Raw genomic sequence first — 57,671 nt, forward strand, 5'->3', positions numbered from 1 at the left:
GCCGCGTCCTTGTCGAGGTGGCCGAATCGGGATGTCTGGTAGCGAACCATGGCGACAGTACCCCGATAGTGTAATATTTCATCCTGGAGCTCGAAGGGAAGAGGTGCTCGTATGGGTTCTCGTAGTTAGTTGGTATAATTATTTTTATTAAAAGGATCATACCTTAATGTTTATATAAGATTTAGTGACTGTACAGGGGGCCGGGAGCTCTGTTAAAATAGGTCGCTTATGAAGACAAGATTTTGCCCCAGCCCTGACCGGGCTCATACATATTGGAGACATGCGCACAGCGCTGTCTAACGCCCTGATTGCCAAGCACAATAAAGGGGTCTTCCTGCTTGCGCATTGAAGACACCGACCCTGAGCGCTCCAGAAAGACGAATTCATCGACCACCTGGCCGAAGATTTGCGTTGGCTCAGTTTAGAGCTGGGAAGAGGGTATTGAAGTAGAAGGCGAGCATGGCCCTTATCGCCAATCCCAGCGTAATGGATTATCTACGATAAATATTATAAGCAGCTCGAAGATGCGGGCCTTGCTTACCGTTGTTTTTGCACGGACGAGCAGCTCAAACTCTCGCGCAAATTGCAGCGAGCAGCGGGTCAACCGCCACGCTATGATGGTCGTTGTGCGCGTTAAGCGCGGATGAGGCCGCAAAAAAAGAAGCGGCTAATATTCCCTCGACGCTGACGTTTTAAAATTCCGCCGGGCGAAGAAGTGAATTTTGTGGATTTAGTGCAAGGCGAAAAAACCTTTAAAACGGACGACATCGGCGATCTGATCACTTCGGCGCGCCAACGGGATGCCAGCTTTTAGCGTTCTGTAGAATGCAGTTGACGATCTCTGATGGGTGCGACATATGCACTTCGAGGCGGAGACCACCTCACGAATACACCGCGCCAGTTGCTCATGTTAAAAGCTCTGGGCTTAGCGTCGCCGCAATATGGACATTTTGCTTTGATCAATGGTATCGATGGCGCACCTTTATCTAAAAGCGCAAATGGTAGCCAAAGTATTAAAGAAATGCGCGCACCACGGCTGATTGGCCCGAAGCTGTTGTGAATTATTTATCACGCCTGGGGCATTATTATCCCGAAAACGATTACATGCATGTGGCAGAGTTGGGCGCGATATCTGAAAAATGGATCGACTCGGGCGATCACCTGCACGCTACGACCGAGCACAACTCGAACGATCGGCAAAAAGAAACCTTTAAAGTATAAAACGCCGGAACAAGTTTGGGAATGGATGGGTGACGCCTGTGCACGCACTTGCGCCTGCCGAGAGAAAAGACGATTTTGTTGAGCGAGTTACGCCCAGTATTTTATTGCCTGCTGAAGCCGAGCTTCGGGCGCAGCGCGCGTTTGCAGATGATCTGCCTTTATCAGACGAATGTAAATCTGCACGGCAAGGCGTGGACCCACAAATTTTTCAGCATGCAACTCCGCCGCCGTGGAACAGCACGGCCTGGACGATAAAGCCTGGGTTGAGTATTTAAAAGAACATGCAGGCGTAAAGGGAAAGCAATTGTTCCAGCCTCTGCGCATTGCGTTAATGGGCACCTTGCACTGGCCCGGAAATGGATAAAAATGGGTCGCACTTATTGGTGATTTCAGAAAAAAGTAATCAATCGTCTTCGCCTCCTTGCTTAAGGGGCAGCCACAGCGTAGCTGTGGCGGGGGGGTTGCTAATATTAAACTGAGGAAAAACGCGAAAAATTTACAACAGCCTAACGCAAAAAAAAGAAGAATTTAAACCCATCAACGACGGCCACGTTAATATGTATGTCTGTGGCATGACCGTTTACGATTATTGCCACCTAGGCCACGCACGCACAGTCGTGGCTTTCGATATGATTTATCGTTATTTAAAAGCCAGCGGCTACAAAGTCAATTACCTACGCAACATCACCGATATCGACGATAAAATTATTAACCGCGCGGATGAAGCTGAAGAAGAGGTATCAACACTCACCGAGCGCTTTATAACATACATGAACGAAGATTTTGATGCCTTGGGCGCGACTTGCTGACGCTGAGAACCGAGCAAGCTGACTGAACATATGCCTAGCGATATTGTCAGCACTGATTGAACAGCTTATCGAAAATAAACATGCTTATAAAGCCGACAATAACGATGTTTATTTTTCAGTTAAATCAATTGAAAACTATGGGCGCATTATCTAAGCGCAGCTTAGAAGACATGCGCGCGGGCGAGCGTGTAGATGTAAACCCATTCAAGCAAGACCCCATGGATTTTGTTTGATGGAAAGCGGCAAAACCTGGCGAGCCGTCTTGGGATTCGCCTTGGGGCAAAGGCCGACCTGGCTGGCACATTGAATGTTCAGCGATGGCAACGGAACGACCTAGGAACAAAGACATTCGAATATTCATGGCGGCGGTTTTGATTTGCAGTTCCCGCATCATGAAAATGAAATTGCGCAATCCGAAGGTGCCACAGGCGAGAAATCTTGTCAACACCGGCACTATAACACTGGCTCTGTCAATGTCTGATGAAGAAAAAATGCTCGAGTCGCTTAAGAACTTTTCTACCATTCGTGGAGTAACCTGTTGACGACGCCGAAACCATTCGTTTTACTTCTTGCCGGGTAGCGACTGTCGCAGCGCTTTAAACCATACGCCGGCAAACTGCAGCAAAAGCACGTGCTTGGCTTCGTAGCGGTCTTTATACCGCTTGACGGTGGCGGCAATCTTGATGGCCTTCATCCAGAACCAGAGATGATTTCGACAAACGTTTTCATTGAAGCCATGAACGATGACTTCAACACGCCGGAAGCATCAGCCGTGTTGTTTGATTTATCGCGTGAGTATTACAATAAACAAGAAGATCCTGAACGTGCCGATGAGCTAGCCCTTAAGCTGGTCAAGCTGGGCGAGATTTTAGGTATTTTACAACGCGACCCAGAAGTTTTCTTGCAAGGTGCACATGACGATGAAGACTTTGAAGCCGAAGAAATTCACGAGTTGATTGTCGAGCGTAACCGCGCCCGCATGGCCAGCGATTTTGCTCGGAGCGATGAAATTCCGTGACCAGCTTGGAGCAAAGGGCATTATCCCTGGAAGATGGGCCCGGCAAGGCACCACTCTGGCAACGTCGCGCTAAAAACCCCCGTCGACATCCGCCCTTTGGGCTCATGTGCCTGCCCCCTCGTTGGGGGGCTATCTATTCAGCTTTCGCCCCCTTTCTTAAAGTATAAACCTGTCTTACCTGTCAAGTATTTTTTGCGATTATATTGGGGTCAAAGGGTTTTCGTGACTTAAGTATTCCATAGATGATGTGCACGAGTTTTCGCATGACTGCCCCTATGATAGCCATGGGAGCTTTACCTGCTGCTTTAAGTCTTTCACAGAAGGTTTTAATGAGCGGATTATGTCGCATAGTAACGATAGCGGGCATATAGAGTGCTTTACGTACGCGGGCATCCTCGATTTTTGAAAGACGTGTGTGGCGTTTAACTGAGCTTCCTGAGCTATGTTGTTTTGGGCTCAGGCCAAAGAAGGCAGCCATCTGTTTAGCATTTTCAAAGTGCTCAACACTTCCGATACTGCCAAGTACTTGTGCCATGGTTCTATCTGCGATACCTGGAATGGTCAGTAACAAGCGACTATCTGAGTCTAAGTCATCGTGGTCTTTGATGTGTTGTTTAATAGTTTTTTTAACTTGTTTGATTTCATTGTTCAAGGTAGCTTGTACGGTGATAATGGAACCTTTGACACAAGGTTGGGCGACATCTAAACGGTTAGCTTCTTGTTGTGCTAATGCCTGTAATGCATCTAACCTTGCGACCAGTGCTTGGAGTTCGCGAACACGCTTAGGTTTGGGCTTCCAAGCCTTTGGCTGCATGGCCTGGCAAAAGCGAGCAATGATTTTAGCATCTGCTTTATCTGTTTTGTTTTTAGCGTGTTCGGATTTGGGAAAGCCTTTGTCACTTGGGCTGGATTGACGACACTCACAAGATAAGCTGCATCATGTAAATAATGAGCCAAGGCATCGCCATAGACGCCGGTAGCTTCCATACAGAAATGGAGGGGTTGGGTTGTTTGTTGACTTAACCAGCTGAGTAGTTGGTTAAAGCCATCAGTATTATTTTTAAACACTTTGGATTTTATTTTGTTATTTGGTTTAAGTAAGGCGATATCGAACTTAGCTTTGCCGATATCGATTCCGACAATAAGTTTTGACATAAGTACCTACCTTTTAGTAGCATGTGAGTGATGTGTAAGCACCTGGGTAAGTTTTTGTTTCAAAACCAACCTCGTAAATTCAGGTTCATCTGGTTTTACCAAAGACCTATGATACCGTCCGGTTTTATAGAACAAATTAGGGATAAGGCGCTAATCTTTAAAGCAGGATTAATGTCCTTAGGGGGCAGACAGCGTCCTTATCCCTTCACCTAGGGGCTTTCCCTATAATGATTCAACCATATCTGGCCGATAACCTCAATATACGAGGGGCAGCTCGCGCAGCGAGCGGGGGATTTTGCGCCGCGTCAGGAGCAAAAATTCTCATTTTACAACAACGCCTTGACGCTGAGCCGCGAGTTCATCGAAATACCAAAGCATTGCCACAAAGCCTTTTAAAGGAGGCTATCTATTCAGCTTTCGCCCCCTTTCTTAAAGCAGCGCCGCGCAGCGAGCGGGGGATTTTGAAATCGTGTATAAATCCATCCAGCCGCATTATAAATACTCAATGCAATGACTATCGGATAACAGATTTTAATGATCGGCGCGAACCAAACGAGCAAACCTGAAAAACCTAGTGTACTCATTATCCAAGTTACACCCAGCGTAATCACTAATCCCCAAATATAGGAAATTCGGTTTTTAGAAATATCTTGTAAAAACTCAGCGAACAGTTTCGTTAGAGCAAGCGCGGTGGTTAGGCAGGCTAGAATAACAATCATACTGGCGAAAATACCTAATTTACCTGGCAACAAATAATAGGCTAACGCAGTTAAAATCTGCTCGGGCGGAATATTATTCTGCGCTAGCATATGGCCATGTTTTGCGCTGACGGCAGCAAGGCCTAGAATAAATGATCGCCCAGCATACCGCCACCAATTAAACTGGCCGAAACAGCTAAACGTAAGGTGCCATATTCGGGTGAATTTGGTCTTTGGCAAAGCTACGCAAGCTAGTGAGCAACAAGCCAGCAAAGAACAGGCGGCAATCGCATTGAAGGTGAAGTAACCTTCGACTAAGCCATACATAAAGAAGTTTTGTGGTACAGCCTGAATATGGACCACCTCAGGATTCACAAACAGACCTGCAGAAATCATTACCAAGCAGAAGATAACCAGCAGTGGCGTTAGAATATACCCCAAAATATAGGCAAAAATATCTCACGAACCGTGCCCAAAAGAGATCAAAACACAGAACAACAATGAGAATAGCGGTAATGGCATCAGCAACAGGTCAAAATCCAAGGCGGCATGGGCTACCGTTACAGTACGCGGAATAACCATCAGAGGCCCTAAGAGGCTTATTCCCAGCAGAATCAGCACCCAGCCAGGCCAGCGGCCCAATCGGTGAAAAAGGCCTTATAGTCAGCTTTGAAGAGCAGCATGCTCAGCAGGCAGAGAATCGGGGTGGCAACGGCTGCGAGCAAGCAGGCCACTCATTGCCCAGCCATAGTACTGCGCCGCGTGCTGGCCAACCAGCAACGGAAAGGTGACATTACCCGCACCAAAGAACATTGCAAAGAGGGTAAAGCCCGTGAGCCATAGAGAGCGTTGTTTCCACATCACACCATTGTACAGCTTAAGGGGGCCGGGCGCCAGCAAAGATTAGTCGTATAGCTCAAATAGGTTCGATTTCAGATTGATCCGTAATGCATTATCGAATCTTTCACTATTACTGCGACGCTAACCAAGTATTGTGCATCTAAAATTTGAAGGGTAGTTAATCAGATATCACTGGTACTTCACTAAAGGAATTTACTTATGTTAGTATCAAAGTTTGGGTGGTTTTCAGGAGTATGACAATGAACAAGTTAAACTGGGTTGGTGTAAACGTTATGTCTGCTGCGCTTGCTATAGGGGAATCCTTGATGCAAACAGCAGCAGCTCCAGTTTCTGGCAATACTCAAGGCGTACTTGAGTTGCGGAAGAAAGTTCGGGTGACGATAAACCCTTGTTATCAGGCTTAGAAACTTTAGCTCTGGTCTATGGGGTTGCGGCCTTGACGTTTTGTGGCTTGCTCATATGCTGTAAAAATATGAGAGGAGGTTCTTACTATTCGTTCGAGGATGATGATGCCAAGGAAGCCATGTGCGGAGCTCTACATATGGTTCACCAGCACTCAATGCGACGCTAACCAAGTATTGTGCATCAGCATGGCGACGGTCATTGGGCCAACGCCACCAGGTACGGGCGTGATAAAGCTGGCGCGCTCGCAGGCGGCCTCAAATTCCACATCACCTTTGATGTCGCCATTATCGAGCCGGCTGATGCCCACATCGATGACCACAGCGCCAGGCTTAATCCATTCGCCTTTCACCAAACCAGGCTTGCCAACAGCGGCAATCACAATATCAGCTTGCTTAACGTAGATGCGGCAGGTCTGGGTAAAACGGTGGCAATCGGTAACGGTGGCACCTTGCCAGCAACAACTCTAAAATCATAGGCCGACCAACAATATTAGAAGCGCCGACGACGACAGCGTGCTTGCCCGTGACATCAACGTTAATGGCTTCGAGCATGAGCATAATGCCGTAAGGGGTGCAGGGGCGCAGGCCGGGGCGACGCTGGGTCAGGCGGCCTAAATTATATGGGTGAAATCCATCCACATCTTTGCGCGGGTCAATGCGCTCGACAATATTGTCTTGGTTAATATGACGCGGCAGCGGCAGCTGCACTAAAATGCCATCAACGGTGTCGTCTTGGTTGAGTGCCTCGACGAGGCTAAGCAACGCTTCTTCGGTCGTATTTTCGGGTAGTGTTTGCAGATCAGACTCAATGCCTGTTTCTTAGCAGCCTGGGCTTTGCGTTTCACGTATAAACCAGAGGCCGGATTATCGCCTACCAAGATCACTACCAGACGTGGCGCACGGCCCACCTTGCTGCTTGATCTTTATCAGCAATCTCACTTAGTAGTTTGTCGGCGATGGCCTTACCATCAATTAGTTGTGCGCTCATAGGGATATTATACCGGAGTTTGGAGGTTGTCGCGAACTGTTGTAAGGGTCGCATTGTATGGAACCCGGTCGATCCAGGCTTATGCTTATTCACCGTTTGAGTGCTGTTTGAGCCTCTGGGTTTACCGGCCTTGCCACCAAGCCACTTTGTGAGAGCTTTACTTCATATTGTGCACCATCGGGCCATCGGGCATAGACGGCACTGCCGTACATGGCGTTGAATCCTGGCACCCAGCGTTGGTGACGTTTTAACACTTGCCACAAATCATAACTGGGTGAATCGCTCAGCCCATAAACCGTGCGCGGGGAATTCTAATTCTTCGTTCACATCATGGTAACGCCCGGCAAGCCGATCAAACGATAGAGTGACATCAAAGCCCAATACATTACTGCTCGCTTTCCATTTAATCACCCGCGCATCAAGTTGCCAGTCATTGCCATTCAACACATACGTTTCGTTTAAGGTGGAAACAGCGTTTCACATTACATTGTCGCTTCAAACGTCGTATCGTTTAAAATTTCAAAGGCAATCAAACACACGGGTTGTTCGAATGTTAAGCGGGAATAAATTAGGAAGTTGCTGAAAATCAGAAAGAGCACCGGCTGCAACAGTTAGCAGCAAACTCCAGCGGAAGATTTTAAATTTACGTTTCATAGCAATATCTTACCTCAAAACTAATAAGTTAGTGTATTGTATTATGGTGTTTAACTTTTTCTGCATTCAGCAGTAAACACGAGGCCACGCAAACGCTCGATTGCCATTTAAATTTTCACTCGCAAGCAATGTGCCTCAGCTTTAATTTGACGCCGCCCGGTACTCAGGTATAATAAGCGAGTTTTCGGGGCATAGCGCAGTTTGGTAGCGCACCTGGTTTGGGACCAGGGGGTCGGGGGTTCAGATCCCTCTGCCCCGATTGATTTCAAGACGTTTCATAGCGTTTCTAGCCATTCCAAAATAGACATAAATTCTCTACAAATCAACATGTTATAATGTTCTCACTATAACAAATTGATTTCAATTACTGTTCCAACTTGATTCAGCTGGGTTTATTAAAATCCGGTCATTTTGGAACCCCCAGTGGAACCCAGTGGAACCCCGGTGGAACCCCAGTGGAACCCCAGTGGAACCCCAGAGTGGAGAAATGCATATGAAACAGAACCTCACAGACAGATTTATTCAGGCTATCAAACCTTCCGGATCCGATTGTATGCAGGTGTACTGATCGAAAAGTATCAGGCTTAGTGCTTAGGGTCACTAAAACGGGAGTGAAGACCTTTTCCTTCCTTTATCGCATGCCTGATAGCGATGTTAAGCGACGGCTTAGTATTGGCAAATACCCCGTTATCAGTTTGGCTGAAGCTAGAGGTGTGGCGCTTGAAGCAAGTAACAAAGTGTTAAAAGGGGTAGATCCTGCGCAAGAAAAACAACAAGCAAAAGCCACCCCTTCTTTCAAGGCATATGTTGAGGAGTATAGAAGCAAACACCTAGTTAAGTTGAGGACGGCAGAGGAACAATATCGCATTTTAACTCGAGATGCGGTGCCCGCATGGGGCGGTAGAAAAATTACACGAATCACACAGCAAGATGCCTTCAAACTATTGGAAGGGATTAGAAATGGTCAAAATCGAAAATCACCTATTGCGGCAAATCGTTTACTAGAGCGACTGCGTCATTTGTTCAATGTGGCCAAAAGTGAAGGGGTTATAGAAAAATCCCCCATGGAGGGCAGCAAAAAAACCAAAGAAGTATCGCGCAACAGGGTATTAGAAAATACTGAGATTAAAAAATTTTGGCAGGGGGTGGATGCTTGTGGTCTTAGCCCACAATTACCATTGCTTTGAAGCTTGTATTAGTTACAGCACAACGTTCAGGCGAGGTGGCTGAGATGCGTTGGAACGAAATTGACTGGGATAACAAAATTTGGACTATTCCTGCTAGCAGAGCGAAGAACGAGCAAGAGCATTGCTTGCCACTAAGTGGCATTGCCCTTGAATTGCTTCAAGAGGCGAAAAAACATACAGGGGATAGTAGTTATGTCTTTCCCTCAACATCAGACCTGCCGATGCGACGCGCTCCTATTGGCCGAGCTGTTAAACGTCACCATAGAGAATGGAATTTGGACCGATTCACCCCCCATGATTTACGCCGCACAGCACGCACTAAATTAGCTGAGATAGGCGTGAGTGATATTGTTGCTGAACGCGTATTGAATCATAAGCAACAGGGCGTACAAGCCATTTACAACCGACATAGGTACCTTGAAGAAATGCGCGAAGCATTAGAGCTATGGGGAAAAGCACTATTGAAAATTGTAAATGAAGAGGACTGCGATGGTGATAAGTGGCGGCAGATATTACGTGAGCTAAAAAGCGGTGGTTCCATGATGCCGATTAGTCAGTAAAAAAGAGAAAATTGAGGGTATAAAAAAGCTGCTGACCGATTCTATGGGTTAAGGAAGCTGCTAATGATCGAACAAGCTTAGAGTTGCTTGCCATGAAGCTCTTTGACGAGGTGGCTGAACCAAATAATTTAACAGGCTAAATGACTTCCAAATATGAAAATATGTTTTACATTTTTGGATAACGATTGTATGGTTTGGTAATTGGAGGAATGATGGAAAAAGAACAATTAAAATTAGTTAAAAGCCCCAAAAGCATGCTGGCTTCACGCCTGCACGATTGTTTGGCTGACAAGAATATATCTTTGCTTGAACTTTCCAAGATAATCAACATACCGTATGCAACGTTATATCGTCTATTTAACGACAACACCCCTGATCCAAAAGTATCTGTGCTTAAGGCCTTGGCAGAATATTTTGGACTTTCCCTAGATGCGTTGCTTGACCTGTCGGATGAGGCTGGCGAAATGCCACATTGTATCCGTGATTATTGATTGGGAGCAGGCAGAAAGTTTAGATAGCGTTGGTCAGCTTGACTTAAACCGTCATACGCAGTGGCAAACCTTAGCTAATGAAAGTGCTGAAGGCTTATCTAGCGAAACGCTTGGCGTTAACGAGCAAACCATCTATGTCCCCGCGTTTTCCAAAAGGCACAGTATTTATCATCGATAAACAAGAGCCACCCCGTGATGGAGACTTGGTGCTGGTAAAGATCAAAGATAGCGAGGGTTTAACGTTGCGCGATCTGATGGTTGACCCACCACAGTGGCGGTTGCAGCCAGTCGTACAAGGTTCTGAGCCTTTGGTTTTTGCAAAGGGTAGGCATGAGGTTGTGGGTGTTGTGATGATGACGTTGTTTCATGCGCAGGGTGTCGGTATTTGATGAAAAAACCCATCACCAAGTTAGTATTATTTTATATGGGTAGTTTTTTATTCTGCATTGGCTTGTTATCTCCTTTCTATCATGAATACAGGCTTGTGGGCACTTCACTTGAGTTTATAAAACTGATATCAAGGTGTTTTTTTATGTTGCTGCAGGCATAGTAGCTATAATTGGATTAAGCTCTTGGCGAGAGGAGCATGCTGAGAAAATGTTCATGATATGGTTACAACAAGTCGTTACCCATAAGAAAATATGCACATTTAGTAATCGACATTATTACATTGAATCATTGATCAGTTGCTTATATGATGATGAATTTAGTAAAGATATTGGTGTGAACGAGAAAACGAATTATATAAAAACTGCAAAAAGTATCCAGGGAATATTTAAGAGTACAATGAGAATGTTTATAATTACCTACGTGTTTTAAAATTAATGCTTGGGTGCGAAGGACAGATAATTCCAAGTCGATAGAACTTTCCTCGGTCCAAACTTAGTGATATTGCTAGCGCCCACTTTTTAAGAATAAAGAGCAAGCTTGATGCTGGGGAAATGAATGACTTGGGTTTAACGAATAATGAAAGGGATAAAGAGGTGGAGAGGGTCCACTCTATTTTGGATAATATTAATGGAAAGTTGGGTGGGTCTTTAGATTTTAAATAAATTGGTAGAGTTATGCGCTTGGCGAAGATTCAAAGAGGGAAAAGTGAAAAATATTTGTTTGGTAGGGTTTATTTGCTTCTTGATAGTAGGATGTGCCCCCGATAATTCAGAGACTGAGAATGCACTTCGTGAGGAGTTGCTATCAATGCAGGATAAGTTGCAATATTTAGAGTCTGAAGTGTCTGGTATTAGCGCTTATGTTTACGTTGATGGGAAAGCCACAAATAAAGGAGTGGAAATATTTAAACCAAATGATAATGGAGTAGCGACCCTAACAACTCTAGAAGGAGATAATTTTCTAGTTAGACTGGCTGAAATTAACAAATATGCAAATGGATATAAAGTTACTTTTTACATTGGTAATCCAAATTATGCCACCTATTCTGGGAGTGAGGGCTTATGTTAATTGGTTAGGAGATGATGGAAATCTAAAGACTTAGAACAGTTCTAGAGCATTAATAAGCAGGTATTACCCGGTGTTTGGAATGCTGTGGATATTATTTTTCCAGCCCCTGCTAAAGAATCTTGAACTTGGTGAAATAGGCTTCAGCACCTGGATATCTGGAACGGTTGCGTTGCTCCATGATACCAGAGAGTGAAAAAATTGTTATCAGCGATTATTTTGTGCCATGATTTTTAAACCTAAAGGCCGCAATTCATTAAAATAATGAGAATTTTCATAGGTATGTTGTCTCAACGTATCGATAATACTTTGCAGTCGAATGGCTCATTTTTCTGGGAAACAAATAGTAACGGCCTAAACTCTTTACTACGAGTCAATGCCACCCCCAAGCTATCAGCGACATGTGGGTTCACGCTACTTTAATAAGCTCAACGGGCGCTTATGAACGCTTTTAGCGGAAAGCTTCTTTTGCGAACAATAACCACTTCTTGGGCGTTGCGCTTGAAAGCAATGATATGAGTATTTGCGTCTGACTGTGATTCAAAGGTTGCGGCTTTCTACCGGAGCCCCAGAGTGCATCTTTTCGCCAATAAGAATACCCAAGAAACAGGCTTGCTCTGGGCATTAGCGCCGATACTGATCTCTTGTATCTAGTTCAGAGAGTTTTTTAGTGAAAATAAGCTCGGCTGTTGTAGTGTCCAAAATTGATGATCTGTTTCGTGTTGTCAAATCCCAGCACAACATAGCGCATACGCGTCTTCAGTCGCTCTTGCGTGAGAGTTTTCGGTTTTTTCAGCAGAGGTATCATATATTAAGTTTCTTGCATGAGACGCTCACCGATGAGAAAAGGGTAGGGCTGCCAGTAGGCAGTGGGGTGTCAGGTAACGATATTTTCTGCTGAGCGAATCATTTTTACTGCCAACCAAAGCGCAGGGGTTAATAAAGTGACATAAACGATTTTAAACAACATGATTAGCAAGGTATTGCCTGTGGTAAATGCTGCGTTCGCATGGTGCATAGTATGCAGCAAAAACATTAGTAGTGTATCAACCATCACAGCAATGCTCATCGCAAAAAACACCCGCAGTAAAAAAACTTACCGCGGGTAACTAGGCACAGTAACGCCAATAGCTTGGCATTACAACTCTCGGAAACCAAATAGGCAATGCTAGAGACTAACAATAAATAAGCAAGGCCTTGTTGTAAGCTGATATATCTATCACTCACAGGTGATAACGGTAAATAGGCATCTAACACCACTAGTGCGGCGACTAAAAATGTACAGAGTGTTACAGTATAAATCACCTGTTTGGCCGCTTTGTAGCCATATATCTCAGTAATCAATGCGACCAGGATAAAAGTCCAGGGAAAGATTGCCATACCCAATGTGACCTGTAAACCCATAAGTGAGATATAGCGTTGTCCTAAAAGGCAGGCTGCGATTTGTACCACAAATACCAATACTGCTAGGGTACAAGATAGCGAAAATGAAAATCACGAAAAGCAAGTTGGCGACTTAGTTTGTGTGTGTGCTGTTGCATAGCATTCCATAACGGTATGGCAGTAACACGATGTTAACTAAGATGTGGGTTTATGGCAAGCCTGTGATGCTAGCTAATCAAAAACATAAAATAATTATTCAAAAATGGATAATTTTGATATATACTGCTTTGCAACAGTGCATGTTGGTTGTTGCTTAGCTTAAAAACTAATTAGTTGTATTCAGGCACTTACTTTTATTTCAAATAGGAGAAGATATGAATACGACAACGGAAATCACCATTGATGCACTTATCAATCAATGGCAGCAATCTAAAAAGCAAGCCATGTCAGCTAAATCAGAGCAGCTTGCTATCGAAAAAGCCATTTGGCGACAACTCAAGCATTCGCATATTGGTGTGTTTGAGCAAATGGAAGGCAAGCTTGCAGAGTTCATGCAAGACGATGCAGCCGATAAAGAGGTTCCATTAAGCCTACTTCTCAGTAGCAATTTCAATGAGCGGGGAGGGCCTAGCCATGCAGAACCTGCTTAATTCTATTATCAGTGAAAAAGCGCTCCACCCCCTACGTGTTGTTGTTTATGGCGTAGAGGGGGTGGGTAAGACTGCTTTTCGTGCGGCAGCGCCTAAGCCAGTATTTATTACCACCGAAGATGGAGCGGCACACCTTGGCGTTTCTCGCTTCCCAATGGCAGATTCCTGGAATGCTGTATTGCAGGCTGTAGAAGCCTTGCTAAGCTCTGAACATGATTATCAAACCTTAGTGATTGATAGCGCAGACTGGGCAGAACGTTTAGCACAAGCAGCTGTATGCCAAGAAAACCATCACAGCAGTATTGAGGGGATGGGTTATGGGCGTGGCTATACTTTCGTTGCTGAAAAGTTTTCTCAATTGTTACAAGGGCTGAGCAGGCTTGGCAGTCAAAAAAAGATGCATTGCATTTTTACCGCGCATACACAGATACGTACTTTTAATGACCCCTTGTCTGAAAGCTATGACATGTACCAGCTCAAGCTGCAAAAGCAAGTAGCGGGACTGTTAAAAGAATGGTGTGACTGTTTATTATTCGCCAACTTTAAGACGCTTGTGCGTGATTCTGATGGTCGCAAGCAGTGCGTTTCTTATGGCGAGCGACTATTGCATACGGAGCATCGCAGTGGCTTTGATGCAAAGAATCGATTTGACCTTCCAGAGACATTACCTTTAGATTTTAAAGCGTTATATCAACCCTATCAAACATATTTTAGTTAAGGAGAAGACCATGCAAACACATTCAGCATTTGATTACGGTATTAACCTGAAAGATATTACTACTGAAAAACCAATTCTACCTGCGGGAAGTATGAAGTGAAAGTTTGTGACTATCAGGCTCGAAACAATAAGGCTAGAACAGGACATTTCTGCGTATATCTTTTGAAGTCAGCAAAGGTGAATATATGGGGGTGAAGCTCTTTGAAAACTTCAATGTAGAGCATCCAAATAAGCAAACCGTAGAAATTGCATTTAAGTGGCTTAAAACCTTATGTTTAGCCTGCGGTCTGCCTGATGAAGGCGTTGTCAATGAATCGCTTATTCAAGCGCTAATAGGCAAGCACTGTTTGGTGACTGTTGTTACGGAAGAAAACGACTACGGAAAAATGAATCGTGTTCGTTATTACGAAAAACTTGGTGTATTAGCGAATACACCCCCATATGGCCCATCATTCTAGATAATCACACAAGCCTTCAAAACTCAAGTCAAGCCAAAGCAAAATTTAAATCCAGGAGCAAGGGGTCTTTTCTCAAGGCCCTTTGTTAATACATGTTTTGTTTTTTAAAAAGGAGGTTTGATTGTGCAAACTACAGCCTTGGGCTTTACTTTACCTATTTATAGTTATGATTATTTAGAAGAAACATCGCCTATGCTTCCCGAGCCATTTTGGCGTGAACGTATATTAGCGCAAGGGTACAGGGTGCTGATTGCAGGCCACCCTAAGGTAGGCAAAAGCGAATTCTTCCTTGAGATGGCTGTGAGGGCTGCCTGCGGGGTGTTTTTTTAGGATATCAGTTTACACGGCCATTAAAAGTTTTGTACTTGCAGTCTGAAATCCATAATGCGTATCTACGAGAGCGAGTGCGCACCTTCACCAAAAGTGTAAGTTTAGAAGAAAGACAGCTGGTAGGAAAAAATTTGCATGTCTCATCTCGACTAGCTGTTGATTTAATGGGCAGCCATGACAAACAAAGTGTCGAAGAAGTAATTAACGCACTGAGCCAGATATCATCGGTATTGACCCTGTTATTTCTTTTGCGCAGCTGGAGGAAAACAGTAGTTCTGACGCTTCGAAGCTTCTTTATGATTGCATAGTATCGCTACAGCATTGTATTAAGCCAAATCCAGCTATTGTCCTGGTGCATCATCTGCGTAAAGGCAGTCGAGAAAAGGAAGAAGAGAACTTTCAAAGTATTCGGGGAAGTAGTGCGTGGCAAGGTTGGTACGATACTGGCATCTTGCTTTCAGGTAAACCACAGGCTATACAGCTGCAATTTGATTTGCGTAATGGGCAAACACCTCCGAAAGGGAATATCTTTTTAGATCGCAAATTGGTGCTTGGCAGAGCTGTCAGAATAAACCGGATGAGAGGGTTACTTGGATCATCGAAGTTATAAAACAATACCCTGATGGCATTGCTTCGAACTGTCTTAAGCAAAAGATTATGGAAACGTTGAAGGTGTGCAGAAGTTCTGCATTTGGTTTGCTTTCATCGCTGAAAAATCATCCAGATATAGTCATCAAAAACTCTGGAAAGAATGTTTTTTATCGTCACGAAACGAGGGAGAGTAATTGTGATCAATCTTAAATTATTAGTCCAGATATGGTTTTGGACTTATTGGCAAAAATCATGGGTCCAATCAGGGTTTTGGACCAAAAAACAGAAGGAGCTTGTTTGAAAACAAATAGTTACAAAAATTGTATTAAGTCCAAATATTTTGGTCTAAAAAATTTTACTTGGACCAATATATTTTTCTTTAAATCAACAAGCTGCACAAGTCCACTAGTCCGTCTCCCTACGGGAGAGCGTGCCGCAAAGGCTTCCGCTCTTCCCGTCAGAGGATAGCGAGTATGTTTGTCGGGGGTGCTGCATGAGTATTTTACTCAAATTTATTGACACGGTTAAGTCTCAGCGGGGTAACGCATGGGAGTTTTCGGATGGCAACGCTTTGCCAGGAATCACCGCACAAGACGTTGCGGCAGCCCTACGAGGGCTGCCCGCCAGCAAGCTGGTGTTTGGCACAGTGGTACGGTACCGGGGGGACTGAGCTATGCTCTGGCCAACCTCCGCCAAACTGTTTTATTGCCAGTATGTCCAAAAAATTGGCAGATCTACTGAAAAGTGGCGATGCCGGGAAAGATACAAAAGCTCCTTGCAAGATTAACGCTTGCAGTTATCCAGGAAGGGCTGCAGACCTCCGATATGCAAATCATTGCCAGGGTACAGGTGTGCGTCCTGGCCAACCTTGTGAGAATCTTGTCATGGTACTGGGCAAGGCAGAGTGCCACGCGTTTTGCTAGCCAAGCGTTGTGGCGTTTCACATAAGGATCCACGGGCACGTTACGTGGGAACCAAAATACCAAGCCGCCATGATTTTATTGTTTCGTTATGAACATCTCTTGGAAAAACAATTGAAGAAGAGAACTTATTTGGCAAGATATGTGATAACGCAAAACGAGGAAATGAGAATAAAAAATAATTCACACGAAATAAATCAAAATTACTTTAGCAAAACGCTTGACGCAAGTCGGATGTTTCAGGTATCATAATCGCATAGTCAAAAGCTATGTCACAACCCCTCTCTTGAGGGGTTTTTTACTTCTCATGAAAATTTCAGAACACCAAAAGATCGAATGGTCGGTTAAAATCATTCGTAAACCCGTTGATGATTATTGAGCTAGACGCAGTCTCCTCGATGAGGCATATGCCGATCTGAATATTTGCGATCATTCAACAGGCAGTCTACGACTTGAATTTGTCACCAACACGAATCTGCAAATCAGAAACTAATTGAGGATGCCAGAAGATTTTTCTCTTCTGACAGTTTTGAGCAATATGCAAGAGATGATTGGACTGGAATGGAGAGTCCTGTGTGTGAGCTGCTTTTAAAAGCAAAGTTTCTGGACAAGAAAAGTTTACATAAAGCAGCCTGATGGAAAAACTGCCTCAACCGCAAACTGTGCGTGAAATCGCATTGATTTTTTGTTCGTCTTGTCGGCGATCATTATCACAAGCCTTGCAGGTTACCTTAAACGCCACGGGCACAAACCAGGATGGCATTGGTTGCATTTTCTGCAGGACTTACTGATAAGTGTCACCGTTGGTTTTATGGGATATTTCCTGATGATGGGCGCCACAGGCAATGAATGGTTGGCGGTGGGTGCTGCAAGTTACCTTGGGCATGTGGGGCCGATGGGGTTGGATTTGATAAAAAATAAAATTAAAGATTTATGAATCTCTTCAGCTATAATAACAGCCAATTAGTTTTTTAAGGGGAACACTATGATGAGATATTTTTAAAATAGAGCCAATAGAAAATTTTGATATCAACTTGACAACCGATCTTAAAGTTATGCCAGGAATGTATATCATAATGGCAAAAAATGAAGAAGAGGCTAGGCGCATATACGGCAAATATATAGACACGGTTTCTTTCGATAAAGGAGATAACACAAGAGGGTGGCAAGACTAGATACTCTGGACTCTGGAAAAATTTAAACCATTTTCCTTGTAAGGTAGCTTTCAAAAGAGGATGCAAAGAAGGGCAAGCGTGTTCCCTGGGAATCCTGATGAAGTAAGTTTTTCCCCAAGGTTGGCGAGCAATATAAGCGGTAACAAACAGCGAGTTGAAGAATAAAAAACATAGCCAATTTTTAGCGGGTCCTTCCCAGCCCTCTAAACTTCTACGGGTATAAGCACCGCGGGGTTTGCAGTGTTTTTTAGTTTGAAAAAGGGATGCCCTTCTGCCTTTCTTCTTATAAATGTATTCAGATGATGCATACAGTTTAACAGAGCAGAGTTTTGCCACGATAATAGGCAAAAGTGCACGGGTTGTGGGTCGCTCACATTTGAAGAAGGTATGCCCAGTTGAGAAGAAGGGCGTTAGAAAAAGGCGACTGATGGCAAGGGGCAGTCTTATTCATCGACACCGTTAAAGCTATTGATTGGTTAATGGCACGCGATCTTAAAAAACCAAACAGGCAGATCGCAGGATGACCGAAATCACCAGCCGACCACCACGAAAGAGGGTGAAGAAATACCAGACTGCTGAAAGCGAAAGCCGATAAGCAAGAGGTTGATAATGCCGAGCGTGCAAAAGAACTACCATTCACATTGAAGATTTTGATTGTATTAATGGTGAAATGGCTCAAATCTATTGTTCACAGCTTGATGCGCTTGCTTCCAGGCTTTGCTCGCACTTTCACGAACCAGCCACAGCGAGGCAGCACATTTTAACTGAATGCCGAGCGTATAAGAAAATCAAACAGCGGATGCACTCTTGGACTATACCGACACGCTTAATCGAGAAGCGTGAAAGGCTTCGGCGCAACAGATTCATGCGAGCCTACCCAGAACGCCACATGAGTGGGCAGACGCGCACCGGATTTATCTTGAAAGGAATCGCGCGGGAACCTGGCCCTTGGCAAAGTTTGCGTAATCACGATTACGTGAAACGCCATCCAGTCAGCTTTTGCAAACCCAAAATACAAACGTATTGTGTTTGTTGTCATGGGTACGCGAATGGGTAAATTCGGCTGCCACGCAAAACATTATTGGTTGGCGATTGGATGACGACCCTGCACCCGTTGATTTATACTGGACCTACACAAAGTAATATTGATACGGTGGTTGAGCCAAAAATTATGGCGATGTTCAAAGAATGCGATTTCACTCTGGAATAAGCTGTTAAAAGGCCAACAGTGTACAAAACATTCACAAAGTGGTGAGCTGGTGCAGTGATTGCGATTAGCGTGGGCCGGAAGTGCCTCTGAAGTCGCGTCAGACTCAGCTGCTGTTATTACGCTTCTCTGATTGAGCTTGATCGCGTTAAAATCGAATGCCGAGCGGTGAGGGCGATGTGGTCGAGCTGGCGGAGGCGCGAGGTGATGCTTTTATCCTGACAGTAAGCTGGGTGTTACCAGTACGCCAACAGTCGGTAAGGTTACCACAGAGGTTCACAATATAACAAAAATGCAACATTGGGCCGTATCGGCAATATTGCTTCGCCATCTTTGGCGCTTATGGCAAAGTGGTTCTCGTCACAATGAATGGGCTGTTACCACGCCCAGAATGTGAAATTTTCTTTATCCCACGTAGTGAGCATCTAAATTTCCCAAGTGATGCTTTGCCAGATATAGCAAGACTTGAGGCTAAGCTTGCTTGTCCAGATTGTGGAAGCTTACTTAGGAGACAGCATCGCATTCCTCTGAATGCGAAGGGAGTCTGTACTGCTCCAGGGCAATATGTAAACAGGGAAGCGGGGAAATGAGTTGGCACTGCTGATACAGACAACAGTGATACAGCATCTTTTTGGGTGTCGGGGCTTTTGTTCTTTCAGTGCCAAGAGAAGCTACGGATTTACTGCACAAAAATTGCAACAAGCCAAATTAGACAATGACTCCCAATCAGCTGATGAGCGTCTTACAATACAGCCCTTGGTGAAGTTTTTGAGCAAACAGGTGATGCACCCAGTTGGCAGGCTGTTCATGATTGCCGTAGTGATTATAAGCAGGGCGAGTTACCTAAAGCTACACATGTTTGTATCGTTGACCGTTGATGTGCAAGAAAATCGCTCTCGTTTATGCTATAAGAGGCTGGGGAAAGAGTTCAATTCTTGGCTTGTTGATCATGGAGAGCTGTGGGGTGAGACGGACAAGCCAGATGTTTGGTCTGATTTAGACCAGCTTTTTACATAAACCTATCAGAAACAATTTAATTCAATATGCAGCGATAGACTCAGGGTATGGCACTGGGCAGGCGTATGCGTTTTGTAGTCGCTATCCGCAAACTGAGTGTTTGCCGACTAAAAGGTACATCAAAAGCTTGAGAAGCCCTTTTAAGGCTAAACAAACTGGAAGTTAATAAACAAGGCAAGATAAGGCGTAATCGCTTGCAGCTTTGGCATATGGATGCCAGTTTAGCTAAGTCGATGGGTTACGTGGTCGTATAGATTGGCCAGATACGAACGCAGGGAGATGGTGTTTGCCATGTGATATTACAGAGGATTATTGCAAACAAATTGTCGCGGAAAGCCGTATTACCGAGAATCATCAAACCAAATGGGTTAAAACAGCCAAAGACAACCACTACCTAGATTGTGAAGCAATGCAGTACATGTCGTCGAAGATTAAAAACATTTGCAGTTTATGCTAATCCGGCTCGAAAAACCTAAACGTAAAAGGGAGGCTGTACAACGCATTATCATGAAGAAATTTATTAAGCAGTATCACAAAAAGACAACCCTTCGCCTCTTCCTTGGGTCGATTGTTTCCAAGACCATGCCTACTCAGGCAAGTTTTCCCAGAAACTTTAATGTTATTGTGCTGCAGTGGTACACGTTCGCGGAAAATATGGTAACGAAGAGCCTAGAAAAAAGTGCCAAAATTGCACCTTTCGTAAGTCAAATTGAAGGCCTGGGATTACCATTGTATAGATTTACGACAACAGCACTAAAGCGTGTGGCTGAGAAGCAAATGGATAGCTATGTTGCGTTTGCTAAAGCTAGAAAGACTGGCAAGGTTTTCGACGATTTATTAAAGCAAAAGTCGGAAGTCAGAGAATGAAACACCAGCCAGCAGGGAAAAGCTTAAGCTGGCAAAGCCGATGGTATTTGTCTACTGTGCTAGAAGATACAATAAAAATTAAAACTCTTGAAAAAATTGTCAAGCCATTCTCGACAAGGCTCTAGGCTTATCTAAAGCATGGGCAAAACCGGGGAGCACTTGCCAAGCATAGACTGAAAGACAGGGCTTGCAACTCAGATTATGTCAGCAAAAATTCGCGCGCAAAAGTAGCTAAATACTACCAGAGAGCATGTTGAGTTTTTCAACAAGCATCCTGAGAGGTTACTGCAGGCTCTATTTGGCAAGCGATAGAAGACTTTTGTCTAACGACTTTGCTGTGTTTTCTATCGACACGATCAGAGGCAAAAGCAACAGTATATTGAGGAGGCGAAAACCGAGGTAACGAATGTGATGAAAATTAAAAAAATAATGTACACGAAACGCGATTTAATAGCTGTCAAGCGCGCTATTCTCGATTGAGCAAAAGGCAAGCGAGTGGTGGTGGTGCCAATTAACGGCGATAAGCTTACTTACGCTCAGGCTAATATGAATGAACTTTTAAAGCTACAAGACGACATAAAACAGTATTTGAATCGCGCTGATAATAAGAGCGAATGGATATTATCTTTTTGAGCAAGTGACGAAGGTACTTTAATTTGCCCCTTGTTGAAAACAACCAGTCAGCCAGTCGGGTATTGTTTTTGCTAAGAGCCTAGAAAAGCTAAATTTAACGCTAATTATTGTCGCGGCTAGCATAGGTGCGGGTTTTGATATGTTTCTAGGTTGTGTTGTTGGAGGGGTTAATTTACTTTGTTATATTTGTGTGTGTTGTTGGCGGCATAAACAAGAAGACCGCCACTTCCGATATTAAAAGTGAGCAAAGTCCAGCTGTCTATATTCCTGATAAGAAAGAATATCGAAGACACGAATGTTTTAGAGCGAGGAAAGAGTCGAGCGGCTCTTTCAAGCCTTTTCGGTAGGCAATGCAAGAAGATATGTCATCTGAGCTAAAAATTGTATTGCTGGGTATTTTAAATATTAATGATTCTCATTTGCCATTTACTGGGTATCATCATCTAGATTTTTGCTATTAGATAAAGTATTTATGTTTGAGGGGATGGCGTGGGAGATGCAAAAATTGGCCACGAAGATTTGGAAAATGTTTTATGTGAAATAACTGGTTTGGGAAAGTGCCGGTCTAGACGACTACACTCAACGAAAGAATCAGTGATAATAATGTTTTGTTAGATAGAGATTATCTCCTCTGCGGAAAAGCAACAAAGGCTGTGGCAAGTATTATGCCAGGCTGGATGTATGAAAAACTCATTAAATCCTGACATCAGAAACAGTTCTCAACCAAATTTAGATGTTATGCTAACTATCGGGATTTTTGTGTGGGCTGGCGGATTGCATTTATACAATAGAGTGGTTAGAAGAGAGATTGAACACAATGCAGTACTGCTTGAACAACATTATAATAATTTAGAAAATCACCTCATTCGGCTGATGCAAACAGAAATACCACTACCAGAATCTGGCGAAGAACTAACACGGGCTTGAAAAAGCTTCCATGCATCTGGGAAAGAAGAGCTACTGCTACGAGCTATCCATTAGTAGTTCTGCATAGAGCAATTCGACAAAAAGAACAGGTAATAATAAATCATAGGGCTGAAAACCATTATTCACCATGAATAAGTTCTCCCTCAGTGTGCATAGCTAATATTTCTTATTATATTTTCTATACGGAAATAATACTGAAGCTACTACTAACTCGTGTTTTAAATCTTTAAATAACCTATTCAAACCTTCCCCTAAAGCCCACTGACGACGCTGCCTCACAAAAGGGGCGGTTTAGTCGTTGGCAGGTGGCAAAGCGGCGGCCCACATTGCGGCAACATCTGGTTCATTGGCCACATTGCGTCATCGCTCGCGAGAAGTGCTGCGCAATAACGCCTATGCCAACAGTGCGATTGAATCGTTTGTGGCTAACGCTGATTTCGGCACGGGGATCGTGCCGCGTCTGGCAATTAAGCGATGCACAGACCAGAGAGAAAATACAAAACCTTTCGGGCGAGATGGGTTGATGAATGTGATTGATTTACTGGATTAACGAGACTTTTACGGTTTGCAAACATTGGCTTGCCGTAGTGTGATGGAGTCTGGCGAGGTGCTGGTTCAACTTGTGCCTGCGCAAATTAAAGCATGCGGCGCTATTCCGTTGCAGTTACAGATTATAGAGGCAGATCGCCTGCTTGAAGAAGACAAAGTTCTCTCAAATGGACATCAGATTCGTAATGGGTGTGGAGTTTGACAAACGTGGTAAACGCGTTGCTTATCACTTGTTGAAACAGCATCCTGGCGAAGGCGATAGCATGAGCCAAGAGGCAGTTCGCGTTCCAGTGGACAACGTGATTCATCTATTTAGAACGTTGCGCCCTGGGCAAGTGCGGGGCGTACTCCTGGCTTGCACCTGTTTTAAGCTTATTGCACCAATCTGAGGAGTACAGAAGATGCCAGAGCTGACTCGCAAAAAGCTTGCCGCACATGTTGTGTGGTGCGATGGAACGTCTGGTCAGGAGATGACTTTACGGAACCAAGTATCGGGTCTGATGCAGGGCGAAACTGACGATAATGTGGCGCTGCGCAACTTGAATCCTGTGGCTGGTTATTCAATTGCTTGATGGAGAAAACCCCTGAGCTAACCCAACCAGCGGATGTTGGGCCACGTCATGAGGCTTGGATCAAGCAACAGTTACGTGGCATGGCTGCGGGTATTGGTGTTACGTACGAACAGTTATCAGGCGATCTGCGTGGGGTTAATTATTCCAGTATTCGTGCTGGGCTTTTAGAGTTCCGTCGTAAAGTCGAAAGCCTGCAATATCATCATTATTCACCAGCTCTGTCGTCCTATTGCGCTCAAGCGGATGGATTATGCTGTTGCCAGTGGTGCACTCGCCATTCCAGATTATAAGGCCAACAAGCAGGCTGATCAAACTATTCATTGGCAGCCGCCCAAATGGGATTGGTAGATCCAGTCAAAGATTGCATGGCCGATGTGATGGCAGTGCGCGCGGGGTTTGAGTCGCGTGGTGATGTCGTTGCCCGTCGAGGCGAGGATGTTGAAACGCTGGATAACACTATCGCAGAAGACAAAGCGAGGAGCGAAGCATTTAACTTAATCTTTGACTCGGATGCATCACACACCGACCAAAAGGGAAGCATACAGACTTTAACTGAACGTATGACACAACATTTAATTAACGAGGAGGAATAGATGCAAGAACAACTTCATCTTTAACGATAACATAGGGTCCAATGGCATTACTGCCAAACAGCTTATTCATGACCTGGAGTCACTTGATAAAGCTGATAACATCACTGTTCGCATCATAGTCCGGGCGGTTGTGTATTTGATGGCTTGGCTATATATAATGCCTTGAATCGACATAAAGCGAAGATTGATGTTTATATAGATGGCATCGCACTTCTATGAAGATGATTGCCATGGCGGGTGATAATATCTACATGGCTGAAAATGCTTTAATGATGATTCATAACCCGTTTACAAGTGTTCAGGCGATGCAAAAGAACTTCGCAAATCAGCGGATACTTTGGATAAAACAACGGATTCACTGGTTAAGGCTTATGTGCTAGCCAGCAATCAACCTGAGGAAAAAATTCAAAACTGGGATGAATGATGAAACCTGGTTTATGCACAAGAAGCGTTACATGTAGTTTATTCATCACATTACGCCAAGTAACAAAATGGTAGCGCAGTTTGATGTTAGTGGGTTTAAAAATGTGCCTAAACAGATAGAAAAACTATCACATGACGGCACTCAACAAGAGAGGGAGCGTTGTCAAGCCATTGTGGCATTATGCGAACAGGTCAATATGGTAGATGCAGCAGCTAGGTTTATGTAAGCTTGGGCTTAATATTAGCCAAGCAAGAGAAAGACGATTCGATGTTGGCCAAGACACAAAATCTATCCATAATCATCATCATTTTATGAATGAGTCATCGAGTCCATTAATTGATGATGCAAAAAAACGAAACATAGGAGATGCGAAATGAATGAATTACGTGAAGAAAAATACATCGGTGATGTATTGCACTGGGAAGAAGATGCCTATTTTAGCCGCTAAGTGGTAGAGATAAACCAGGAGGGTTTACCTATTGGTAGTTTGCTTGGACAAGTAACAGAAACGGGTCAGTGGGTTCCGCTCAAGCTTAATGGCGCAAATGATGGCAGCGAGCAAGCCAGAGCTATCGTGATTGCTGCAACAAAAAAAGAGAGCAAATATCTTATTATTGCTCGTCATGCCATTGCCAAAGAAACCGGTATTGTTTGGCCGCAAACCAAGTCAGAAACGATTGAAGTCATTAAGCAACAACTAGAAGCCCGTGGCATTCTAGTTCGTCTGTAAACAGGAGAGTAGTATGCAAAACCCATTCAACAATCCAGCCTTTGAAACAGCAACATTAACAAAAGCCATTAACCTGCTGCCTAACAGTTATGGTCGATTACGAGAATTAAACTTGTTCCCTGAGAAGGGTGTCCGTGATAGAACGATTGTTGCTGAATTCAAACAAGGACAGCTCAATTTGTTACCCACAAAGCCTGTGGGGTCAGATGGAACCAAATATATTAATGCAAAGCGACATGTGCGTTCGTTTCACATTCCTCATATTCCATTTGATGGTGAAATATTGCCAGATGAATATCAGAGTATCCGTGCGTTTGGTAGTGGTCTGAGCTAAGCCAGCTCGCACAGCTTATGAATGACAAACGGCAAACCATGCGCAACAAACATGCGATCACATTAGAATATCAGCGGATGGGTGCATTAAAGGGCCAAGTTACCGACGCAGATGGCAGTCTTATCTACGACTGGTTTGATGAATTTGACATGAAGCAAAAATCTTTCAATTTTAAATTTATTTAAGACAGACGTTAAAAAACTTTGTCTTGATATTAAGCGTCATATCGAAGACAACTAAAGGGGAATACCATGACTTACGTGCATGTGCTTACCTCAAGCGAATTTTTTGATACGCTTACTGGTCATGCGCAGGTTAAAGAAGCTTATGAACGCTGGCAATCAGGCGCCATGTTACGTGATGACATGCGCAATCATTTTACCTTTGCAGGTATCACCTTTGAGGAATATCGTGCCTGTGTGAGTGATAGCAACGCGATCAAGCATTGATCCAGCCTGGCGAGGCCTCATGCTTTCCCTATGGGTACACAAAACACTTTTCAAACTGTCGCGCCCGTGACTTTCTGGAAACAGCAAATACCTTGGGTCAGGTAATATATGCCAAGCAAGAAGTCAAAAGTAGCTTTCAACGGCGTGCGCATTCATACACAATCCAACCCGCTGTCAATTTGTTATCGGCCTGGGGTGTTGGTTAAGCTGGCAGGCGGATAAATTGATAAGACTTAGGTGTTAAGGGTTGGTGCAGGTCCTAGGCTGCCCAAGAAAGGGCTTGGTGTTGCTCATTAAAGATGTAATCTGTCCGGCAGTACGAACGGCTTCAGCGTCGTGCATAGTCTAAGGCATAACATATGGCATCTAAGAAACTTGTTGACTGCCTAGTGAGCCAGGCTGGCCAGATATATTTTTCAATAAGAATCTATACCGATCAACGGCGGTAGAGTTTTGGTCGGTCGCCATTGGTTTAGCTATAACATAACAATCAAGTTTTGTCGCCAATATAAGTTTCCCGCTTCAGATCAGTATGCGTCATTTCTCTGAACTGTGGGATTATCCAGTTAAGCACTGCGTCAAACGGTAAGCACAGAAATGAATTTTTATTTTGAGGGACTAGATGAACCAGCTTAAGGGCTGGGCCTGCTGGAGCGTCAGCTTTGAGCATACCCATAGTCGGGATGTTGTTATTATATTGCCAGATATGTAATCAACCAAATCACGTCCAGCACGATTGTTGCTGAATGCACATGTGCTGGCTTTGAGGTCCACATCGTTGTGCGAAAAAGTGGCGAGCGTATTATTTTCCCATTTGCAGATTGTCGTTCATTGCTGGGATTGAAGCCACCAAAGATTAAAATAACATCTGAAAGCTTGCAACATAATCAGCATAGCCATGGTTGGCCATATATTCAACAATATTATCGCGAAGGTTCATTACAGGGATTGATCCAGGAAGGACTACAGTGCTGTCTATATGGGCAAATACTCATTTAAAACAAAAGAGACATTAATTCAAGGCAGAATTCTGTTTATATGCAGGATAAGCATGAACCCAACTTCATTTCCTGCAATGCACAAACTAAATAGCCTGCCTTGAGGAGCAGAATATCTTTTTGCTGTGTCGTGATATTTTCTCTTACTACCCTCTGGGTAGTGGGGTTTTGTCCTGGTGATTGGCTTCCTTGTCTCTGTATCAAGGCAACAATAACGAAACTATGCTTTTTGCGGCCATCGCAATAGCCAGTCATAGCTGCATCTTAGTGGCTTTATAGCTTGTAATTTGGACCTTTGGTGGGAAATTTCTTTCAAAATTCAATTATGGAGCACTTTACGGGAAATGCCTCTGAATGGTCAATTTATATTGGCTTAACTGGCTTGTTTTTTCTTTTGTTCTCTTTCTTTATTAGAAAGAAATATAAAAATTTAAAGTTTTGGCTTTTTGTTTTTCTTTTCTTTTTTATTATATCTTTAGGTCCCTTCCTCCATGTCCTTGGTACAATTAAGCCAAAAATTCCTCTGCCCTATTTATTTATTTACCATTATATTCCTTTTTTCAAAAACATAAGATCTGTCGGCCGAGCCTTTATTTACGCTTCGCTGTCAATTTCTATAATCAGCGCCTTTGGTTTTTCTTATATTTTTCAAAAACTTAAAAACAAGCAAACATTACTAAAAATTTGTTTTCTAATATTTTTTTCGATTATTATTATTGATTTTTGGGCCGTACCTAATACCACTTCCGTTGAGATTCCCGAGATCTACCATCAGATGGCCAAAGATAAATCAGATTATAAAATTCTTCTGCCAACTATAGATATAAGCCATGGCGTTGGCTCTATGTCAAAATATTATAAAACTCTGCACGGAAAAGATTATGTGGCCGGCTTTCACTTTGCCCGAGAAAATCCAGAACTTTTCAAAAAAGCCAACCGAACACCAGTAGTCAATAATCTAATTTATGCCTTGCCGTACGGTCGTCCTACCAATAGTTTTATAGAACAAGACATACCTCTTATCAGTAATAAAACACTTAATGAAAATAATATTAAATATATTATTCTCAATAAACAATTTATCGGCAAAGATATTACACTTGATAATTGGGTAAAAATAAGAAATTTTATTGAAGATAATATTAAGGTAAAAAAAGTTATAAATGATAATCATGGTCTGGCTTATAAAGTTTTGCCCTCAAAAAATAATGACATAGTAATTCTACAAAAAAATAACGGTTGGACTGATACTAGACTACTTAATACCGGCGAATTTGTGGCTGATGCTTCAGAAAACAATCCAAGCTTATTAATCAATAATTATAGTGCAAATAATAAAAATATAGCACTTACTTTAAATATTCGTTCCAGTCAACCAAATCGCAAAATCTCATTAAAACTAAATAATAATGAGATTAAAAATTTTGACCTAAGTCAAAAAAGATCAATTATAAAAACTTTAATTGAAAATATTAAACCAGGTGAAAATAGACTTGATTTTATATTAAAAGACAGCTTAGGCCAAAAAATTGAAATCTCAGAACATGACACTTTCACTCTAAGCTTAAACTATAAAGAATCTAAAAACTTTTCTTACCCCCAATACTACGATGATCTAGCCCGTATAATTTCAGATAATAATGTTATCCAAACTCCGCTTATTATTTATGATTCTAAAAATAATAATATTAGTAAAAATAATATTCTCAGATTAAATACACTTGAACAAGATGAGGCCTGTTCTTGTTTAAAAATAGATGATTATAGTAATTTTGATTCTTTAAAAGAAACTATCGCCACCAAAGACATTAATTATCAAAGAATAAATAGTCAGTTATGTTTAAAAAAATATAATATTAAATATATTATCATTAATAAGGAATTTTTAAGTGCAAACGAATACAGTAATATGATCAGTTATATTGCCTATTCTATACCTTATAAAGAATTAATACATAACGATAATAAACTGCAAATCTATCAAATTCTTGAGCCAGATAGTAAAAATAAAACCTGGATCTCCAACTTTGAAAAAAATAATATAAATGAATGGGATAATTTCTATGGCTCTTTTAATGATATTACTATCACTAAAGACTCACACACAGGTAAACACTCGGCGCAAATAAACTTTCAACCAGGACAAAATTTCAATGGCTTAATTAAGCTATTCAATACCCCAAAAATAGAAGCCTCTGTTGAAGGTTGGATAAAAGTCAAAAATTGGTCCGAAGGATTTGTTAGTATCTATTTTGATTTTATTAAAAACAAAGATCACTTCTACAAGCCTAAGTTAATAGTAAACGACAGCTTTTATTTACCATACCATTATACCGGACATTTATACCATAATAATGAAAAAATTAATTTTCCGCATAATTTGCCAAATGAAAAATGGATAAAAATGAAATTAGAGATAAAAAACAGCCACCTGTATGTATATCAGGATGAAAAAGAAATATTAAAAATAAATAATTATGTTCATTCCCCGCTTTATGGTTTTCGACTGGGTGTGGGAGGATGCTGCCCGGAATCTAATATTCAAATGCTAATTGATGACTTTAAAATAACCTATTAAAAAATGAATAAAAATATGTATTTTTATTTTTTATCTATTTTCATTATTAAGTAAGAAACTAAAATTATTAATAACCCCAATAAAGCAGAAATTAAAAAACTTAAATTGCCAAGATCTCTGGTTTTATAATAAATTACTAATACTGAAATTAAAGTAATAATAATCACTGAAATATATTCTAAGATAATAGATTTTCGTGTTTTTTTAATTTCATTATCTTCAATAATCTTCTTATTTGAATCATTAAAACCAATAGCTAAGATACCGAAAACTATAACCAATAAAAGATGATAATTTAAATTATAAAATTTGGTTACAAAACCATCCGATAATAATTCAATTAAATAGTAAAGTAAATAAAAAATTAGAGAATTAACAAAAGCTACATAAATCAATTTTTTTATAAATAATCTTTTTATTATTTTATTATCTTCCTCTAAATTCATGTTCTTAAATTAAAATATCTTTTTAATTAGTGTTTTTAACCTATTAATTACTGAATTAATATTTAAGGGCTGGCCTTCTAATTTCATTTTGATATAATCTATCTTTACTTGAGCATTATGACTATAAAGACCCGGCATTCTTAAATTAAAATAAATTTTATCATCATATTTCATTAGATTATCCAAATTATAATTCTCTGAAATAATAATATCCCCAAAAGTATCTTTTGGTTGGTATTTTGCTAATACATAATTTATTTCTTCCAAATTATTTTCAATGTCTTCGGTGGTATAATAAATATCTACTTGCGGCAAATAATCAAATTCTTCAAAAATAAAATCTTTGCCGGTTATATAAATATCTGCCTTGGCTAGAGAAAAAATGCTATTTTCGGTTAAATCTTCAAAATAGTATTCTTCATTGGCATTCTTTAGCCTTAGGTTTTGATTATTATTTAAGTTTTTATTTAAATTTATTTTTTGATCTAAAGCATCTTCATGAATAGCTACAAAATTTATCCTCTCTGAATTAGTTTTTATATTTAATTCCTTAAATTCATTATCAGCAAAATACTCCGGACCATCAGCCAAAAAAATTTTACTATTAAAATAAAAATATTTTTGAAATGTTTTTAAATTGCCAAATAAAATATCTTCATTGGCATCTATCTCAAGCCGATACAGACCGGTTTCAAGATTAGATTTATTAATCTCAAATTTTTGAATAGGCCCGTTTTCATTAGTAGCCTTGTCTTCTCCGTCATCTTTTATGGTCTGGGTATAAACCAGTTGATCCCCTAAATACATTCTAAAATTTAAGATATCACCATTGAATTTACGGTTTAAATCAATTTTGTCAAAAGATAAACTGAATTTTTCGTTATCAATATAAGTATAGAGAGTGTGTGATCCTCTGAAATAGTGCTTTATTGTTCTGACCTTTTTACTTGATTCATAGTTTGGAATATGATAAAAATTTCCTTTTGGTATTCCAATTATACCCACATTTTGATTTTCATCTTTTAAAAAATTATCAACCGATTGATATTGTTTTATTTTATTACTATCAATATTTGGTCTCTGCCATAATTTTAATTCATTTTCAGTGTTATTAATAAAAGGCCAATTCAAGTTGTCTAAAAACTTATTTCTGATTATTGCTCTATATTCCCCTTTTTCCACTCCACCCTGAGCTAAAAGTTCAATATCGGGCTGGGATATGTTATCCAGAAATATCTCCAAACTAACCTGATCAAAATTACGTAATAACTTGGCCGTGAATTTTAAATTATCTGTATTCTGATACCACTTTAATTCATTATCTTCATCTAATAATCCTTTAACACTATCATTGGTATCTAAATTAATAATATTATTCTGGCCAATATCTTCTGGCTGCCAAGTATAGGTAACCGAACCGGTTAAAGCGTAGTTTTTGTTAACTAGCCAAAACAAAATTAAAAAGCCCAAAACCCCCAGGCTGATATTAATAAATTTTAAATAGTAATGGTATTTATTTTTGGTCATTTTTGGTTAACTGGTAGATTTCATTATTTGGATCAATTTTTTCAAAACTTAAACGGTAAACCGATAAATTATTATTTACTTCATCGAGGTTTGAAGCTAAATTGCCGTCTAAATAGATAGGCGCTTTTTCGTATAACTGAGGCAATTTATTTTGAAGAGAAGCAGTTAATCTGGAGCCATTATAGCCAATCACTTGGCGGTCGGGAAAATAAAGCTTATCATTAGCTCCGGCTATTATAATAGCATTTTCCCCCGTATTTTCCAAGACATAATCAAGCTTATTATTACCTTCTTGACTTTTAGTAAATAACATGACCTTAAGACCGTAGTAATCATCCAGAAAAATAATATAAATACTGCTAAAGATAATTAACGATAAAAGTAAAGTGGTAATAATTTTATTAAAACGGTATTTTCGAAAAAACTTGAAAATAAAATAAACGGCCAAAGGCAGACAAAAAACATACAAAGGTAGCCAATAGCGGGCGTAAGATATACCAATTAAGGTGGTGCCCTGGCTGATGAACTCGATGAATCTAAAACTACCGTAATAAATCATCAGCCAAACCGAGACCAATAAAAACCACAATGAATAGCTAAATATATTTTTATTTACCTCTTTCTTTATAAATTTTTTAATAACTATAACTAAGCCAAAAAAAGACAAACCAAACCAGAGAAACATTAAATAAAAAGAATAATCAAAAAAACGTTTCACAAATAAATCCGAGTTAAAACCAAAGGGTAAAAGTATTTTCATAAAATTCTTGGCACTCAAACCGCTTTCACTGCCAGAAGAAGCAGTAATATTTTTGGTATAACTGGTGGTTAAAGCCTGGCCAAAGGTCTGGTTTTGAAAATATAATAAAGGAGTCAATATTACTAAAAAACCAATGGCCGCTAATATCAAATATTTATAATTTAATTTTTTATAATTAAAACCTAAAATTATTACAGCTGATAATAAAATCCAGAAAATCTCTGAGGTGCGAGTGATCAGAGCTAGTCCCAAAAAAATACCAAAAAATAAATAGTTAAGCCAGCTTGAATTTTTAACCATTTTAATAAAAAAGTAAGCCGTGATAATTAAAAAAGCGACAAAGAGACCGTTATGCCAAAACGGCCGCATGGCATAAAAAACATAAACCGGCTGGATAAAAAGTAAGAGACTGGCTATAAAAGCAATTTTCTTGATAAAAATTTCTTTTAAAAACAAATAAAAGAAAAAAACGGCCACTGAGCCGATTAAAGGGCCCAGATAATAAATAATCCAAGAACCAAAAATCTTGCCAAAAAAACCATAGATCAAGGGCAAGCCCAGAAAAGAACCAGGCACTATATAGCCATGATGATAAGAGAAGCTTCTCGGCTTGACTAAACCATTAAACTCTTGATTTAACGGCTCCTGATATTTAAAATTAGTATTTTCTATAAAATGCTTAGTAAAAAAGTGATTAAGGGTTTCGTCGGGCGAGGAGAATTTGTGGACATGATTAAAGGCGAAAAGTGAGTAAAATATAAAGAAAATTACTAATAAAAAAAATAATGCCGTAATAAGTATTTTATGCCCCTTTCTGTAAAATTTAGTTAACATAAGGATATTATATCACTTTTATATTTGTTTACAAAATAACCATTTTCTGTTATATTAGAGATAAATAAATTTATATATTTATGAATAATAATAAAATATATATTATCATACCAGCCTTTAATGAAGCTCAAACCATTGGTAATGTTTTAAATGATTTAAAAGATAAATATTCTAATATTGTAGTAGTTGATGACGCTTCTGATGATAACACGGCAAAAATCGCTAAAAGTATGGGGGTTATTGTTTTAGAACATTTAATCAATCGCGGACAGGGAGCCGCTCTAAAAACCGGCATTAATTACGCTTTAAATAATAAAGCTGATGTTATTGTCACTTTTGACGCTGACGGCCAACATCAAACAGATGATATTGAGAAACTAATAAAGCCTATTATAGAAGATAATTTTGACGTAACCTTGGGCTCTAGATTTCTTAATTCCGATTCTGTAAAAAAAATACCGCCCTTAAAAAAAATTATTTTAAAAACTGGTTTAATTTTTACCAAAGCCTTCTCTCATTTAAAGATTACTGATACCCATAATGGTTTACGGGCTTTTTCTAACCAGGCAGCTCAAAAAATTATAATTAGACAAGATCGTATGGCCCATGCTTCAGAAATATTAGATGAAATATCCAGAAATAATATTAAATATAAAGAAATTCCGGTAACTATTCATTATACAGATTATTCAAAATCAAAAGGTCAAAGCTCTTTAGCTTTTGGCAAAATATTATTCAAATACTTTATTGGTAAATTAATGAAATGATTATAAAAATAATAATTAGTGTTCTAGTCTTATTTTTCATTTCTCGAGTCTATTTAAGATTCCGAGACGGTTCTTTAAGTTTATTAGCATTTATCATTTGGGTTTTACTCTGGTCTGGTATTACTTTTTTTACCTGGTGGCCGAGATTTAGTGATTTTATTGCTAATAAAATAGGTGTTGGTCGCGGGGTTGATGTTTTAGTTTATTTTTCTATTATCTTTCTTTTTTATAGCGTTTTTCGTATATATATCAAACTAGAATTTATTGAACATGAAATCACTTCATTAGTCAGAAATATAGCTTACAAACAAAAAAGAAAAAATAAAAATGAAGATATTAATAATCACTGAGTTTTTTCCCAAATCAGAAAAGGGTGAATTACGGGGAGGTGTAGAAGCTCGGGCTTTTTACATGGCTAAATATTTAGCCGAAAAATATGAAACTCATATTATTTGCTCTAGAGAACCCCATACCTCAGAAGAGGATAATATAAACAATATAAAAATACATCGCTGTGGGCCTATTAGAAATTACACCCAAGGCGGTTCAATAACAAAGCGTCTGAGTTTTATTTATCAGACCATTAAAAAAGCGCGTAATATAAAACCTGACTTAGTTGATGGATATAATTGGATTTGTTATTTGGCGACTTTAAAAATTGCTAAAAAATTAAATATACCATCTATAGCCACTTATCATGATGTTTGGATCGGAGATTGGATCAAAAATATGGGTTTAATTTCCGGAATTTTAGGCAGCATTATGGAAAAATATATTCTTTCAAAAAAATGGTCACTGTTTATCGCTAATAGCAAAGTTACAAAAAATAAATTAATTAAACAAAATATTAAAGCAGATAAAATAAGCGTGGTCTATAATGGTGTGGATTTTAAAAAATTCAATAATATTAATACTCAAAAAGATGTAGAGCCAACAATTTGCTATATTGGTCGTTTAGTAAAATACAAAAAAGTGGATATATTAATTAAAGCTCTAAAAAAAATAAAAAATAATTTGCCACAAATAAAACTAAAAATAATCGGCAGCGGCCCGGAAATAAATAAAATAAAGACTTTAGCTAAAAATTTAGATTTGGAAAATAATATCACATTTCTTGGATTTATTAAAAATCATGAAAAAGTCATCGCTCATTTGAAAAAATCTCATGTTTTTTGTCTTCCCTCTATTGTCGAGGGTTTTGGTATGGTAGCTGTGGAAGCTATGGCTGCTGGCATCCCTTATGTATGCACTAATATTCCCCCAATTAGAGAGGCCACTAAAAACGGAAAAGGTGGTTTACTTTTTGAAAAAAATAATATAAATGATTTAAAAAATAAACTGCTTAAAATTTTACTTGATAATCAGCTCTACCAGTCTTTAGCAAATGAAGGACCTGTTTACACTAAAAGATATGATTGGTCTAAGATAGGACAAGAATTAGAAAAAACTTATTATAATTTAGTATGAAAATAGCTTTACTGACAGCTACATTTTCTAAATTTAGCGGTATTGACCGCGTAGTTGAAATGCAGGCTAAAAAATTAGCCTCGCAAGGACATAAAGTATTAATTTTAACTCTGGAGTCTGATTTAAAATTAATAAAAGATAGTATAAAAATTATTAATTTGAAAATGCCAAAAAATATTTTTTGGCAAAGAATTTATCGTCTTTTATTTTTTTTAGATTTTAAAAAAATAAATAAAGCGGCTGAATTAGTTAGAGATTACGATAAAATATACAGCCATCAATATCCGATGAATTTAATCGCTTTAAAAGCAAAAAATAAATTTGGTGCTAAATATATCTATTATAACCATGGCCTGGCTCCAGCTGAAACATTTAATAATTTATTTGAAAAAATATACATTATAATTTTTAGATTTCTAACCAATATAACCGCCAAAAAAGCGGACCAGGCTATATCAATTAGTAAATATTTATCTAAAATACTTAAAAAGGAAACCGGACTTGAAAGCGATATAATCTATGATACTATTGATAAGAAAAAATTTAATGAAAATTTATCGGGCCATAAAATTAGAAACAAATATAATTTAAATAGTAATCCAATAATTCTATATGTCGGACGTATTTCACCCCATAAAGGTATTCATCTTTTAATCAAAGCTTTTAATAAAGTTTTAAAAAAAGTTCCTAAGGCTCACCTACTCATCGTTGGTAAAGAAACATTTTCTGGCTACAGTAATAAATTAAAATCTTTATCAAAGAAAAATGTTCATTTTACTGGTTACGTGTCTGATTCTGACTTGCCTTTGTATTACGCAGCCGCTGATATTTATGCTTCAGCCAGTTTATGGGAAGGGTTTAACTTACCCCTTCTAGAAGCACAAACTTGCGGCCTACCAGTTATTGTCTTTGATATAGGGCCTCATTCTGAAGTTATTGATAAAAATGGTATTCTTGTTGATAAAAAAAATATACCAGCGTTTGCCAAAGCCTTAGAAATAGGAATAAAAAAATAATATTATAAAAGAAAAGATGTTTATTAGTAAAAAAAATTTATTAAAGATAAGTATTTATATTATTATTTTCGCATTAATTTCTATTTTTTATTTTTCTTTAATTCCAAAATTTAATGGATTTCCCACTGGTACTGATGCCGCTGCTCATATTACCTGGGCTCGTTCCATAGCTGACGGTTCTTATCCTCCAAATTATTTATGGAAAGGAGAAAATCCTAGTCCCTACCCTTTGCCAGAAATAATTTTTGCCTTTATACATAAAACTACTAATTATCCACTGATAAAGTTATTTCCTATTATTGTTGTTATATTTATTTTAATTAATATATTTATTGCTTCATTAATTGCTAAAAATATATTTGGTTATTTTTCTGGTATAGTCACTCTAATCCTAGGAGCTGGTTTTCCCTTTTTATCTGATCATTTAACTGTTGGCACAATGCCAGAAATTTTTGGTATGATTGTATTCTTATTAATGATATATTGTTTTGTATTAAAAAAATATTATTATATCCCTTTATTATTCATTATCGGACTATTTTCTCATCCCTTTGTCGGTCTTATTTCGACGGCTATTTTTGTCTCTATTTTACCATTTTCTTTATTATCAAATAAATTTAGAATTTATATTAATAAGAAAAAGAAGTTTATTTTTTTTATTATTTTATCTATTATTTTATTAGCAGTTTTATTTTTAATATTTAGAGAATCTCTTATAAGAATGCGGTTATTTAATATGCTCCTTGCTGATACATTAATTATCAGTGGAGGAAAGAGTTACTTACCAATTGAATTAATTAATAAAATAAAAATTTTACCAATTTTCTATATATTTTCATTATTAGGTATTATAGCTTTATTATTTAAAAAAAATTCCATTAATAAAAAAATTGTTATATTTTTTATCCCAGTTATTTTATTGCTTTGTTTCAATCATCTTTTATATATTAATATAGAACCCTATCGTTTTATTCCCTATTTAGAAATCATGATTTCTATTTTTGCCAGTGGTGGTATTTTATTTTTAATTAATAAACTAAGTTTTTTTTTCAAAAGAAGAAAAATCTATTTACTTTTTATTTTTCTTACCCTCTTATTCCCATTACTCTTAGTTATTGAAAATCATAACCGCATACAAAAAATTATTAACTGGTACTCAAATCCAGAAAGTATGGCAAAACTCCCCCAAGAAGATTTAAAAGTCATGCAATGGATTAACAAAGAAAATATAATAAGTAATAAAGATTATATTTGCAGTCTTTATAAATGGGGCTATTGGATTCCGGCTATAGCTCAAAAAAAAGTTATCTTTGGTGGTTATGAAAAAGTAAGTAAAGATACTGCCGAAGGATGTAATCAACTATACTTAAAAACAAATAAAGAAGAAATACAAAAAATTGCTAAAAAAGAAAATCTAAAATATATTTATTTTTCTTCCCACCAAACAACAAATCCAGAAATAATAAAAAACTTTGAGCTTCTCTATCAAGAAGGGAAAGCTGCTATTTATAAATTATATTGATATGAAATTATTTATAAACTTCATTATAATAATTATTTTTTTATTCTGCTTTTCCCGTAAAAAAGATGTTTTTATAATAGTAGCTTCAATAATAATGACTTTTTTTCTTATTTTTAGGCTTAATTTTGCTCAAATTTTCCAATATTTAATAAATTCTGGCCTAAGTACTGTTATTTCTTTAATCCTAGGCATATTTATTTTAAGCCTTATAACTTTAATAAACTTTATTTTGTTAAAAAAAATAAAAAAATTATTTATTTAGACATTATCTCCTGATAATATTTATAAGTTTTATCAGCTATTTTTGACCAAATAAATTTTCCATTTATTTTTTTAGTACCACCTTTTATTTTGCTTATTAATTTTTTATTATTGTAGAGCTGAAATATTTTTTCTCTTAAATCTTTTTCAGAATTATATAAAAGCATATTTTCTTTATCCCTAAAAATTTCATTTTCTGGTCCTTTTTTTGTTATCACTGGAAGGTTATGAGCCAGTGCTGTCAAAAGACTACCTCTTCTCAAGGTCGCTCCTTCCTTATAGGGTAAAACACAAATGTTAAGAACGCTTAGTATTTTCGATACCTCTCTGGCTGATAGATAGCCAGTTATTTTTATACTATTTTCTAAATTGTTATTTTCAATATACTTCAGTAATTTACAATGATAATTATTGTTTCTATTTAATTCTCCAATTATTATTAATTTAAAAATTTTATTTTTTGCATTATTCATAAAATTAAATAGTTCTTCTAAACCCTTACTTGAATCAACAAACCCAAAATATCCCAGAAGAAATTTATATCCCTTTAATAATTCTAATTTTTTTTCTTGTAATTTATTTTTTTCAAAATTAACTTTTTCAATATTTGAACCGATGTGAATTATCTTATTAGGCTTATTATTTTTATTTACAAGTAAGGCATTTTTTTCATTTTGAGATGTAAAAATAAGATAATCAGAAAATAATACCAATAATCTAATCCAAGGTTTTGCATACCAAGGTGACTGTGAATACTCATGTATTGTAGTCATAATTTTCTTATTTTTAAAATACCCTTTTAAAATAGCCGGTAAGATAAACTGAAACAAATTTTTCCCGTATTTTTTAGAAGGATGCTGAAAATGAATAATATCAGGATTATTTTTTTTTATTATGGCCTTGATTTTATTAAAGGAAAAAATGTTCCATTTTTTAATTATAGGGTAAATTTTAAGATCATCAGGAGTTTTTTTATTAATATATGAATTATTTCCTGTAATAACAGAAATTTTTATATTTGGATAATTTTTAAGGCTTAAAAGTAATTTCCATGTATAATCGGCAATGCCACACTTCGTTGGAGGCAGATTGCCTACAATTAAACATATCTTTAAATTATTATTCATATATTTTGTTTCCCCATTTTATTTTGGAAAAAATCTTTTTGGGCTTTTACTAAGACTTTTATTTTTTCTTTGGCTTTGAATTTATATTTAAAAATCCAAAAAATAATATAAAGAATAGATTTCAGAAAATAGTAAATATAAAATACTAAAAAATGTAAAGGATTAAAAAATTTACTAGCAAAAAATAAATTATTACGCCAATAATAATAAATTAATACTGGAGAATTTTTAACCATAGTACTAGAAACTTTGTGCCAAACTTTAGACTTAGGAGTAAATAAAATCCGAAAATTATCTTTTGTGGCCCGCCAGCAAAAATCACTTTCTTCAAAAGTTAGAAAATACTTTTCGTCTAAAAATCCAATTCTATTAAAAACATCTTTTTTTATCATCATACTACAACCAGAGGCTCTTTCTATTCCGTAAATTTTTTTGTATTTTTTAGCATCTTCTTCGTTCAATCCTATATGACGACTTTCTCCATTAAATTTATTAAAATTTGCCCCGGCATACCAAATTTTATCTTTTTCACTATAATAATATATTTTTGAAGTTGTAATACCAATTTTTTTATCACTGAATGGCTTCAATAAACCCCTAATATAATTTTGACCGACTACTGTATCATTATTTAATAATACAACATAATCGGCATTATTTTTTAAAGCATTTTTTATTCCCAAATTGTATCCACCAGCAAAGCCTAAATTATTTTTACTATATATAATTTTATATTTATAGCTAAAATGTTTATACAAAATATTATATTCGTTATTCTTAGAGTTATTATCAATAACTATAACTTTATAGTTTTCATATTTAATCCTTTTCAAAGATTGTAAACATTCTTTAGTATCAGAAAGTCCATTATAATTTACTATTATTATGTATATTAAAGGTTGCATTAATTTTTTTTATTAAATATTTTAAACTTTAATTTATTGAATAAATTCCAATTTTTATGTTTATAACTAATATTTTTTAAAGTAGCTCTTTGTTTTTTATAATTTCTCATCCAAGCATCAACTCTTTTTTCAAACAAATTTCCGGCATATCTCGGATATCTTTTGGAAAAAGGATGAATTTCATTATATATCCTTTTTTTAAAATCCTTCAATTTAATCATATAACACTGGTCGGAAAAATACCCTTCGGAAAGAAAATAATTGTCTTTTTCTTCTATTGACTCATTTTTAACTTCATTAAACTTCCCATCCCAGCAAGGATTAACGACTGATACGTTATCATTTTTAGTAAAAATTAATTTCCCTTCATCAATCCAATTATATTTTTTTTCCAAAATTGAATCTCCAGAAAAATGAACCAAGTAATCGGTTTTTGCGTAAAATATTTCAAAAAGTTCACAGATACTGTAAAGATATCCATCCTTATTTTTTTCAAAAAAACTTTTTCTCGAAATATTAAAAAAATCTAAAATATTATCTTCGTATTCTTCAACAAAAAAATATCTATCTATTACCCCATTTCTTTTTTGTTTTAGGGCTGCCTCTTCTACTTTTTTTTTATTTTTTATATTATTTATAACTAATATTTTTTCATCAAAATTATAATTATTTCTTTTAATCATTTTATCTAAAAAACCCGCCTCTAGAATTACAGACCAATCATTTTCCCAGCATTTGGTGGAAAAAGTAACAGAACTTTTTATTTTTTCTTCAGCTTCCATAGTTTTCGATAAGTTAAAAATTTGTATCTAAACATTAAACAACTTAATTTAAAGCCATACCATCCATCTAAAAATCCCTTTCCCAAAATAAAACGCCAAACAAATTCTTTTATTGGAAAATATATTAACTGCCAAATATAAAATTTTTTACCACTCGAATATAATTTCTTTGCCTCTATATTTGTATAGCGTCCAGTTTTTTCTTTAAAATGATCAACATCCCTATAATTGTAATGAATAACGGCATTTTTTTCTTTTGCTGGTAAATAATATTTACGCCCTTCTGAGTTTTCAAAATTATGAATATTATCCGTATACTGCATAAATTTTTTTTTAAAAAACCTTGGATGGTAATCAGGCCACCACTGAGTGTGTTTGATCCATTTACCAAAAATAATATTTTTCCAGGGCAAGTAAACTACATCCGCTTTATCTTTTTCTGAAATATTTTTCAGAACACTAACTAATTGAGAAGGTAATCTTTCATCCGCATCCAGAACAAGCACCCAATCACCTTTAGCTTTAGAAAGTCCAAATTGTCGGGCCGGATCAGCATAATTCATTTTTTTATGAAAAAAAATTTTATCTGTATAATTACGAGATATATTAGCGGTTTTATCTTGGCTATACATATCAATAATAATAATTTCGTCGCACCATTTTAGTGTATCTAAACAGGCAGCGATATTTTTTTCTTCATTATAGGTATGAACAATACCTGATATTTTTATATGTCTCATAATTTAATTTAAGTTATTAAGTATCTTTGAAGCCCTATTTTTATAGGTATGTTTTTTTATTACAATTTTTCTAGCTTCATTAATCTTAGCCTTTCGAGATTTACTATTTTTAAGATAATATTTTACTAAATTTTTCAAATCTTCTAAATTTTCATAGCAAACTATCTCATTATTAGGAAACATTTCCTTTATTGCTTTTTTTTCTTCCGCTAATTGGAATCCACCAGCACTGGCAATTTCAAAAGTTCTTTGAGCAGTCGAGAGTCTATTTTGACCATGATGAATATTAATAATAATTTTTGATGCATTATATATCATATTGGTTTCCTTGGAACTAGTAATTTTATTTTGAAATGAATTCTTTAGATTTGGGTATTTATCTATTATTTTTTTCCATCCAGGATCACCATATATTTTTAAATTATAATTACTGAGAGAATTAAGAATTTTGCCTCTTAATATTCCATTTTTATCGGCATTATAAGAATGGCCAACAAAAGCTATATCTGAACGAAAAAAATTATCAATTTTATTCTTTAATAATGGATGATAAATTTCCTCATCAGTGGCATTGGGAATATAAGTTATTTTTCTAGCTCCTTTGTCAGTTAATAAATCAACATGACTGGGTTCAGTAATAAAAATATTATCATAATAAATAATCTTTTCCTTTAATTCTATAAAACGTCTTGGATCATCACCAATCCAATTAGCTAAAATAATTTCATTTTCTTTTAAAATTTGTAGGGTATTGGCTTCTATTTGCAGACCATTAAAAATTATTATTACTTGAGGTTTAAACTCCTTAGTTTTTCTAATTAATCTATTATTTATTTTTCTTTTATAAAATTGCTTCAATCTTTCAGAAATTATAGGAATATTAGCATCTCTTAAACTAAAAAATTTTTCATATAATGACTTATTTGGATAATTATAATACATAACTTCTACTCTGTGCCCCAAATTTCGAAATGCCTTAGCATAGAAAAATTCTACATTTCCGTACCATTTTGTACCAACAATTAATATCTTCATATTTATTTATTTAAAACCACTTGTTTAAAAAAGATAATATCTTTTTTATTAATACCTCTTAATAAAAATAAAATTATAAAATAAATCAGACTTCCCAATAATATCTGAATAATTACATATAAATTATTAACTAATAATAGAAAAATTGCCATTGCTAGCGAAGATAAAATAGGTCGCCATAAATTTTTAGAAATTTTATAAGAAATAATCTTCCTTAAATTTATATGCATATAAATAACTACGGCTATTTCTGCTGATAGGGTAGCAATAGCAGCACCGTATAAACTAAATAATGGTATTAATATAATATTAAGAATAATATTCATTAAAGCACCTAACCCCACACCAAATAAATGTTTTTTTTGTTGATCACAAGCTTGTAACGTAGGTCCAAAAATAGAACTAATGTAAATAATTGAAGCTGTCCAAATTAGTATTTGGAAAGCCAAAATACTTTTTGTGTATTCAGCTCCAAATAATAATATTATTAAATCATGTCCGACCAGTACTCCTCCAATAGCCATTGGTATACTAATAATAAAAATAGTTTTTGAAAATTTATAAATAAGATTTTCAAGTCTATTAATAGATTGCTTATATAATTTAGATATTGCCGGAAAAAAAGCAGTAGAAATAAGCCCAGATACCATAATAAGAAACATAATTGGACGATAAGCCGCATTATACCAACCAACTTCTTTATCCTGGCCCATAAAGCCCAGCATCACTGAGTCCATATAATAGTAAATCATAATAAACATAGCACTTAAGGCAAATGGCCACGATTTTTTTAATAGTTCTTTCCAAAATTTGAAGTTAAATTTCAAAGTTATTGAGCAAAAATATTTTTTTACAAATAATATTGCAATCAGTGCCGAAACAAAAACAGATAAAACATAAAACCAAGCTAAAAAAATAACATTTAAATTTAAACTAATAGTAATTACACCTAATATAAAAATATTGGTGACATAAATAACCTTTATTAAGGCCTCATATTTCATTTTTTCAAAAGCTCTAAAAACTGACTGAAAAAATGTAGAAAATGAATTCAATATCATCCAAATACTCATTAAATATAATAAAGTAATAGTTTGGTTATCTTTTTTTACTATAAATAAAACAACAAATAATAATATAAAAGCAATAATGCTTAAAAATATTTTTATACTTATAATGTTAGCAACATATCTTCTTACTTCATTTTTATAACGAGCCACTTGTCGAGTAAATAAACTTGTTAAACCAAAATCGGTAATTATAGAAAAAAGATTAACTATACTTATTGTAAACATCAATTTACCATATACAGTCGCACCTAAATATCTCGCCAACCATATAACTAAAAAAAACATTAATACTCCATTTATTAATTCTGCTGCACCTAACCAAAAAGTATTTCTAAATATTGTTTTTAATATCCTGCTCATAAATACACATTGAAAAGATTAACTTATTATTAGTTAATCTTTAATAAATTTGATATTTCTACCGCCCAATACTTTCATAAATGAAACCTAATTTTTTCATCTTCTCCGGATCCAACAAATTACGCCCGTCTAAAACAATGGGGCGACGTAAAAGATGCTTTATTTTTTTCCAATCAAAATCTTTATAATGCGGCCATTCAGTAGCAATAATAAGAGCCTGAGAATTTTCACAAGCTTTATAGGGGTCTTCCCAAAAAATTATATTATTTAAAACTTTAGCGGCATTTTTCTGAGCCACTGGATCGTAGGCCTGTACTTTGGCGCCCTTTTTTTGCAGTCTTTTTATTATTTCAATAGCCGCTGATTCACGAATATCGTCAGTATTATTCTTAAAAGCCAAGCCAAAAATAGTGATTTGTTTATTTTTTAAATTCTTTAATATTTTTTCAGACCTTTCAACTAAAAGCTGGCGCTGGTAGTTATTAACTTCAATCACTGCTTTCAGTAATTTAAAATCATAGCCATGAGTGCCGGAGATTTGATTCAAACCCTTAACATCCTTAGGAAAACAGGAGCCGCCATAGCCAATGCCAGCCCGTAGAAAATACTGGCCAATTCTCCGGTCCAGCCCCATGCCCCGAGCCACTACTTCCACATCAGCTCCCACTCGCTCGCAAATATTGGACATTTCATTAATAAATGATATTTTAGTGGCTAAAAAGGCATTTGAAGCATATTTTACTAATTCCGCATTTTCCAAATTAGTAAATATTTTTTTGACTTTCATTTTCTTAAATATTTCTTTCATGATCTGACAAGATTTTTCACTTTCACAACCAACAATAATACGGTCGGCCCCAAAAAAGTCAATCACAGCACTGCCTTCCCTTAAAAATTCAGGGCAGGAAACTACGTCAAAATCACCTTTATATTTCTTTTTAATTATCTTTTTTACTTCCTTGGCTGTACCCACCGGCACGGTACTTTTATTAACTATCACTTTATAACTTTCTATATTCTCGCTTAATTGTTTGGCTACTTTATAGACATATTTTAATTCAACCGATCCGTCTTTTTTTGAAGGGGTCTGGACACAAACAAAAACTGTCTTAGCTCCTTTAATACCCTTTTTTAAAGAATTTGTAAAAGATAAATTATTTTTTTTAATATTTTTGATTACTAATTCTTCCAGCCCTTGTTCATAAATAGGAACAATACCTTTTTTCAAATTGTTTATTTTCTTTTTATCAAGGTCAATACAGGTAACCTTATGACCTAGGTCTGATAAACATGTTCCGGTGACCAACCCAACATAACCAGTACCGATAATGGCAATTTTCATATATTTACCTCCCCATCCCCTTATAAATTATACCCATTTCTTCTATTTTTTCTTTATTTAAACAGTTTTTACCATCAATAATTATTTTTATATTATTATCTTTTAATTTATTTAAATCCACATTAACAAATTCATTATGATTAGTAACTACAACCAGAACTTCTGATTTTTCTATTAATTCATCCAAATTTTTAACATTTGATTCTTTCTTAAAATAAGGATCATAAATTAATAAATCAGCATCTAATTCTTTAATTAATTTTTGAATATCGGAAAAAGGAGTTTCTCTTTTGTCACTGACATTGGCTTTATAAGAAATACCGAGCAAGCCAATCTTAGTGCCCTTGATTGATTTATTTATCTGATTTAAGGCCAGCATAAGCTGATTAACCGCATAACCAGGCATGGATTTATTAATTTCCCGGGCTAATTTCAAGAATTTATGGTCAAAACCGGCGCTTTTAGCTCTTTTAATTAAATAATAGGGATCAACCGGGATACAGTGACCGCCGACACCAATAGAAGGATAATGAGCCATAAAAGCAAAGGGTTTGGTGGAAGCCCCTTGAATAACATCATAAACATCAATACCGAGCTTATCAAAAGAACGGGCTAATTCATTAACAAAAGCAATATTAATATCTCGGAAAGTGTTTTCCACTATCTTAGTGGCCTCGGCTTCTTTAAGCGACTTCATCGGCCTGACCTGGCCTTCTAAAATACTTTGATAAAACTTAACCGCTTTTTCCAGGCCTTCTTTAGCATAAGCGCCGACTACCCGCGGAATATTACGCACGTTCCACTTTTTATTACCCGGATCTATCCTTTCCGGACAATGGGCCAGATAAAAGTCTTGGCCGGCTTTCAGGCCTGACTTTTCCAATATTGGTAAAACCACTTCTTGACAGACTCCGGGATTAACCGTTGATTCAAAAATTATTAGTTGATCCTTTTTTAAATGCTCAGCCAGACTAGAAGCGGCGCTTTTAATTGGGGTTAAATCCGGCATATATTCTTTATCCACCGGTGTTGGTACGCAAACCATAACAATATCAGCCTTTTTAATAATAGAAGAGTCCGTAGTCGCTTCAATATCCACTTTTTTTAGCCACTCTATAACTTCTTTTTCTTTAACCGGACTTTCTTTTTTATTTATCATGTCTACTTTTTCTTTATCCTTTTCTAAACCAAAAACATGATATCCTTTTTCAGCCGCTAAACAAGCCAAAGGCAAACCGACATAGCCTAAACCAATCACCACTACATTTTCTGTTTTATTTTTATTAGTCATATGATATTAAAAAAATTAGTATTAAGATAAGTATATTAGCATTCAGGGTCTGGGGGGATTTTTTTCGCTATTAGTATTTATTTAGTTTGTTTCGCCTCGGAAAATTAATCACCCCAGGGCTCTTTGTTTCTTTCTGGCCACAGAAAGAAAAAACAAAAATAAATTATTAATGGGATTTCTTTGTTCGACCCCTATGGGATCTCAGTCGAAAGGGGGCTTATTTTTAATATTTTACACGTTTTCCCTAAACCAATCAATAGTCCTTTTTAAGCCCTCATCTAAAACCACTTTAGGCTGCCAATTTAAATCACTCTTTATTTTCTGATAACTTAAATTGCTTTTTTGCTGTTCACCAGGCAGGGCCTGGCCGTGTTTTTCTTTAAAATCAAAGCCACCTATTTGCCTCATTTTATTAAATAATTGATTAACACTGGTTTCGACTGAAGTGCCAACATTATAAATGCCTTTAACTTCCTGAGGCAGAGAAAACAGATTAGCTCTAATTACATCATCCACATAAACATAGTCTCGGGTTTGCTTACCGTCTCCATTAATTACTGGCGGCTCTTTATTAATCATTTTAGTGGCAAAAATAGCCACTACCCCGGCTTCGCCTTGAGGGTCCTGGCGAGGCCCGTAGACATTAGCATAGCGCAGAGAAACCCAAGGTAAATTGTATTGCTTTTCATAATAATATAAATACTTTTCAATAGATAGCTTGGCAATACCATAGGGGCAAACTGGTTTTTCCTCATGGCCTTCGGGAGTTGGCACTTGATCAGTATCGCCATAAATAGCCCCGCCGGTTGATGAAAAAATAAACTTTGACTTTAGCTTTCGGCAATTTTCCAGTAAATTTAAAGTGCCGACTATATTGACCTCGGCGTCAAAGCCCGGGTCTTCAACCGACAAACGTACATTTTTCTGAGCGGCCAGATGAAAAACTATTTCCGGTTTAAACTGATTGAAAATATTTTTTAATTTTTTATCTCTGATATCAATTTTTTCAAAGTTTGCTTTTTTATTAACATTTTCCTTTTTACCGTAAGATAAATCATCAATTACTAATACCTGATGGTTTTCTTCAATTAAAGCGTCGGCTAAATGACTGCCGATGAATCCGGCTCCGCCGGTGACTAATATTTTCATATTGTATTAATAAATTAATTTTTTAATTCCTCTCAATCTCTCGCACCGTCTCGACTGAGGACTTGACCTTAAGTATAATCGAAGGGAAAGGACGAATGGAGAGATCCTTAGGGCTGCTTTAGTAGGATTTCTCCGCGAGTATAAACCCTAGCCCCATCAAACCCTCGTACCATCTCGAGCGTAGTCGAGAGATCCTTATGGTTAATTTAACAGGATTTCTCCGCTCGGTCCCTACGGGACCTCAGTCGAAATGGTAAGGTGGGGAGCGTCGGCTTGCCCCGAGCTATGATGGGGGCCTGTCCCGAGCGAGCGAACAAAGTGAGAGAGTCGAGGGAGTCGAAACGGTATGGAGAGCCTCGGCCTGCCACCCGCCTGCCTCTGTGAGGCACGAACGGGCCGGCGCGAGCCAGCTAATCTATTCTAGAAAAATTCAAAGTACCAATTTCAAAATTCAAAGCAAATTTTAATCTAGTAAATTTTAAGCCATTTTTTAATATTTGAATTTTGACTATTAATTATTATTTTGAATTTTGGGATTTGGGATTTGAATTTCATTTAAAGCCCGGCTTCCTTTTTTAGTATCTTTACTTTATCTGTCTTCTCCCAGGTAAAATCCTTATCATTCCGCCCAAAATGGCCGTAAGCGGCGGTTTTTTGGTAAATCGGTCTTTTCAGTCGTAACTGTTTTATTATTCCTTGTGGGGTCAGATCAAAAACTTTTCTGATTATTTTTTCAATAATAGCCTCTGAAACCCGGCCGGTATTAAAAGTATTAACCAAGACACTGATTGGCTCGGAATAGCCGATAACATAAGCCAGCTGAATTTCACATTTTTTTGCCAGTTTAGCGGCCACTACATTTTTAGCTATATAACGGGCCATATAGGAAGCGGAGCGGTCTACTTTGGAAGGATCCTTGCCCGAAAAAGCGCCGCCGCCATGAGCTCCCATGCCACCATAAGTATCAACAATTATTTTCCGGCCAGTGACTCCGGCGTCAGCGTAAGGTCCGCCTTTAACAAACTTACCAGTGGCGTTTATATAGTATTTGGTTTTCTTATCCACCCATTTCTGACAGACCGGATCAATCACCTTTTTTCGGATATCTTTTACAATCCGGCTGTGCTTTATCCCCTCTTCATGCTGAGTAGCCACAACAATTGTATTGACATGCTTTGGTCGGCCATCGACGTATTCAACCGTCACCTGACTTTTTCCATCCGGTCCCAAGTATTTTAAAAGTCCTGATTTTCTTACCTGAGCCAGTTTTTTGGTAATTTTATGAGCCAAACTTATAGGTAGAGGCATTAATTCCGGCGTCTCATCCGTGGCAAAGCCAAACATCATACCCTGATCCCCGGCTCCCTGGGCTTTATACTGTCCTTTACCCTTAGTTACTCCTTGAGAAATATCCGGGCTCTGCTCTTCAATATGGGTTAAAACAGCGCAGGTCTCCCATTCAATGCCCAGTTCCGAGCGGTTATAGCCGATATCTTTAAGAGTTTGTCTGACAATTTTCGGAATATCAACATAGGTCTTGGTGGTTATTTCTCCGGCCACCATAACCATACCGGTTTTAGTCAGACATTCAGCAGCTACTCGGGAATTCGGATCATCCTTTAAACAGGCGTCCAAAATCGCGTCCGAAATCTGGTCGCAAATTTTATCCGGATGGCCTTCAGTGACTGATTCTGAGGTAAAAAAATACTGACGCATTTTATTTATTTCTCCCTTTTATTTTTTATTGATTAATAAAACTTTCTATGCCGACTGACTTAAGCCCCTGCATAAACTCAATCGTCTTGGCCAGGCCTTGGTCAATACTAACCATGGGAAACCAGCCTAGTTTTTGTTTGGCCAGGGTAATCTCGGGCAGGCTTTGCTTGATGGAGTATTTTAAGTCTTCGCTTTCCCGCACTTCCTTAATCTGACTTTGACTCTCTGACAATTTAATAATTTTCATGGCTACTTCTTTGAGCTTCAAGGGCTCCGGATTGCCCAGATTTACTGGCTGATTATAAGTGGACTGGGCTAGCCGGATCAAACCTTCAATTAAATCACTGATATAGCAAAAAGAATTGACTTTACTATAATCGCCATAAATTTGCACTGGCCTACTTTCAATAGCCTGTTTGATCATATCCGGCACCATGCGGCCGTCATTTAGTCTCAAGCGCGGGCCGTAGGTATGCCAGACCCGGGCAATTTTAGTGTCTAAATTATATTTTTTATGATAAGCATTTACCATGGACTCGCCAAATCTTTTGCCTTCATCATAAACACTCGTTTCGCCAATCGGGTTAACATAACCCCAATATTCTTCGTTGATATAAATATTTTCTTGATCCATGATTTCGCCGTAAATAGTGGAGGAAGAAAGATAAATAAATTTACTCTCATATTTTCGGGCTATTTCCAAAGCGTTATATGTAGCGTGGCTATTGGCCAAAAGAGTCTTGACTGGGTGTTTAAGATAATCAGCCGGTGAAGTCGGGCAGGCCAGATGATAAACCTCTTGAATACCCTGAAAAGGAAGTTTAAAATCGTTTAATTCGTTAACCTCTTCCAAATCAATCTTTTTAGTTAAATCATGCTTAATAAATTCAAAATCCGGATTAACCAGCAAGTGATTAATGTTTTGTTCGAGACTGGTCAGAAAATTATCCAGGCAAATTACTTTGTTTTCTTTAATTAAATTATCGCAAAGATGGCTGCCGACAAAGCCGGCCCCGCCGGTAATCAGTATATTTTTTTTATCAAATATTCTTTTTTTTGCCATTTTTAAGTCTTATTTTAAGTTTAATTAATGTTTTAAAAAATAAAAGGCTATTTTTTATCAGTTTAAAAGGTGAACCGAGCAAAGCCGAGCTTTCAATTTCCTGCCATTTAGTCGGTACTTCTTTGATTTTAAAGCCATATTTTCGGGCCAGAACCAATAACTCAATATCAAACATCATATTATTAATTTTCATTTCGGGCAATATTTTTTTGATCAGTTCCCTTTTATATATTTTAGCCCCGCACTGAGTGTCAAAATAAGGTAGATGAAAAAGAAGTTTAGAAATCAGACGAAAACCGCGGGAAACAAATCGGCGCGTTAAAGTCCTTTTAGCCTGAGCTCCCGGAGCGTAGCGCGAAGCCATCACTCCGTCATAGTCCTTTAAATTATTAACCAGTTTTTTATATTCATAAGGACTAGTAGCCATATCAGCGTCGACAAAGCCGATATATTGGCCCTGAGCCGCCTTAAAGCCTTCTCTAATGGCTCCGCCTTTGTTAATCGGTTCTTTAATATCCAAATATCTTAAATTACTGTATTTATTTTGCTTTTCTTTAACCACCGCTAAAGTATTATCATGACAGGCGTTAAGAATTACCCAAAATTCGGTATTTTTATCAAAAGCTTTTAAATATTGCTCTAATGTGCGGCCGATTCTTTTTTCTTCATTATGGGCCGGTATAATAATTGAAAGATACATAATTATATAACAAATTATACAATATTTTAGCTATTTTTCCAAATCTTCCCTGACTGGTCTTGCTTTACGAAAAGTCCAAAATTTATTGGCAAAAAAGTTCCAAAATAATACTACAATAATAGCCCCTAGCTTGGCCCAGTTATACCAAAAGCCAAAATACTCAATTAATAAATACATCAGACCCAGATTAATCAGTAAACCAATAACACTGACAAATATAAACTGAAAAAACTGAACATGTGATTTAGCTAAGTAAGCTTTTTTATCTTTAAAAGTCCAGTATTTATTTAAAACAAAATTATTAATCACTGCTAAAATAAAAGAAATAGTAGCCGCTAAATAAACCATGACCTCAAAGACCTGGTGCAGCAAATTAAGAAAACCAACATCAATTGCTGTACCGATAAAGCCAACAATACCAAACTTTATCAATTGTGAGATACTAGTTTGATGGCGATAATATAAACTTTTAAAGCGAGAGATCATTAATTAAGGGGATAATTTTTCTAAGGTAACTTTTATTTCTTTTTCGGTGCCTTTCCTTAATATTTTAAGATCAACTATTTCACCGACCGAATAGGCTTGTATCTTTTCTGCAAAATTAAAGCCGTTTTTAATTTCTTCTTTATCTATAGCTATAATAATGTCTTTTTTAGATAAGCCCACTTTATCGGCCGGCGAGGAGTCTATGACAGCCTCTTGGTCTCCATTCCAAATTAATAGGCCTCTATTTCTTTCCTGGGCCAAATTTTCTGAAATATTAAGAGCCTGGCTCAAATCAACATATTTGAGACCAAGAAAATTACGCAGTATCTCCCCTTCCTTAACCAAGGAATCAACTACTGAGTTAAAATAAGTAGCGGGAATAATAATATTTTTATTATTTTGATCATAACTATAAATTCCAATCACTTTACCGTTATTATAAACCAAAGGACGGCCTTCCCAGCTAGGCTCTAAATTATGTTCAATGGTTAAATAACTATTTAAATTTTCCGAAGATTTAATCAAGTCGTCATTTTCTTCAAGATTTTCATAATAGAGCTGCTGAATTTTTGAGTCTAAAAATATAGGCGAGGAAGAAAAATTATCATAGCCAAAAATAAAGCTATTTTCTCCCAAGGAGATGTTTTTTCGGGCCATGGTCTGAGCCGCACTCAAACCTTCAGCTTTTATTTTAATAAAGACAAGATTAGTGACCGGATCATTTAAAATCTGGCTGACCGAGTAAATTTTATCGTCTTTGGTTATAACTTTATAAGACGACTCCCGATCATTAATGACTTTGTTGGTGGTTAAAATATAACCATCTGAAGAGACAATTAAACCGCTGCCTTTTCGGTCAGGCGGTGAATAAAGGCCCTCTAAGGAATCTTCAGTTTTTTCTTTAGATAAATAAATATCAACAATAGAAGGGCTGACTGTTTGATAAATTTGATTGTATTTTATTTTTGGGTCTAGTGATGAATCTTTATTAATGACCACAGTCTGTTTTTCATTTTCAAAAATACTAAATTTTTCCGGATATTCATAAACCAGCCATTTAAAAAGAAGGCTGCCTAAAAAACCGGCCAAAAGAGCTAGAATAACACTTATAATAATAGTAATAAAAAACTCTTTTCTTCTCTGAGGGTCGGGTTGATCAATTTTATGGGGTGAGTTTTTTTTATAAAGTTTTTCCAGTTCTTTTACTTTATATTTGGGTGAAGTCGGTGGAGTTTTTGCTTTCATATAAATTTAATTAAATTTTAATATTAAACCCATTGGGCCGTTAAAAATATGAGTAAAGAAGAGGCCAAGCCAAAAGAAAGATAACGAAATAGAGTCTTATTATTCAACTCTTTCAATATATTAAGACGCATAATGTTTAGGATAACATAAAAAAACAAAGTTAGAAAAAAACCATTAACTAAAAAATGGGTCGGTAAAAAAATTATAGTCCAAAAAATTTCAAGCGATAGCAAAATCATAACTATAATATAAAGATAATTTTCTTTAATACTAATATTCTGAAATTTAAAATCAGTTAAAACCAAAATAAAAACCAAAATTAGAACAAATACTATCAGCCAAAAAAGATTAAAACCCATAAAAATTCTTAAAGCAAAAAAGCTAGTAAAAAAGAAAAAAGCCGACAAAAGAGAGGTGTAATTAATTATATTAGGCAGATTAGATTTATGAATATTAATTTTTCTAAAATAATTAAAATAGCTTCTCAACAAAAATAAATGGTAAAAACAAATACCGATGATCAATATCTGCTTGAGAGTATTGGACTTAACAAAATATAAGTAAAGAAAAACACTGCTTACTAATAAAGCCAGGGTTAAAAAATGAAGCCATAGCTTTTTTTGTTTGTAGGAATAACCACAAATATAACGAACCGCTAATAAAATTACCATTAAAATCAGAATTATTAAATAAAAAGCGCCCGGCCATTTAAGCAGAGACTGAAAGGCCATAAAAACCAATAAACTGGCTATTATGGGGTAATTTTTAACACGTTTTAGCATATACAGATAAACTTTTATAAAAAGATTATAGGTATATTGTAATGCTTTTGGCGGTTATTATCAAGCTTTATATTTTTAAAAATAAAAAAAATTCCTAAGTTAGGAAATATATTTTTTTATTATTTAGTTTTATTTTTGATAATACGTTTGATGGCCTGATTATAAAGTAAAATGGAAGCTAAAATATTTTGCACCTCCAGTTTAATTTTTTTTATATATTTATACTTTTTATAAAAATTATGTTTTTCCTTATTACCACTAAATATAATTAAGCTGATAATTTTACCTTCAAGATAAAGGGGTATTAGAGCATAAATTTCGTAATATTGAATTTTTTTCTTTAGACTCTCTAAAACCACAGCCTCATGCTTTAAATAAGTAGTCCCGGCCAATTCTTCCTGGGGATAAATAACCTCTTTCCCCTTATTAAGAGATAAACAGCTTATTTCCTCTTTACTGAGATAAAAATTCTTTTCTTTAGCCGGATACTCCAGCCAAAAGGTGTTTTTTTGGCTATGGCGCCTAAAAAAATAAATACTTTTCAAGTTTTGTTTCTTGAATTCACGGGCCGCTAATTTAAAAAAATCGGCTGGTTTTATAATTTTTTCTTTAAGAATATTAATTTCTTTCATTGTTGCCTATTTAGGTAACATTTAACTGCTCAATTTATATTAATTTATGTTACCTGTCAAGGCAACTTATCCACAGCTAGCCCTTCCCTACTTTACTTTATTATTGTTATAATTAATATATCAATAATAATTTAAATTAAAATAGTCTAAATGCTCGGCCAATTAATCAGAATTTTGAGAAAAAAACATAAAATAGGCGTGCAGGAGTTTGCCCAAAAACTAGGTATTAACCGCATTTCACTTTTTAGAATAGAAAAAGAGAAAAGACAACCCTCTGAACAAACCGCTATTAAAGCTTTTAAAATACTAGGTTTATCTGAAGAAAGTATTTATCAAATTTTCATACTCTCTGAATTAATTAAAAAAGGCACTATTTCAGAAAAAGCCAAAAATAAAGAGGCTCGAGTCTTTTTAAAAAGATTGAAAAAAAATGACAAAAATAGTAAAATAATACACAGATACTTCAAAAAAATCTTAAAATCCTAAAAATGGTTAATAAAAGACCTAAAAAAAATAAAGGTAAAATACTCTTTGCTGAAGATGACAAATTTCTGGCCGAAATGTTCCGCCAAAAACTTAAAATTGAAGGCTATAAGCCGATAATTGCCCACACGGCCATTTCAGCCATTTTAGCCTTAAAAAATGAAAAACCAAAAGCTATTATCTTAGACATTGTTTTACCTGATTCTGACTGTTGGATGATTATGGAGTATTTAAAAAGAAAAGGTAAAAAAAAGGTACCGGTGATGCTCTTGACTAACTGGGGTAATAATGAATACCGCCAAAAAGCCAAAGAGTTAAAAGCTGATGATTTTATGGTTAAAGCCAGTACTACACCGCAGGAAATAGTTAAAAGAATGGAAGAGTTAATAAAAAAATACCAGTCAAAAAATAAATAATCTTTACCAAATATAAAAACCAAACTAAAATAAAGCTTGGTTTTTTAATTGAGGCTAATTAGATTAAATCTATTTATCTAAAAACCGCTCAATCCTGGCCATCATCTCACGTAAGGGGATTTTTGATTTGACTATAAAATCCAAGGCTCCTAAATTCATAGCCTTTTTAGCCATTTCTTGTTTATTTAAATTAGTGACCACTATAGCCGGTATATCTTTGGTTTTTTCCTCTTTTTTTAATTTTTCTAAAACTTCCAATCCGCCCATTTTTTCCATTAACAAATCAATTAATATAATATCTGGCTTTTCTTGTTTAGCTTTTTTCAAGCCCTCAAGGCCGTTTTCAGCAGCCAGAAAATCATGACCCGAAAGCTCAAATTTTGCTTGATACATCATAATCTGATCAGCATCGTCTTCTATTAATAGTATTTTTGACATGTTTTATTTATTTAAAATTTCTTTAATTTTTTCCACTAGTTTTGAAGGGGTAACCTGTGATTTTATAATAAACTCTTTGGCTCCTAATTTCAACCCCTTATCCCGGGCCTGGCGAGTGCCATAATTAGTTAAGATAATCACTGGAATATTTTTAGTTTCTTCTTGTTTTTTCAATTTTTTCAAAATTTCAAAACCAGTCGGCACGGTTAATTCTTTTAAAAGAAGATCCAGTAAGATAATATCCAGTTTTTCTTTTTTGGCTCTATCCAGGCCTTCTTGAGCCGTATCAGCGGAAATAAAAGCAAAACCAGAAAGTTCAAATTTATTCTGATACATCATAATCTGATCAGCATCGTCTTCGATTAATAAAATGGTTTTTTTGGCTTGGTGATTCATATATTTATAATAACTAGTCTCTTAAAATACCTCGACTGGTCCCGGTTCGATGAACGAAGTGAAGTTAGGCGGGGTCTTCAATTAAGAGAATTTTTCCTTACTTATAGGTTTATTATAAGCTTTTTACCGCAATTTTTCAAGAAAAAAACTAGTCATTAGCACTACTTTTTGGAGAGATAAAATTTCTAATAGAAGTAAGATTTTTTCTTACTGCCATTAGAGATTATTCAAAAGCGGTTTTTAAAAAATCCCCACCTGCTTTAGATAATCATATTTAAGTGCTTCTCGGCGGTTTTAAAGGCAGAAAAACGGAAAAAGTTGTCCCCTGTCCCATTTTACTTTCCATAGAGACTCGGCCCTGATGACCCTTAACAATCTCTTTGACAATAAAAAGCCCTAGCCCGGTACCATCTGTGTACATTTCCTTAGCATTAGAGGCCCGGCTGAATTTTTTAAATAGTTTTTTAACCTCTTTTTGAGGTATACCAATGCCATTATCCTTAACTTTTATTTGAGCGTATTTTTTATCCTTTTTTACCGAAATAATAATTTTGCCTTTTACTTTGGTTTTTTCATTTTCTGCTGGCGTATACTTAATGGCATTATCTAATAAATTACCAACGGCTTCTTCCAGAAATTTTTCTTCGCCATAAATAGTTTTAACGGCCAGGGGTTTTTCTAATTTGATTTTAATATTTTGCTTTTCAGCTTCCAGCTTTTTATAATTAACTACGCTTTCTAAAAATTGTTTAAGATCAATTTTTTCAAAATCTTCTAATTCCAGCTTAAAAGGGGCTGAATCAAGCTCAGAAGCGCGTAAAAGGTCAGAAACTATTTGTTCCAGCTTTCTCGCTTTAAGATAAGCCCCGGCCAACTGTTGTTTCTTTCTCTCTTGGGGCAGTTTGTCTAAGTCCCCGCTAGTGGCCATTTCCAAAATGCCGATTAAAACCGAGGTGGGGGTGCGCAGTTGGTGGGAAGTGATATCAAGAAATTCAGATCTCATTTTCAGTAATTTCTCTAAGTGGACATTCTTTTGCTTAATATCCCGGGTTTGCTCATCCACTTTCTGCTGAAGAGTTTTAGTAAAGTCCTGCACTTGCTGATACAATCTGGCGTTTTCTAAAGCAATGGAAGCTTGGTTGGCTAGGTTGGAGAGAAGCTCAATATCTTCTTTGGTGTAAGCGTCTTTAGAAATTTTATGACCTAAAACCATAAGACAATTAATTTGGTTTTGAATCACAAAAGGCAAAACAATGGCCACGCCAGTGTCTTTTAAGGTCTGGATCTGCTCAATAAGTTTTTTGTCCAT

At 36.8% G+C, this 57,671-nt stretch carries 54 protein-coding genes, 1 tRNA gene and 2 pseudogenes (1 of these 57 running past the window's edge); 30 read left to right on the forward strand and 27 right to left on the reverse strand.

Going from position 1 to position 57,671, the window contains the following annotated elements; genetic code table 11:
• Positions 1 to 1,793: 1,793 nt before the first annotated feature.
• From U5L76_02330 to U5L76_02340, 3 genes are all read left to right on the forward strand, one after another.
• Positions 1,794 to 2,030: a class I tRNA ligase family protein gene (locus tag U5L76_02330; GenBank protein ID MDZ7798436.1), complete on the forward strand. Its 237-nt coding sequence runs from the start codon at positions 1,794 to 1,796 to the stop codon at positions 2,028 to 2,030.
• A gap of 376 nt (positions 2,031 to 2,406) precedes the next feature.
• Positions 2,407 to 2,511 (forward strand): hypothetical protein, encoded by a 105-nt coding sequence (locus U5L76_02335; protein ID MDZ7798437.1) that lies wholly within the window; start codon positions 2,407 to 2,409, stop codon positions 2,509 to 2,511.
• 150 nt (positions 2,512 to 2,661) lie between these two features.
• Positions 2,662 to 3,048 (forward strand): DALR domain-containing protein, encoded by a 387-nt coding sequence (locus U5L76_02340; GenBank protein ID MDZ7798438.1) that lies wholly within the window; start codon positions 2,662 to 2,664, stop codon positions 3,046 to 3,048.
• A gap of 181 nt (positions 3,049 to 3,229) precedes the next feature.
• Here the strand turns inward: U5L76_02340 and U5L76_02345 are convergent, their stop codons facing one another.
• The 5 genes and pseudogenes from U5L76_02345 to folD form a co-directional block, all read right to left on the reverse strand.
• On the reverse strand, positions 3,230 to 3,886 hold the full coding sequence (locus U5L76_02345) for a transposase (GenBank protein MDZ7798439.1): 657 nt from the start codon (positions 3,884 to 3,886) through the stop codon (positions 3,230 to 3,232).
• Entirely contained in the window at positions 3,793 to 4,203 is a 411-nt protein-coding gene (locus U5L76_02350; GenBank protein MDZ7798440.1) for a transposase, read from the reverse strand. Before U5L76_02350 ends, U5L76_02345 begins: the two co-directional genes overlap by 94 nt.
• A gap of 410 nt (positions 4,204 to 4,613) precedes the next feature.
• The gene (locus U5L76_02355) at positions 4,614 to 5,342 is read right to left on the reverse strand and encodes a branched-chain amino acid transport system II carrier protein (GenBank protein MDZ7798441.1); all 729 of its coding nucleotides are present in this window, start codon (positions 5,340 to 5,342) and stop codon (positions 4,614 to 4,616) included.
• Between the two features lie 222 nt (positions 5,343 to 5,564).
• Entirely contained in the window at positions 5,565 to 5,762 is a 198-nt protein-coding gene (locus U5L76_02360) for a branched-chain amino acid transport system II carrier protein (protein ID MDZ7798442.1), read from the reverse strand.
• A gap of 556 nt (positions 5,763 to 6,318) precedes the next feature.
• Positions 6,319 to 7,154, reverse strand: a pseudogene (gene folD / locus U5L76_02365) (bifunctional methylenetetrahydrofolate dehydrogenase/methenyltetrahydrofolate cyclohydrolase FolD).
• 839 nt (positions 7,155 to 7,993) lie between these two features.
• On the opposite strand from folD, the gene U5L76_02370 reads away from it, so the two are divergent.
• The 20 genes and pseudogenes from U5L76_02370 to U5L76_02465 all read left to right on the forward strand — a co-directional run bounded on the left by U5L76_02370 (position 7,994) and on the right by U5L76_02465 (position 29,604).
• Positions 7,994 to 8,067: transfer RNA gene (locus U5L76_02370), tRNA-Pro, on the forward strand.
• Between the two features lie 289 nt (positions 8,068 to 8,356).
• Positions 8,357 to 8,995 carry an integrase arm-type DNA-binding domain-containing protein gene (locus tag U5L76_02375; protein MDZ7798443.1) on the forward strand — a complete coding sequence of 213 codons (639 nt, stop codon included), beginning with the start codon at positions 8,357 to 8,359 and terminating at the stop codon, positions 8,993 to 8,995.
• A gap of 44 nt (positions 8,996 to 9,039) precedes the next feature.
• Positions 9,040 to 9,555, forward strand: coding sequence for a site-specific integrase (locus tag U5L76_02380; protein MDZ7798444.1), 516 nt, complete (start codon positions 9,040 to 9,042; stop codon positions 9,553 to 9,555).
• A gap of 209 nt (positions 9,556 to 9,764) precedes the next feature.
• Positions 9,765 to 10,046, forward strand: a complete 282-nt coding sequence (locus U5L76_02385; GenBank protein ID MDZ7798445.1) for a helix-turn-helix transcriptional regulator — start codon at positions 9,765 to 9,767, stop codon at positions 10,044 to 10,046.
• A 77-nt stretch (positions 10,047 to 10,123) separates the two neighbouring features.
• The gene (locus tag U5L76_02390; GenBank protein MDZ7798446.1) at positions 10,124 to 10,435 is read left to right on the forward strand and encodes a S24 family peptidase; all 312 of its coding nucleotides are present in this window, start codon (positions 10,124 to 10,126) and stop codon (positions 10,433 to 10,435) included.
• An 808-nt stretch (positions 10,436 to 11,243) separates the two neighbouring features.
• Positions 11,244 to 11,504: a hypothetical protein gene (locus tag U5L76_02395; protein MDZ7798447.1), complete on the forward strand. Its 261-nt coding sequence runs from the start codon at positions 11,244 to 11,246 to the stop codon at positions 11,502 to 11,504.
• A 1,754-nt stretch (positions 11,505 to 13,258) separates the two neighbouring features.
• Positions 13,259 to 13,534 (forward strand): hypothetical protein, encoded by a 276-nt coding sequence (locus U5L76_02400; GenBank protein ID MDZ7798448.1) that lies wholly within the window; start codon positions 13,259 to 13,261, stop codon positions 13,532 to 13,534.
• The gene (locus U5L76_02405; protein MDZ7798449.1) at positions 13,518 to 14,252 is read left to right on the forward strand and encodes an ATP-binding protein; all 735 of its coding nucleotides are present in this window, start codon (positions 13,518 to 13,520) and stop codon (positions 14,250 to 14,252) included. Before U5L76_02400 ends, U5L76_02405 begins: the two co-directional genes overlap by 17 nt.
• A gap of 185 nt (positions 14,253 to 14,437) precedes the next feature.
• Positions 14,438 to 14,710, forward strand: coding sequence for a DUF669 domain-containing protein (locus U5L76_02410; GenBank protein ID MDZ7798450.1), 273 nt, complete (start codon positions 14,438 to 14,440; stop codon positions 14,708 to 14,710).
• Positions 14,711 to 17,236: 2,526 nt separating this feature from the next.
• Positions 17,237 to 17,488 (forward strand): phage holin family protein, encoded by a 252-nt coding sequence (locus U5L76_02415; protein ID MDZ7798451.1) that lies wholly within the window; start codon positions 17,237 to 17,239, stop codon positions 17,486 to 17,488.
• A 2,036-nt stretch (positions 17,489 to 19,524) separates the two neighbouring features.
• On the forward strand, positions 19,525 to 19,950 hold the full coding sequence (locus U5L76_02420) for a terminase gpA endonuclease subunit (protein ID MDZ7798452.1): 426 nt from the start codon (positions 19,525 to 19,527) through the stop codon (positions 19,948 to 19,950).
• 507 nt (positions 19,951 to 20,457) lie between these two features.
• Positions 20,458 to 20,817, forward strand: a complete 360-nt coding sequence (locus U5L76_02425) for a hypothetical protein (protein ID MDZ7798453.1) — start codon at positions 20,458 to 20,460, stop codon at positions 20,815 to 20,817.
• A gap of 1,314 nt (positions 20,818 to 22,131) precedes the next feature.
• A complete protein-coding gene (locus U5L76_02430) occupies positions 22,132 to 22,377 on the forward strand; it encodes a hypothetical protein (protein MDZ7798454.1) in 246 nt (81 codons plus the stop codon).
• Between the two features lie 298 nt (positions 22,378 to 22,675).
• Complete coding sequence (locus U5L76_02435) at positions 22,676 to 22,927, forward strand: hypothetical protein (protein ID MDZ7798455.1); 252 nt, start codon at positions 22,676 to 22,678, stop codon at positions 22,925 to 22,927.
• An 891-nt stretch (positions 22,928 to 23,818) separates the two neighbouring features.
• Positions 23,819 to 24,091, forward strand: coding sequence for a hypothetical protein (locus tag U5L76_02440; GenBank protein MDZ7798456.1), 273 nt, complete (start codon positions 23,819 to 23,821; stop codon positions 24,089 to 24,091).
• Between the two features lie 144 nt (positions 24,092 to 24,235).
• Positions 24,236 to 24,310, forward strand: a complete 75-nt coding sequence (locus U5L76_02445) for a hypothetical protein (GenBank protein MDZ7798457.1) — start codon at positions 24,236 to 24,238, stop codon at positions 24,308 to 24,310.
• A 653-nt stretch (positions 24,311 to 24,963) separates the two neighbouring features.
• Positions 24,964 to 25,245: a head decoration protein gene (locus tag U5L76_02450; protein MDZ7798458.1), complete on the forward strand. Its 282-nt coding sequence runs from the start codon at positions 24,964 to 24,966 to the stop codon at positions 25,243 to 25,245.
• A gap of 13 nt (positions 25,246 to 25,258) precedes the next feature.
• On the forward strand, positions 25,259 to 25,579 hold the full coding sequence (locus tag U5L76_02455; protein MDZ7798459.1) for a major capsid protein: 321 nt from the start codon (positions 25,259 to 25,261) through the stop codon (positions 25,577 to 25,579).
• Between the two features lie 38 nt (positions 25,580 to 25,617).
• A pseudogene (locus U5L76_02460) lies at positions 25,618 to 26,028 on the forward strand (major capsid protein).
• Positions 26,029 to 27,351: 1,323 nt separating this feature from the next.
• Positions 27,352 to 29,604, forward strand: coding sequence for a hypothetical protein (locus U5L76_02465; GenBank protein MDZ7798460.1), 2,253 nt, complete (start codon positions 27,352 to 27,354; stop codon positions 29,602 to 29,604).
• A gap of 23 nt (positions 29,605 to 29,627) precedes the next feature.
• On the opposite strand, the gene U5L76_02470 is transcribed toward U5L76_02465, so the two are convergent.
• The 3 genes from U5L76_02470 to U5L76_02480 are packed head-to-tail and all read right to left on the reverse strand — an operon-like array spanning position 29,628 to position 33,171.
• A complete protein-coding gene (locus U5L76_02470) occupies positions 29,628 to 30,050 on the reverse strand; it encodes a hypothetical protein (protein MDZ7798461.1) in 423 nt (140 codons plus the stop codon).
• 9 nt (positions 30,051 to 30,059) lie between these two features.
• Entirely contained in the window at positions 30,060 to 31,577 is a 1,518-nt protein-coding gene (locus U5L76_02475) for a hypothetical protein (GenBank protein ID MDZ7798462.1), read from the reverse strand.
• Complete coding sequence (locus tag U5L76_02480; protein ID MDZ7798463.1) at positions 31,564 to 33,171, reverse strand: glycosyltransferase family 39 protein; 1,608 nt, start codon at positions 33,169 to 33,171, stop codon at positions 31,564 to 31,566. Before U5L76_02480 ends, U5L76_02475 begins: the two co-directional genes overlap by 14 nt.
• A gap of 80 nt (positions 33,172 to 33,251) precedes the next feature.
• Here U5L76_02480 and U5L76_02485 point away from each other — a divergent pair, with 80 nt between their 5' ends.
• The 5 genes from U5L76_02485 to U5L76_02505 are packed head-to-tail and all read left to right on the forward strand — an operon-like array spanning position 33,252 to position 37,943.
• Positions 33,252 to 33,938, forward strand: coding sequence for a glycosyltransferase family 2 protein (locus U5L76_02485; protein MDZ7798464.1), 687 nt, complete (start codon positions 33,252 to 33,254; stop codon positions 33,936 to 33,938).
• Positions 33,935 to 34,288 carry a DUF2304 family protein gene (locus U5L76_02490; GenBank protein MDZ7798465.1) on the forward strand — a complete coding sequence of 118 codons (354 nt, stop codon included), beginning with the start codon at positions 33,935 to 33,937 and terminating at the stop codon, positions 34,286 to 34,288. Before U5L76_02485 ends, U5L76_02490 begins: the two co-directional genes overlap by 4 nt.
• A complete protein-coding gene (locus U5L76_02495; GenBank protein MDZ7798466.1) occupies positions 34,266 to 35,405 on the forward strand; it encodes a glycosyltransferase family 4 protein in 1,140 nt (379 codons plus the stop codon). Before U5L76_02490 ends, U5L76_02495 begins: the two co-directional genes overlap by 23 nt.
• Positions 35,402 to 36,421, forward strand: a complete 1,020-nt coding sequence (locus U5L76_02500) for a glycosyltransferase family 4 protein (protein ID MDZ7798467.1) — start codon at positions 35,402 to 35,404, stop codon at positions 36,419 to 36,421. Before U5L76_02495 ends, U5L76_02500 begins: the two co-directional genes overlap by 4 nt.
• Positions 36,422 to 36,437: 16 nt before the next feature.
• Complete coding sequence (locus tag U5L76_02505; GenBank protein ID MDZ7798468.1) at positions 36,438 to 37,943, forward strand: hypothetical protein; 1,506 nt, start codon at positions 36,438 to 36,440, stop codon at positions 37,941 to 37,943.
• 254 nt (positions 37,944 to 38,197) lie between these two features.
• On the opposite strand, the gene U5L76_02510 is transcribed toward U5L76_02505, so the two are convergent.
• From U5L76_02510 to U5L76_02585, 16 genes are all read right to left on the reverse strand, one after another.
• Positions 38,198 to 39,331 (reverse strand): glycosyltransferase, encoded by a 1,134-nt coding sequence (locus U5L76_02510; GenBank protein ID MDZ7798469.1) that lies wholly within the window; start codon positions 39,329 to 39,331, stop codon positions 38,198 to 38,200.
• Entirely contained in the window at positions 39,328 to 40,236 is a 909-nt protein-coding gene (locus U5L76_02515) for a glycosyltransferase family 2 protein (protein ID MDZ7798470.1), read from the reverse strand. The genes U5L76_02510 and U5L76_02515 overlap by 4 nt, the downstream gene beginning before the upstream one ends.
• The gene (locus tag U5L76_02520; protein ID MDZ7798471.1) at positions 40,236 to 41,018 is read right to left on the reverse strand and encodes a hypothetical protein; all 783 of its coding nucleotides are present in this window, start codon (positions 41,016 to 41,018) and stop codon (positions 40,236 to 40,238) included. Before U5L76_02520 ends, U5L76_02515 begins: the two co-directional genes overlap by 1 nt.
• On the reverse strand, positions 40,997 to 41,758 hold the full coding sequence (locus tag U5L76_02525) for a glycosyltransferase family 2 protein (GenBank protein MDZ7798472.1): 762 nt from the start codon (positions 41,756 to 41,758) through the stop codon (positions 40,997 to 40,999). Before U5L76_02525 ends, U5L76_02520 begins: the two co-directional genes overlap by 22 nt.
• 3 nt (positions 41,759 to 41,761) lie before the next feature.
• A complete protein-coding gene (locus U5L76_02530; protein MDZ7798473.1) occupies positions 41,762 to 42,793 on the reverse strand; it encodes a glycosyltransferase in 1,032 nt (343 codons plus the stop codon).
• Positions 42,794 to 42,795: 2 nt separating this feature from the next.
• A complete protein-coding gene (locus U5L76_02535; GenBank protein ID MDZ7798474.1) occupies positions 42,796 to 44,223 on the reverse strand; it encodes a flippase in 1,428 nt (475 codons plus the stop codon).
• Positions 44,224 to 44,281: 58 nt separating this feature from the next.
• Entirely contained in the window at positions 44,282 to 45,565 is a 1,284-nt protein-coding gene (locus U5L76_02540) for a UDP-glucose/GDP-mannose dehydrogenase family protein (protein MDZ7798475.1), read from the reverse strand.
• A gap of 4 nt (positions 45,566 to 45,569) precedes the next feature.
• On the reverse strand, positions 45,570 to 46,856 hold the full coding sequence (locus U5L76_02545) for a nucleotide sugar dehydrogenase (GenBank protein ID MDZ7798476.1): 1,287 nt from the start codon (positions 46,854 to 46,856) through the stop codon (positions 45,570 to 45,572).
• A 231-nt stretch (positions 46,857 to 47,087) separates the two neighbouring features.
• Positions 47,088 to 48,005 (reverse strand): NAD-dependent epimerase/dehydratase family protein, encoded by a 918-nt coding sequence (locus U5L76_02550; GenBank protein ID MDZ7798477.1) that lies wholly within the window; start codon positions 48,003 to 48,005, stop codon positions 47,088 to 47,090.
• A gap of 555 nt (positions 48,006 to 48,560) precedes the next feature.
• On the reverse strand, positions 48,561 to 49,721 hold the full coding sequence (gene metK, locus U5L76_02555) for a methionine adenosyltransferase (protein MDZ7798478.1): 1,161 nt from the start codon (positions 49,719 to 49,721) through the stop codon (positions 48,561 to 48,563).
• A gap of 25 nt (positions 49,722 to 49,746) precedes the next feature.
• Positions 49,747 to 50,784, reverse strand: a complete 1,038-nt coding sequence (locus U5L76_02560) for a GDP-mannose 4,6-dehydratase (protein MDZ7798479.1) — start codon at positions 50,782 to 50,784, stop codon at positions 49,747 to 49,749.
• Positions 50,762 to 51,484 (reverse strand): glycosyltransferase, encoded by a 723-nt coding sequence (locus tag U5L76_02565; protein MDZ7798480.1) that lies wholly within the window; start codon positions 51,482 to 51,484, stop codon positions 50,762 to 50,764. The genes U5L76_02560 and U5L76_02565 overlap by 23 nt, the downstream gene beginning before the upstream one ends.
• A 30-nt stretch (positions 51,485 to 51,514) precedes the next feature.
• The gene (locus U5L76_02570; GenBank protein MDZ7798481.1) at positions 51,515 to 51,970 is read right to left on the reverse strand and encodes a GtrA family protein; all 456 of its coding nucleotides are present in this window, start codon (positions 51,968 to 51,970) and stop codon (positions 51,515 to 51,517) included.
• 3 nt (positions 51,971 to 51,973) lie between these two features.
• Positions 51,974 to 53,215, reverse strand: a complete 1,242-nt coding sequence (locus U5L76_02575; GenBank protein ID MDZ7798482.1) for a S1C family serine protease — start codon at positions 53,213 to 53,215, stop codon at positions 51,974 to 51,976.
• Between the two features lie 23 nt (positions 53,216 to 53,238).
• Positions 53,239 to 53,997: a hypothetical protein gene (locus tag U5L76_02580; GenBank protein MDZ7798483.1), complete on the reverse strand. Its 759-nt coding sequence runs from the start codon at positions 53,995 to 53,997 to the stop codon at positions 53,239 to 53,241.
• A 119-nt stretch (positions 53,998 to 54,116) separates the two neighbouring features.
• Positions 54,117 to 54,629, reverse strand: coding sequence for a hypothetical protein (locus U5L76_02585; GenBank protein MDZ7798484.1), 513 nt, complete (start codon positions 54,627 to 54,629; stop codon positions 54,117 to 54,119).
• 150 nt (positions 54,630 to 54,779) lie between these two features.
• On the opposite strand from U5L76_02585, the gene U5L76_02590 reads away from it, so the two are divergent.
• A complete protein-coding gene (locus U5L76_02590) occupies positions 54,780 to 55,115 on the forward strand; it encodes a helix-turn-helix transcriptional regulator (protein MDZ7798485.1) in 336 nt (111 codons plus the stop codon).
• Between the two features lie 2 nt (positions 55,116 to 55,117).
• Positions 55,118 to 55,528: a response regulator gene (locus tag U5L76_02595; protein ID MDZ7798486.1), complete on the forward strand. Its 411-nt coding sequence runs from the start codon at positions 55,118 to 55,120 to the stop codon at positions 55,526 to 55,528.
• Positions 55,529 to 55,597: 69 nt separating this feature from the next.
• On the opposite strand, the gene U5L76_02600 is transcribed toward U5L76_02595, so the two are convergent.
• The 3 genes from U5L76_02600 to U5L76_02610 all read right to left on the reverse strand — a co-directional run.
• Positions 55,598 to 55,966 carry a response regulator gene (locus U5L76_02600; protein ID MDZ7798487.1) on the reverse strand — a complete coding sequence of 123 codons (369 nt, stop codon included), beginning with the start codon at positions 55,964 to 55,966 and terminating at the stop codon, positions 55,598 to 55,600.
• A gap of 3 nt (positions 55,967 to 55,969) precedes the next feature.
• On the reverse strand, positions 55,970 to 56,362 hold the full coding sequence (locus tag U5L76_02605; GenBank protein MDZ7798488.1) for a response regulator: 393 nt from the start codon (positions 56,360 to 56,362) through the stop codon (positions 55,970 to 55,972).
• 274 nt (positions 56,363 to 56,636) lie between these two features.
• Positions 56,637 to 57,671 carry the end of an ATP-binding protein gene (locus U5L76_02610; GenBank protein ID MDZ7798489.1) on the reverse strand. It continues 1,182 nt past the right edge of the window, so 1,035 of the gene's 2,217 nt are visible here — the last part of the coding sequence; the start codon falls outside the window, past its right edge; it ends in the stop codon at positions 56,637 to 56,639.

The organism is Patescibacteria group bacterium (assembly GCA_034520665.1).
Classification (GTDB): Bacteria; Patescibacteriota; Patescibacteriia; order JAXHNJ01; family JAXHNJ01; genus JAXHNJ01.

Bases quoted from the DNA above. Each gene is read 5' to 3' on its own strand.
- U5L76_02330 (MDZ7798436.1), top strand. From the start codon at position 1,794: ATGACCGTTTACGATTATTGCCACCTAGGCCACGCACGCACAGTCGTG.
- U5L76_02350 (MDZ7798440.1), bottom strand. From the start codon at position 4,203: ATGTCAAAACTTATTGTCGGAATCGATATCGGCAAAGCTAAGTTCGAT.
- U5L76_02360 (MDZ7798442.1), bottom strand. From the start codon at position 5,762: ATGTGGAAACAACGCTCTCTATGGCTCACGGGCTTTACCCTCTTTGCA.
- U5L76_02380 (MDZ7798444.1), top strand. From the start codon at position 9,040: ATGCGTTGGAACGAAATTGACTGGGATAACAAAATTTGGACTATTCCT.
- U5L76_02385 (MDZ7798445.1), top strand. From the start codon at position 9,765: ATGATGGAAAAAGAACAATTAAAATTAGTTAAAAGCCCCAAAAGCATG.
- U5L76_02390 (MDZ7798446.1), top strand. From the start codon at position 10,124: ATGAAAGTGCTGAAGGCTTATCTAGCGAAACGCTTGGCGTTAACGAGC.
- U5L76_02395 (MDZ7798447.1), top strand. From the start codon at position 11,244: ATGCAGGATAAGTTGCAATATTTAGAGTCTGAAGTGTCTGGTATTAGC.
- U5L76_02400 (MDZ7798448.1), top strand. From the start codon at position 13,259: ATGAATACGACAACGGAAATCACCATTGATGCACTTATCAATCAATGG.
- U5L76_02405 (MDZ7798449.1), top strand. From the start codon at position 13,518: ATGCAGAACCTGCTTAATTCTATTATCAGTGAAAAAGCGCTCCACCCC.
- U5L76_02410 (MDZ7798450.1), top strand. From the start codon at position 14,438: ATGGGGGTGAAGCTCTTTGAAAACTTCAATGTAGAGCATCCAAATAAG.
- U5L76_02425 (MDZ7798453.1), top strand. From the start codon at position 20,458: ATGAAGAAATTTATTAAGCAGTATCACAAAAAGACAACCCTTCGCCTC.
- U5L76_02430 (MDZ7798454.1), top strand. From the start codon at position 22,132: ATGAAAAACTCATTAAATCCTGACATCAGAAACAGTTCTCAACCAAAT.
- U5L76_02455 (MDZ7798459.1), top strand. From the start codon at position 25,259: ATGCAAAACCCATTCAACAATCCAGCCTTTGAAACAGCAACATTAACA.
- U5L76_02465 (MDZ7798460.1), top strand. From the start codon at position 27,352: ATGGAGCACTTTACGGGAAATGCCTCTGAATGGTCAATTTATATTGGC.
- U5L76_02470 (MDZ7798461.1), bottom strand. From the start codon at position 30,050: ATGAATTTAGAGGAAGATAATAAAATAATAAAAAGATTATTTATAAAA.
- U5L76_02475 (MDZ7798462.1), bottom strand. From the start codon at position 31,577: ATGACCAAAAATAAATACCATTACTATTTAAAATTTATTAATATCAGC.
- U5L76_02480 (MDZ7798463.1), bottom strand. From the start codon at position 33,171: ATGTTAACTAAATTTTACAGAAAGGGGCATAAAATACTTATTACGGCA.
- U5L76_02485 (MDZ7798464.1), top strand. From the start codon at position 33,252: ATGAATAATAATAAAATATATATTATCATACCAGCCTTTAATGAAGCT.
- U5L76_02490 (MDZ7798465.1), top strand. From the start codon at position 33,935: ATGATTATAAAAATAATAATTAGTGTTCTAGTCTTATTTTTCATTTCT.
- U5L76_02495 (MDZ7798466.1), top strand. From the start codon at position 34,266: ATGAAGATATTAATAATCACTGAGTTTTTTCCCAAATCAGAAAAGGGT.
- U5L76_02500 (MDZ7798467.1), top strand. From the start codon at position 35,402: ATGAAAATAGCTTTACTGACAGCTACATTTTCTAAATTTAGCGGTATT.
- U5L76_02505 (MDZ7798468.1), top strand. From the start codon at position 36,438: ATGTTTATTAGTAAAAAAAATTTATTAAAGATAAGTATTTATATTATT.
- U5L76_02510 (MDZ7798469.1), bottom strand. From the start codon at position 39,331: ATGAATAATAATTTAAAGATATGTTTAATTGTAGGCAATCTGCCTCCA.
- U5L76_02515 (MDZ7798470.1), bottom strand. From the start codon at position 40,236: ATGCAACCTTTAATATACATAATAATAGTAAATTATAATGGACTTTCT.
- U5L76_02520 (MDZ7798471.1), bottom strand. From the start codon at position 41,018: ATGGAAGCTGAAGAAAAAATAAAAAGTTCTGTTACTTTTTCCACCAAA.
- U5L76_02525 (MDZ7798472.1), bottom strand. From the start codon at position 41,758: ATGAGACATATAAAAATATCAGGTATTGTTCATACCTATAATGAAGAA.
- U5L76_02530 (MDZ7798473.1), bottom strand. From the start codon at position 42,793: ATGAAGATATTAATTGTTGGTACAAAATGGTACGGAAATGTAGAATTT.
- U5L76_02535 (MDZ7798474.1), bottom strand. From the start codon at position 44,223: ATGAGCAGGATATTAAAAACAATATTTAGAAATACTTTTTGGTTAGGT.
- U5L76_02540 (MDZ7798475.1), bottom strand. From the start codon at position 45,565: ATGAAAATTGCCATTATCGGTACTGGTTATGTTGGGTTGGTCACCGGA.
- U5L76_02545 (MDZ7798476.1), bottom strand. From the start codon at position 46,856: ATGACTAATAAAAATAAAACAGAAAATGTAGTGGTGATTGGTTTAGGC.
- U5L76_02550 (MDZ7798477.1), bottom strand. From the start codon at position 48,005: ATGAAAATATTAGTCACCGGCGGAGCCGGATTCATCGGCAGTCATTTA.
- metK (MDZ7798478.1), bottom strand. From the start codon at position 49,721: ATGCGTCAGTATTTTTTTACCTCAGAATCAGTCACTGAAGGCCATCCG.
- U5L76_02560 (MDZ7798479.1), bottom strand. From the start codon at position 50,784: ATGGCAAAAAAAAGAATATTTGATAAAAAAAATATACTGATTACCGGC.
- U5L76_02565 (MDZ7798480.1), bottom strand. From the start codon at position 51,484: ATGTATCTTTCAATTATTATACCGGCCCATAATGAAGAAAAAAGAATC.
- U5L76_02570 (MDZ7798481.1), bottom strand. From the start codon at position 51,970: ATGATCTCTCGCTTTAAAAGTTTATATTATCGCCATCAAACTAGTATC.
- U5L76_02575 (MDZ7798482.1), bottom strand. From the start codon at position 53,215: ATGAAAGCAAAAACTCCACCGACTTCACCCAAATATAAAGTAAAAGAA.
- U5L76_02580 (MDZ7798483.1), bottom strand. From the start codon at position 53,997: ATGCTAAAACGTGTTAAAAATTACCCCATAATAGCCAGTTTATTGGTT.
- U5L76_02585 (MDZ7798484.1), bottom strand. From the start codon at position 54,629: ATGAAAGAAATTAATATTCTTAAAGAAAAAATTATAAAACCAGCCGAT.
- U5L76_02590 (MDZ7798485.1), top strand. From the start codon at position 54,780: ATGCTCGGCCAATTAATCAGAATTTTGAGAAAAAAACATAAAATAGGC.
- U5L76_02595 (MDZ7798486.1), top strand. From the start codon at position 55,118: ATGGTTAATAAAAGACCTAAAAAAAATAAAGGTAAAATACTCTTTGCT.
- U5L76_02600 (MDZ7798487.1), bottom strand. From the start codon at position 55,966: ATGTCAAAAATACTATTAATAGAAGACGATGCTGATCAGATTATGATG.
- U5L76_02605 (MDZ7798488.1), bottom strand. From the start codon at position 56,362: ATGAATCACCAAGCCAAAAAAACCATTTTATTAATCGAAGACGATGCT.